41 protein-coding genes and 1 tRNA gene (1 of these 42 cut by a window edge) are annotated in these 41191 nt (G+C 67.4%); 23 read left to right on the forward strand and 19 right to left on the reverse strand.

Annotated features, from left to right (window positions below):
- Together BW971_RS22170 and BW971_RS16225 are read left to right on the forward strand one after the other, a co-directional pair.
- A protein-coding gene (locus BW971_RS22170) for a mycothiol transferase (RefSeq protein WP_159441876.1) crosses the window boundary here: on the forward strand, positions 1–115 show its final stretch. 758 nt of this gene lie to the left of the window's left edge; 115 of the gene's 873 nt are visible here — the last part of the coding sequence; the start codon falls outside the window, past its left edge; the stop codon is at positions 113–115.
- 8 nt (positions 116–123) lie between these two features.
- Positions 124–714: a molybdenum cofactor biosysynthesis protein gene (locus BW971_RS16225; RefSeq protein WP_076481595.1), complete on the forward strand. Its 591-nt coding sequence runs from the start codon at positions 124–126 to the stop codon at positions 712–714.
- Positions 715–723: 9 nt separating this feature from the next.
- Here the strand turns inward: BW971_RS16225 and purB are convergent, their stop codons facing one another.
- The 4 genes from purB to purD all read right to left on the reverse strand — a co-directional run bounded on the left by purB (position 724) and on the right by purD (position 5321).
- A complete protein-coding gene (purB, locus tag BW971_RS16230) occupies positions 724–2157 on the reverse strand; it encodes an adenylosuccinate lyase (protein WP_076481597.1) in 1434 nt (477 codons plus the stop codon).
- A 62-nt stretch (positions 2158–2219) separates the two neighbouring features.
- Entirely contained in the window at positions 2220–2828 is a 609-nt protein-coding gene (locus BW971_RS16235) for a TetR/AcrR family transcriptional regulator (RefSeq protein ID WP_076481600.1), read from the reverse strand.
- A 59-nt stretch (positions 2829–2887) separates the two neighbouring features.
- Positions 2888–4039, reverse strand: a complete 1152-nt coding sequence (locus BW971_RS16240) for an aminotransferase class I/II-fold pyridoxal phosphate-dependent enzyme (RefSeq protein WP_076481603.1) — start codon at positions 4037–4039, stop codon at positions 2888–2890.
- A 22-nt stretch (positions 4040–4061) separates the two neighbouring features.
- Positions 4062–5321, reverse strand: coding sequence for a phosphoribosylamine--glycine ligase (gene purD / locus BW971_RS16245; RefSeq protein WP_200799456.1), 1260 nt, complete (start codon positions 5319–5321; stop codon positions 4062–4064).
- A gap of 73 nt (positions 5322–5394) precedes the next feature.
- On the opposite strand from purD, the gene BW971_RS16250 reads away from it, so the two are divergent.
- Positions 5395–5760 (forward strand): VOC family protein, encoded by a 366-nt coding sequence (locus BW971_RS16250; RefSeq protein WP_407701229.1) that lies wholly within the window; start codon positions 5395–5397, stop codon positions 5758–5760.
- Positions 5761–5785: 25 nt separating this feature from the next.
- On the opposite strand, the gene BW971_RS16255 is transcribed toward BW971_RS16250, so the two are convergent.
- The 6 genes from BW971_RS16255 to BW971_RS16280 all read right to left on the reverse strand — a co-directional run bounded on the left by BW971_RS16255 (position 5786) and on the right by BW971_RS16280 (position 12546).
- On the reverse strand, positions 5786–7978 hold the full coding sequence (locus BW971_RS16255) for a glycosyltransferase family 39 protein (protein WP_076481608.1): 2193 nt from the start codon (positions 7976–7978) through the stop codon (positions 5786–5788).
- On the reverse strand, positions 7975–9195 hold the full coding sequence (locus tag BW971_RS16260) for a bifunctional glycosyltransferase family 2/GtrA family protein (RefSeq protein ID WP_083710178.1): 1221 nt from the start codon (positions 9193–9195) through the stop codon (positions 7975–7977). The genes BW971_RS16255 and BW971_RS16260 overlap by 4 nt, the downstream gene beginning before the upstream one ends.
- A 158-nt stretch (positions 9196–9353) precedes the next feature.
- The gene (locus BW971_RS16265) at positions 9354–9779 is read right to left on the reverse strand and encodes an HIT family protein (protein ID WP_076481757.1); all 426 of its coding nucleotides are present in this window, start codon (positions 9777–9779) and stop codon (positions 9354–9356) included.
- A 36-nt stretch (positions 9780–9815) separates the two neighbouring features.
- Positions 9816–10421 (reverse strand): hypothetical protein, encoded by a 606-nt coding sequence (locus BW971_RS16270; RefSeq protein ID WP_083710154.1) that lies wholly within the window; start codon positions 10419–10421, stop codon positions 9816–9818.
- Positions 10418–11776, reverse strand: coding sequence for a HAMP domain-containing sensor histidine kinase (locus BW971_RS16275; RefSeq protein WP_076481762.1), 1359 nt, complete (start codon positions 11774–11776; stop codon positions 10418–10420). Before BW971_RS16275 ends, BW971_RS16270 begins: the two co-directional genes overlap by 4 nt.
- Positions 11777–11847: 71 nt before the next feature.
- Entirely contained in the window at positions 11848–12546 is a 699-nt protein-coding gene (locus tag BW971_RS16280; RefSeq protein ID WP_076481611.1) for a response regulator transcription factor, read from the reverse strand.
- Between the two features lie 131 nt (positions 12547–12677).
- Between BW971_RS16280 and BW971_RS16285 the strand changes: the two genes are divergently transcribed.
- Positions 12678–13271: an ArsR/SmtB family transcription factor gene (locus tag BW971_RS16285; protein WP_076481614.1), complete on the forward strand. Its 594-nt coding sequence runs from the start codon at positions 12678–12680 to the stop codon at positions 13269–13271.
- Positions 13272–13276: 5 nt separating this feature from the next.
- Positions 13277–13489: a hypothetical protein gene (locus BW971_RS16290; protein WP_076481617.1), complete on the forward strand. Its 213-nt coding sequence runs from the start codon at positions 13277–13279 to the stop codon at positions 13487–13489.
- Between the two features lie 5 nt (positions 13490–13494).
- On the opposite strand, the gene BW971_RS16295 is transcribed toward BW971_RS16290, so the two are convergent.
- From BW971_RS16295 to BW971_RS16305, 3 genes are read right to left on the reverse strand one after another with little or no spacing between them, the layout of a single operon-like run.
- A complete protein-coding gene (locus tag BW971_RS16295; RefSeq protein WP_076481620.1) occupies positions 13495–14652 on the reverse strand; it encodes a winged helix DNA-binding domain-containing protein in 1158 nt (385 codons plus the stop codon).
- Positions 14653–14659: 7 nt separating this feature from the next.
- Entirely contained in the window at positions 14660–15061 is a 402-nt protein-coding gene (locus tag BW971_RS16300; RefSeq protein ID WP_076481622.1) for a RidA family protein, read from the reverse strand.
- Between the two features lie 9 nt (positions 15062–15070).
- A complete protein-coding gene (locus BW971_RS16305) occupies positions 15071–15538 on the reverse strand; it encodes a MarR family transcriptional regulator (protein WP_076481625.1) in 468 nt (155 codons plus the stop codon).
- Positions 15539–15602: 64 nt separating this feature from the next.
- On the opposite strand from BW971_RS16305, the gene BW971_RS16310 reads away from it, so the two are divergent.
- On the forward strand, positions 15603–16124 hold the full coding sequence (locus BW971_RS16310) for a hypothetical protein (RefSeq protein ID WP_076481627.1): 522 nt from the start codon (positions 15603–15605) through the stop codon (positions 16122–16124).
- A 205-nt stretch (positions 16125–16329) separates the two neighbouring features.
- Here BW971_RS16310 and BW971_RS16315 read toward each other — a convergent pair.
- Positions 16330–16401, reverse strand: a tRNA-Thr gene (locus BW971_RS16315).
- Between the two features lie 5 nt (positions 16402–16406).
- Between BW971_RS16315 and BW971_RS16320 the strand changes: the two genes are divergently transcribed.
- From BW971_RS16320 to BW971_RS16335, 5 genes are all read left to right on the forward strand, one after another.
- Positions 16407–18014: a threonine/serine exporter family protein gene (locus tag BW971_RS16320; protein ID WP_076481630.1), complete on the forward strand. Its 1608-nt coding sequence runs from the start codon at positions 16407–16409 to the stop codon at positions 18012–18014.
- A gap of 39 nt (positions 18015–18053) precedes the next feature.
- The gene (locus BW971_RS21715) at positions 18054–18221 is read left to right on the forward strand and encodes a hypothetical protein (protein WP_200799457.1); all 168 of its coding nucleotides are present in this window, start codon (positions 18054–18056) and stop codon (positions 18219–18221) included.
- Between the two features lie 90 nt (positions 18222–18311).
- Positions 18312–19769 carry an alpha,alpha-trehalose-phosphate synthase (UDP-forming) gene (locus BW971_RS16325; RefSeq protein WP_234974445.1) on the forward strand — a complete coding sequence of 486 codons (1458 nt, stop codon included), beginning with the start codon at positions 18312–18314 and terminating at the stop codon, positions 19767–19769.
- 68 nt (positions 19770–19837) lie between these two features.
- Positions 19838–22411 carry a trehalose-phosphatase gene (gene otsB, locus BW971_RS16330; protein ID WP_076481636.1) on the forward strand — a complete coding sequence of 858 codons (2574 nt, stop codon included), beginning with the start codon at positions 19838–19840 and terminating at the stop codon, positions 22409–22411.
- On the forward strand, positions 22408–22815 hold the full coding sequence (locus tag BW971_RS16335) for a VOC family protein (RefSeq protein WP_234974435.1): 408 nt from the start codon (positions 22408–22410) through the stop codon (positions 22813–22815). The genes otsB and BW971_RS16335 overlap by 4 nt, the downstream gene beginning before the upstream one ends.
- 38 nt (positions 22816–22853) lie before the next feature.
- Here the strand turns inward: BW971_RS16335 and BW971_RS16340 are convergent, their stop codons facing one another.
- Complete coding sequence (locus BW971_RS16340) at positions 22854–23669, reverse strand: transglutaminase-like domain-containing protein (protein WP_076481642.1); 816 nt, start codon at positions 23667–23669, stop codon at positions 22854–22856.
- 173 nt (positions 23670–23842) lie between these two features.
- On the opposite strand from BW971_RS16340, the gene BW971_RS16345 reads away from it, so the two are divergent.
- Positions 23843–24598, forward strand: a complete 756-nt coding sequence (locus tag BW971_RS16345; RefSeq protein ID WP_076481646.1) for an SDR family NAD(P)-dependent oxidoreductase — start codon at positions 23843–23845, stop codon at positions 24596–24598.
- A gap of 14 nt (positions 24599–24612) precedes the next feature.
- Here the strand turns inward: BW971_RS16345 and BW971_RS16350 are convergent, their stop codons facing one another.
- Complete coding sequence (locus BW971_RS16350; RefSeq protein WP_076481652.1) at positions 24613–25815, reverse strand: PucR family transcriptional regulator; 1203 nt, start codon at positions 25813–25815, stop codon at positions 24613–24615.
- A 198-nt stretch (positions 25816–26013) separates the two neighbouring features.
- On the opposite strand from BW971_RS16350, the gene BW971_RS16355 reads away from it, so the two are divergent.
- The 5 genes from BW971_RS16355 (at position 26014) to BW971_RS16375 (ending at position 32947) form a co-directional block, all read left to right on the forward strand.
- Positions 26014–26787 (forward strand): GPR1/FUN34/YaaH family transporter, encoded by a 774-nt coding sequence (locus tag BW971_RS16355; protein ID WP_076481654.1) that lies wholly within the window; start codon positions 26014–26016, stop codon positions 26785–26787.
- 57 nt (positions 26788–26844) lie between these two features.
- Positions 26845–28344 (forward strand): long-chain-fatty-acid--CoA ligase, encoded by a 1500-nt coding sequence (locus tag BW971_RS16360; protein WP_076481657.1) that lies wholly within the window; start codon positions 26845–26847, stop codon positions 28342–28344.
- Positions 28341–30035 carry a PHA/PHB synthase family protein gene (locus BW971_RS16365; RefSeq protein ID WP_076481659.1) on the forward strand — a complete coding sequence of 565 codons (1695 nt, stop codon included), beginning with the start codon at positions 28341–28343 and terminating at the stop codon, positions 30033–30035. Before BW971_RS16360 ends, BW971_RS16365 begins: the two co-directional genes overlap by 4 nt.
- Entirely contained in the window at positions 30032–30874 is an 843-nt protein-coding gene (gene phaZ / locus BW971_RS16370) for a poly(3-hydroxyalkanoate) depolymerase (protein ID WP_076481661.1), read from the forward strand. Before BW971_RS16365 ends, phaZ begins: the two co-directional genes overlap by 4 nt.
- Positions 30875–30970: 96 nt before the next feature.
- Entirely contained in the window at positions 30971–32947 is a 1977-nt protein-coding gene (locus BW971_RS16375) for an acyl CoA:acetate/3-ketoacid CoA transferase (RefSeq protein ID WP_076481664.1), read from the forward strand.
- Positions 32948–32965: 18 nt separating this feature from the next.
- Here the strand turns inward: BW971_RS16375 and BW971_RS16380 are convergent, their stop codons facing one another.
- A complete protein-coding gene (locus BW971_RS16380) occupies positions 32966–34279 on the reverse strand; it encodes a L,D-transpeptidase (RefSeq protein ID WP_234974437.1) in 1314 nt (437 codons plus the stop codon).
- An 11-nt stretch (positions 34280–34290) separates the two neighbouring features.
- The gene (locus BW971_RS16385; RefSeq protein WP_076481667.1) at positions 34291–35400 is read right to left on the reverse strand and encodes a UDP-N-acetylmuramate dehydrogenase; all 1110 of its coding nucleotides are present in this window, start codon (positions 35398–35400) and stop codon (positions 34291–34293) included.
- 24 nt (positions 35401–35424) lie between these two features.
- Here BW971_RS16385 and BW971_RS16390 point away from each other — a divergent pair, with 24 nt between their 5' ends.
- From BW971_RS16390 to BW971_RS16415, 6 genes are all read left to right on the forward strand, one after another.
- The gene (locus BW971_RS16390) at positions 35425–35934 is read left to right on the forward strand and encodes a DUF2505 domain-containing protein (RefSeq protein WP_076481670.1); all 510 of its coding nucleotides are present in this window, start codon (positions 35425–35427) and stop codon (positions 35932–35934) included.
- 61 nt (positions 35935–35995) lie between these two features.
- Positions 35996–36508 carry a DUF2505 domain-containing protein gene (locus BW971_RS16395; protein WP_076481672.1) on the forward strand — a complete coding sequence of 171 codons (513 nt, stop codon included), beginning with the start codon at positions 35996–35998 and terminating at the stop codon, positions 36506–36508.
- A gap of 74 nt (positions 36509–36582) precedes the next feature.
- Entirely contained in the window at positions 36583–37290 is a 708-nt protein-coding gene (locus tag BW971_RS16400; protein ID WP_234974438.1) for a class I SAM-dependent methyltransferase, read from the forward strand.
- Positions 37291–37300: 10 nt separating this feature from the next.
- On the forward strand, positions 37301–38128 hold the full coding sequence (locus BW971_RS16405) for a nitrilase-related carbon-nitrogen hydrolase (protein WP_076481674.1): 828 nt from the start codon (positions 37301–37303) through the stop codon (positions 38126–38128).
- A 55-nt stretch (positions 38129–38183) separates the two neighbouring features.
- Positions 38184–39170 carry an LmeA family phospholipid-binding protein gene (locus tag BW971_RS16410; RefSeq protein ID WP_076481676.1) on the forward strand — a complete coding sequence of 329 codons (987 nt, stop codon included), beginning with the start codon at positions 38184–38186 and terminating at the stop codon, positions 39168–39170.
- Positions 39170–40654: a cryptochrome/photolyase family protein gene (locus BW971_RS16415; protein ID WP_076481769.1), complete on the forward strand. Its 1485-nt coding sequence runs from the start codon at positions 39170–39172 to the stop codon at positions 40652–40654. Before BW971_RS16410 ends, BW971_RS16415 begins: the two co-directional genes overlap by 1 nt.
- A gap of 59 nt (positions 40655–40713) precedes the next feature.
- Here BW971_RS16415 and BW971_RS16420 read toward each other — a convergent pair.
- The coding region (locus BW971_RS16420) for a formyltetrahydrofolate deformylase (RefSeq protein ID WP_143690418.1) at positions 40714–41191 on the reverse strand (478 nt) is incomplete at its 5' end.

A 41191-nucleotide genomic window follows, 5' to 3' on the forward strand; every position in this document is an offset into this window, starting at 1 on the left:
GGATCCGCCGGTGACAGCCGGGGTGCGCTTGGTCAGCGTCATCAACGACGCCGACCAACACCTCGGGCAGGCGGCCTACGTCGCTGGTATGGCCTCGCGCGCGGGCGTGTCCTGACCGACGGCATGCCCACCGACCTGCTGTGCGAGTACCGATTCGAGGTGGTCTCGCTGCTGGTGTCCCCGCGGCACGCGTACTTCGGACGGGCCAAGGACGGGCCGCCCGACGACGCCGAGACCCACGCTCCCGATCGGGTGGAGGTCGTGGCCGACAAAGGTATTCGCGGTGACCGGTTCTTCGGCGTCCGGGCGCACACCGAGGCGGCGGTGACGTTTCTCGCCCTGGAGGCGTGGGAGGCCACCGGGACCCGTGCCGACCCCGTGGTCGCCCGACGCAATGTGATGGTGCGCGGGTTGGAGCTCGACCCGTTGCGCGGTCGCGAGTTCGAGATCGAGACGGCCGTCGACCTCCGGACGGATGGGCCCGATGCGGTGCGGTTCGTGGGCGGGCGGCCGGCCCACCCGTGTTCGTGGATGGACACGACGGCAGGCGACGGCACCCGCAAGGCGCTGATCGGTCGCGGCGGGTTGCGCACCAGACCTCTCACGTCGGGTGTGCTGCACGTGGGCCCGGCGATCATCCGCTGCGACGTCGAGCTCGACGCGACGCGAGCGGCCGATCAGGTACGGCGGGCTCAACCCCTCGCCGATCGCTGAGCCCGCGACTCAGAGAATCGGTGCCGGAACGTACGCGGCGGCGGCGGGGTACCGGTCGACCACCGTCTGCACCGCGGCGATCACCTCGGCCACCTGCTCGCCCGCGGCACCGGTGAACGCGGACGGATCAGCCAGCAAGGCGGCGAGCTGGTCGCGATCCAGGGGCAGCCGCGGGTCGGCCGCCAACCGGTCGAGCAGATCGGGCGCTCTCCCCTGTTCGCGCATGGCCAGCGCCACCGCGACGGCGTTCTCCTTGATGGCCTCGTGGGCGGTCTCCCTGCCGACACCCGCCCGTACCGCTGCGATCAGCACCTTGGTGGTGGCGAGGAACGGCAGGTAGCGGTCCAGCTCGTTGGCGATGACCGCCGGATAGGCACCGAACTCGGCGAGCACGGTCAGGAACGTCTCCATCAGACCATCGATGGCGAAGAAGGCGTCGGGCAGCGCGACACGGCGCACCACCGAACAGAACACGTCACCCTCGTTCCACTGGGCGCCCGCGAGTTCGGCCGCCATCGAGGCGTAGCCGCGCAGCACCACCTGCAGACCGTTCACGCGCTCGCAACTGCGGGTGTTCATCTTGTGCGGCATCGCCGACGAACCGACCTGTCCCGGCGCGAATCCCTCGGTGACCAGCTCGTGACCCGCCATCAGGCGGATGGTGTGGGCCAGTGACGACGGACCGGCACCCACCTGCACCAGCGCCGAGAGCACATCGTGATCCAGCGACCGCGGGTAGACCTGCCCGACCGACGAGAACACGTGGGCGAAGCCGAGGTGTTCGGCGATACGGGTCTCCAACGCGGACAGCTTGTCCGCGTCGCCGTCGAGTAGGTCGAGCATGTCCTGCGCGGTACCCATCGGGCCCTTCACCCCACGTAACGGGTAGCGGTCGATCAGCTCCTGTACCCGATCGAGGGCGACCAGCAGTTCGTTGGCCGCGGATGCGAAGCGCTTGCCCAACGTGGTGGCCTGTGCGGCGACGTTGTGTGACCGGCCCGCCATGGCGACCGCGGAATACTGTGCGGCCCGGTCGGCGAGCCGGGCGAGCATCGCGACACCGTGGCCGTGTACGTGCTGCAGCGAGCGCAGGATCTGCAACTGCTCCACGTTCTCGGTCAGGTCGCGACTGGTCATCCCCTTGTGGATGTGTTCGTGGCCCGCCAGCGCGTTGAACTCCTCGATCCGCGCCTTGACGTCGTGCCGGGTGACCCGTTCGCGTTCGGCGATGGAGGCGAGGTCGATCCGGTCGAGCACGCGCTGGTAGTCGTCGATCACTCCGTCGGGCACGTCCACGCCGAGTTCCCGCTGGGCGGTGAGGACCGCAATCCACAGCTGCCGTTCCAGGACGATCTTGTGCTCGGGCGACCAGAGCCGCACCAATTCCACCGAGGCGTACCGATTCGCGAGGACGTCGCCGATCACCGGCTTGCTGTCAGACACCGCCCCAGTATGGCCGGTGGCCCACCAAGCCCGGTGCGGGGGCGACCATCAGCCGGATGCCGTCATTCGGGTGCGACCGGGGCCAACACATCCACCAGGTCGGTGAGCGCGAGGCGGGTGGCTTCGGCGACGTCGTCGGTTGCGTCGGCCAACGCGCCCGCCACCGCGCCGTCCTCGACCGCCATCAGTTGCGCGATCCGACCGGGATCGGCGACCCGGCCACATTTGTCCAGCACATCCCCGTGCAACCCGGCGAGCATCTTGCGCCGCTCGTCGAGCAACGGTTCGAGGCGTGCGCACCGTGTGGACAACACCACCGTCTCGATCCGGTTGGTCAGCGCCCGGCGGGTGGTGTCGGGACCGACGAAGACCTCGGCCAGGGCCTCAGCCGTGGCCTCGGCACCACGACGCCGCTTGTTCAACGCCTCGGCGCGGGCGCGAATGCACTCCTCGTCGTCGCGACAGGTATGGGTGGCGGCTTCGACGAGAAGGTCCTCCAACGACTCGAAGTAATAGGTCGTGGAGGCCAGTGGAAGATCCGCCCGCTCGGCGACGGCCCGGTGCCGAACGGCGTCGTAGCCACCTTCGATCAGCAGCTCGCCCGCAGCCGCGATGAGCCGGGCGCGGCGACGGAGACCCTTGGGGGTGGCAGCTGAGGTCACCCCGATCATGCTGCCAAAACAGTCTTTTGCCCGGTGCTGTATTCGTCAAATCACCGCGGGGACCGGGATCAGCGGACGACGGCGGCGAGTTGCTCCAACGCGGCGCCGATGGTGTCGGACCCACCGGCGAACGACATCCTAACGGTGTGTCTGCCTGCGTCGGTGTCGAAGTCGACGCCGGGAGCCATCGCGACACCGGTCGACGCGAGCACCTCGGCACACCAGCCGATCGAATCGTCGGTGAGGTGCTCGACGTTCGCGTACACGTAGAAGGCACCGTCCGGCGGCGCGATATCGGTGATCCCGAGCTCGGCGAGACCGTCGAGGAGCAGCCTCCGGTTGAGCGCGTATCGGGCGACGTGGCCGTCGAGTTCGGTGATGGCGTCGGCGGAGAAGGCGGCGACCGCCCCGTACTGCGACAGTGTCGGCGGACAGATGGTCATGTTGGCGGTCAGCCGTTCCACCGGACGCCGCAGCTCGGGCGGGACCAACATCCAACCCAGTCGCCAACCCGTCATCGAGAAATACTTGGAGGTCGAGTTCACCACCACCGATCGGTCACCGAACCGTCGGGCGCTCACGGTGGGTCGGCCGTAACTGATGCCGTGATAGATCTCGTCGCTGATCAACAGCGTGCCGTGCGCATCGCACCAGCCCGACAGGGCAGCGAGATCGCCGGCATCGAGGACGGTGCCGGTGGGGTTCGCCGGGCTGGCGACGATCAACGCCGCGGGCGGTTCGTCCAGCTCGTCGAGCATCTCGACCGTCGGGACGAATCGGGTGGCCGGGCCGCAGTCGAGCTCGACCACCCGCGCGCCGAGGGCGGCCAGGGTGTTGCGGTAGGCCGGATAGCCCGGGCGGGCGACGGCCACCGTCGCGCCGACGTCGAACGCGGCCAAGAAGATGAGGGTGAACGCCCCGGAGGACCCGGTTGTCACCACCACCTCGTCCGCGGTGACCGGGACGCCGTCTCGTTCGCGGTGGTGGGCGGCGATGGCCTCGCGCAGCGGCATGATGCCCAGCGATTCGGTGTAGCCCAGGATCTCGGAGCCGAGCACGTCGGCAACGGCCGCACGCACAGCCGCGGGGGCCGGAGTGGACGGTTGACCGGCGGCGAGTGAGTACACCGGCAGCCCCGCCGACCGTCGGGCCGCCGATTCGGCCAGCACGTCCATGACGTGGAACATGGCAATCCGTGACCGGTCCGACTCGCTACGCATCACACCACCGTATCGACCCGCTCTACTCAGGGATGCTGATCCGGCCCTCCTGGGCGCTGCGTCCGATGTCGCTACGATGATGTGCGCCAGGCAGATTGATCTTGTCCACCCGTTCGTAGGCCTGGGAACGCGCGGCGGCGAGGTCGGCGCCAACCCCTACCACGCTGAGCACCCGACCACCGGCGGACACCACGGCACCGTCGTCGCCGACGGCCGTGCCCGCGTGCAGCACACCGTCGCCGTCGGCACCGGTGATGGTGTCGCCGATCCGTGGTTTGCCCGGATAGTTCTCGGCGGCGACCACCACGGTCACCGCGGCCCCGTCCCGCCATCGCAGCGCGGGCAGTTCCGCCAGTCGACCGGTGGCCACCGCGTCGAGCACCTCACCGAGCGGTGACTCCAGCAGGGCGAGCACCGCCTGGGTCTCGGGATCGCCGAAGCGACAGTTGAACTCGACCACCGCGGGACCGTCGGCACCGATGGCCAGACCGGCGTACAGCAGGCCGGAGAACGGGTCGCCGCGCCGGTCGAGTTCGGCAGCGACCGGCGCCACCACCTCGTCGACGATGCGATCGACCATCCCGTCGGGCAACCATGGCAACGGGGTGTAGGCCCCCATCCCGCCGGTGTTGGGTCCACGGTCGTCGTCACCGACCCGCTTGTGGTCCTGAGCGGGAAGCAACGGCACCACCGTGGAACCGTCCACCAGGCAGAACAAGGACACCTCGGGGCCGTCGAGGAAACTCTCCAGCAGCACCGGGTGACCGGATTCCAACAGGTCGCGGGCATGGGCGCGGGCGGCGTTCCGGTCGGGTGTCACCACCACTCCCTTACCCGCGGCCAGACCGTCGTCCTTGACCACCCAGGTCGGCCCGAAGCGATCCAGGGCGGAGTCGAGATCGGCTGGGTTGTCGACGATCTCACTGGTCGCGGTGCGTACGTCGGCGGCGGCCATCACCTCCTTGGCGAACGCCTTGGAACCCTCGATCTGTGCGGCCGCCCGGTTCGGACCGAACGTCGCGAACCCGGCCGCGCGGAGGGCGTCGCCGACGCCCAGGACCAACGGGACCTCGGGACCGATGACCACCAGGTCGGCACCGATCTCCCCCGCCAGTCCGACCACCGCGTCGGCGTCGATGATGTCGACCCGGTGCGGCGTGGCCAGCCCGCCGGTGCCCGCGTTGCCGGGGGCGACGTGCAGGTCGGTGACCGCAGGATCCTGGGACAGTCCGAGGAGCAGCGCGTGTTCACGGCCGCCCGATCCGATGACGAGTACTCGCACGCGTCGGACTCTACCGGGGACGGTAGGCGAAAATGACGCGCCGTCAACCATGGGTCGGCGTTAGCGTCGACCCATGGACGCGGACAAGGGCTCGGTGACACTGCGGTGGGAACAGGTGGTCGTCGACGCCCTGGACCCGGTCGCCCTCGGCACCTGGTGGGCCGAGGTGCTGGGGTGGACCATCGTCAACGACAGTCCCGGAGAATTCGAGATCCAATCCGAACCCGGGGTGCTGCCCGGCATCATCTTCGAACCGGTGACGGCACCGAAGACCGAGAAGAACCGCGTTCACCTCGACTTCCGGCCGACCGACCAGACCGCGGCCGCGGACCTTCTGGAGGCCCACGGCGCGCGGCGGGTCGACATCGGACAGGGCGACCAGCAGTGGATCGTCTACGCCGACCCGGAAGGCAACGAGTTCTGCCTGTTGCACCACTGAGCCGGCAGACCCATCACCCTGCCCGTCACCTGGGTGCGGTCAGGTCGTAGAGCGTCACGCCGTCCACTGTCGTGGATGTGTAGTGCTGCTCCACCCACGTGGAGATCGACGACCCGGTGCCCTGGGCTCCCATCCCGAATCCCATCCCACCCGCGATGAAGTAGTGGATCTTGCCTGCGGCGACGTACTGCTGGAACTGTGCCAACGTCGGCGAGGGGTCGCTGCCGTTGAATCCACCGATCGGCATGACCGGCTTCTGGGTGGCCAGTTGATAGCCGGACGCGGAGTTGGATCCGATCGCCGCGGCGACCCAGGTGTACCGATCCGCATCGGTCTCCAGCAGCGTGGTCATCTCCTTCGACGGCGTGGAGCCCTCGAGAAGCCCACCACCGGGACCACCCATGCCGCCGAAGCGGCCGCGCGCGGACCGCTCGGCCGTATTCGCGCCCTGACCGGCAGCGGCGTTCGGAACCGTGCCCTGTCCGGGGGCAGTTCCCTGGCCTGTACCGGTCGGTCCACCGAACTGACCGCCCTGCATCGGGCCGCCCTGACCACCGGGTGCGAAGCCACCCATGCCACCGGGCATTCCGAAGCCACCGCGGTTGCGGCCACCCCGACCGCCACCGCCCATGCCACCCGGTCCGAAACCACCCTGACCGGCGGGTCCCGCCGTGATGATCGACCCCGTCTTGGCGGTGCTCACCGTGTCGGCGGTATACGCCAACGGCCCGGCGAGCCCGAGTACCACCGCCACCAGCGCGGCCGCCATCGCGGCCGTCCGCACCCGCGGGATCAACAGGACCACCGCGGCGAGCAACGATCCCACCAGGACCACGATGCGGAGCCACGGCACGAAATCGGGGGTGCGGTTGAGCAGCACGAATGCCATTACCCCGGTGACCAGCGCCGACACCGCCAGCACACAACGCACCCAGAACCGCGCACGCTGTTCCCAGCACGTCCAGGCACCGCCGGCGAGCAGCGCCGCGATCGGCGCCGACAGGGCGATCGTGTAATAGCTGTGGAAGATGCCGGACATGTAGCTGAACACCGCCATGGTGACCAGCAACCACAGTCCGGTGACGACGAGGAAGGCACGCCGCGGGTCGTGGCGATCGACTCTGCCGCGCAGCACGATGGCCGCGATCCCGAGGATCAGCGCGGTCGGGATGAGCCAGGCGATCTGTCCGCCCTGGCCTGACTCGAACATCCGGAAGAACCCGGTCTCGCCCCACATTCCGCCGCCGGGACCACCGCGCCCGCCACCGGGCATTCCCCCGCCGCCGCCGAAACCGCCGAAACCGCCTGTGCCGGTCCCACCGAACGCCTCGGCGGCCGCACCCCCGCGGGCGCCTCCGCCCCCAGGGGTGACGCTTCCGGTCTCGTCACCGGTCAACCGTCCGAAGCCGTTGTATCCGAATGTCAGTTCCAGGATCGAGTTGTGCTGCGACCCACCGATCCACGGCCGGGAACTGGCCGGCCACAGCTCCACGGCGAGAACCCACCAACCGGCACCGACCACGAGTGCGGCCAACGACGCGAACAGGTGACCGAGTCGCTTCGGCCACGTCCTCTGACCGAAGGCCAGATAGGCCACGGCCAACGGCGGAATGATCAGGAAGGCCTGCAACTGCTTGGTGAGGAAGGCGAACCCGACCAGCAGACCGGTCAGCACCATCCAGCGAACACGACCGTCCTCGATACCCTTGAGCGTGGCCCAGACCGCGGCGATCAGCAGCAACAGCAGCAGCGCATCGGGGTTGTTGAATCGGAACATCAGCGCCGCCACCGGGGTCAACGCCAACGCGGCGCCGGCCAGCAGACCGGCGATCGGCCCGAAGTACCTGCGGACGATGACATAGAGCAGACCCACCGAGGCCACACCCATCAACGCCTGCGGCACCAGAATCGACCACGAGTTCAGGCCGAAGATCCGGACCGCGATCCCCGGGAGCCACAGCGACATCGGCGGTTTGTCGACGGTGATGGAGTTGGCCGCATCCGACGAACCGAAGAACCACGCCTTCCACGACACCGACCCGGCCTGGATGGCCGCGGAGTAGAAGGAGTTGGCGTATCCGTTGGCCGACAGGTTCCACAGGTACGCAACGGCGGTGCCGACCAACAGGGTCGCAACGCCGAACAGCTCCCACCGCCGACGGGCGGTGGGAGCGTACGGACGATCTTCTGTCACCGGCGCACTGGCGACCACGGTCATGCGGACACCTCGGCCTCATGCGCGCGGAACACCCAGCGCAGCGCGACGAAACGGGTCAACGTGGCGATCAGGTTGGCGATGATCAACACGGCGAGCTCGACGTGCTTGCTGGCCCCCGGTGCCGACATGTGGAGCACCAACAGGGACCCGGCGGTCAGTGCCCAGCCGAACAGGAACACCGCGAACCCCTGCACATGGTGCCGCATCGCTCCTTCCCGCCCCCGGATCCGGAACGTAAAGCTGCGGTTCGCGGCGGTGTTGAGCACCGCGGTGATGGCCAGGGCCAGGAAGTTGGCGACCTGTGATCCGGTCAGCGGGTGGAGCAGCAGGTACAAGACCGCGTAGGCGATGGTCGAGGCGACCCCGATGACGCAGAAGCGGGCCAGCTGTCCCACCATGCCCCGCGGCACCCCCGTCACGTGCGGATCGGTCAGTTCGGGCCTGCCGATCGTCTGTTTGAGGTCCGCGACCGGAAGACTCCCGTCAGCCAGCGCGCGACCGACGCGCCAGCACCCCTTGAGGTCCTCGACGGCGGTGCTGACGATGTCGACCTTGCTGTCGGGATCGTCGATCCAGTCGACGGGTACCTCGGCGATGCGCAGTCCCACCCGCTCGGCGATGACCAGCATCTCGGTGTCGAAGAACCAGCCGGTGTCCCGCACGAAAGGCAGGATCGCCCGGCCGACATCGGTCCGGATGGCCTTGAACCCGCACTGGGCGTCGGAGAACCGTGCCCCCATCGCGGTGCGCAGGATGAGGTTGTAGCTACGCGAGATGAACTCACGCTTGGGGCCGCGGACGACCCGCGAGGAACGTGCCAACCGCGAGCCGATGGCCACGTCGGAGTGCCCGGACAGCAGAGGGGCGACCAGCGGCATCAGCGCATTGAGATCGGTGGACAGATCCACGTCGACGTAGGCGACGACCTCGGCGTCACTGGTCCGCCAGGTCGCGTTCAGCGCACGACCACGCCCCTTCGCGTCGAGGTGCGCAACCCGCACCATGTCCAGATTCTCCGCGAGATCGACGGCCTCGGCGAGTGTGCGGTCGGTGCTGGCGTTGTCGGCGATGGTGATGCGCGCCGGGTACGGCAACTGGGTGCGCAGGTGCTCGCGCAGTCGTAGCACGCAGGTGCGCAGATCCTTCTCCTCGTTGTATACGGGGACGACCACGTCGAGCCGCGGGTGGGCCGCGGTGTGATCGACGACCATGGTCATCTGCGACACCGGATCGGGCTCGGGCTCGGGCCGGTAGCCCGTGTGGTCAACGATTTCTGCTGTCATGACGACCACTGTCGGGCCGTGAGCTGGATCGGTTCTGCGCTGCGCCTGTCAGCTTCCTGTGAGCCGATCGGCGAGGGGTTGCGCGGGGCGGATCAACTGGGCACTTTGTCGCTGTGACCTGCGGCGACGAGGGCGTCAGCGATCTTCGTGCGGGCCTCGTCGAGTCTCGCCGGGTCCGGGTCCGACTGCGCGACGCTGAGGTCGAACTCGTCCATCGAGTGCGCCGGGAAGACGTGCAGGTGCACATGGGGGACCTCGAACCCGGCGATGAGCAGACCCATCCGGGCCGCATCGAAGGCGGTCGCGGTGGCGGCGCCGACGGTCTGCGCCACCTCCGTGAGGTGCGCCCAGAGCGCGGGATCAATCGACTGCCACTGGTCGACCTCGGCGATGGGGACCACGAGAACGTGACCGTCGGTCACCGGATTGATGGTCAGGAAGGCGACCACGGAGTCGTCGCGCCAGACGAAGCGTCCCGGCAGTTCGCCGCTGATGATCTTGCTGAAGACCGTTGTCATGGCCAGCACCCTACCCGCGTCCGACCGTGACCGGACTCAGTGCGTGAGAAGGATTTTGACCGCGGTGATGACAGTCGCGACCACGGCCACGGTGATTCCCGCGAGCAGGGTGCGCCAACTGAGCGCCCCCGACGAGACCCGTTCGACGAGCACTCCGAGCCCCGCTATGCGTGCCACGATCCACCCGGCCGCGATCCACTGCGCCCACTGCGGATCGAGCGCACCACTCGCGGCGATACCCAGGATCACCGTCGGCGGCAGGCCCGAGGTGACGATGGGCACCGAGTCGCGTAGCTCCTGCATCAGCTGACCGCGGGCAACTCGCGGATCGGCGGCCCGACCGTCCGCGGCGGTATGCACTCCGTGCGCCATCCACTCGGCGAACACGTGCGCGAACCAGGTGGACACGGTGGTGCCCAGCACCAGCGCGACGGCGGTGCCGTCCTCGACGTACCGCGGCGTCACCGTGACCACCACCGCGAGCACCAGGATGTTGCCGTAGACGAAGGCCGACACCCGGGCGGCGGCCCGCTCGACGGGCAGGCGATGTGCGTCGTCCCTGGCCACCCGCCTGCGCAGCCATCCCGGCAGCGGCTGCCGGGATGGGGTGTGCGCGGGTCGCGTGAGGCCGGGGTCGGTCATTCCACCCGCGGCAGTCTGACCCAGAAGGTGGCACCCTTACCCGGTTCGCTGTCCACCCCGACCTGACCGTCGTGCGCGGCGACGAGGGCCGACACGATGGACAGCCCCAGGCCACTGCCCCCGTTGGTGCTGGATCGGTGTCGCGACGAATCCGCCCGGTAGAACCGCTCGAATACGCGGTCGCGGTCTTCCGGCGACAGTCCCGGACCGGTGTCGGCGACCGCCAACAGGGCCCAGTCGCCGATCGTCCCTACCCGTACGGTGATCTCGGCGGCGTCCGGCGTGTGGCGTAGGGCGTTGGTGATGAGGTTGCCGATGACCTGCGACAACCGCGCCGCATCGCCGATGACCGTCGGCACCCCTGGACCATCCACCACCTCGAGGTCGACGACTCGCTGCGGGGCCGTGGCCTTGGCGGCATGCACGGCGTCGGCGGCCAGCGACAACAGATCGACGTGGGCGCGTTCCAGTGGACGCTGCGCGTCGAGACGCGCCAGCATCAGCAGATCCTCCACCAGCAGACCCATCCGGTTGGCTTCGGTCTGGATCCGCGCCATCGCCTGGTGACCGTCGGGGATGGCGCCCTGCTGGTACAGCTCGGAGAACCCCTTGATGGAGGTGAGCGGGGTGCGGAGCTCGTGGCTGGCGTCGGCGACGAACCGTCGCATACGGTCCTCGGAGCGCCGCGCCTCCTCCTCGGAGGCCGCGGTGGCCGCGAACGCGTTCTGGATCTGGTGCAGCATGACGTTCAGCGACGCGGCGAGTCTGCCGACCTCCGTGTTCGGCGGCCCCTCGGGAACGCGTCGCGTGAGGTCCCCGCCGGCGATGGCGTGCGCCGTGCTCTCCACCCGCGTCAATCCGCGCAGGCTGGTGCGAACCAGCAGGTAACCGAGGACGCCGATGACGACGAGCACTCCGAGTCCGACTCCCAACAACAGCCACGTCAACCGTTCCACCGTGTCACGTACATCGTTGAGCTTCACGGCGACGATCGACGTCCCGGAACTCGACCCCACCTTGACCACCCGCCACTGGGTGTCGGAGCCGTCGGCCGATCCCACGGTGGTCGGACGAGATCCGAGTGAGTCCACGTCGACCTTGGGTCTACCGCCCGGGTCGTTGATCTCGAACGACGAGCCGTCCGAGCGGATCAGCATGACGTAGTAGGGCGACGGCGGGCGACGTGGTCCGGCCTCGTCGAAATTCGTCGGTGGCGGTGTGTCCCGGGGTCGGGCCCAGCCGTCGGCGGCCTGACGCAACCCGTTGTCGGTGCGTTCGACCAGCTGGTTCTGCATCGCAGTGGTCACCGAGACCCCCGAGACGGTCAGCCCCAGCGCCACCAGGATGAGGGTCATCGCGACCAGCGAGATGCGCAGCGGGACACCCCGGCGCAGCCGGCGGTTCCGTCGTACCTCGGTGCTGGTGGTCACCGGGGTTCGCGCATCACATATCCCACACCGCGCAGGGTGTGGATCAGGCGCTTCTCGCCGGTGTCGACCTTGCGACGCAGATAGGAGACATACGACTCGACGACGTTGACCTCGCCGCCGAAGTCGTAATTCCACACGTGATCGAGGATCTTCGGCTTGGACAGCACGGTGCCCGCGTTGATCATGAAGTAGCGCAGCAGGGTGAATTCGGTGGGCGACAGCGAGACCAGCTCACCGTCTTTCCACACCTCGTGGGTGTCGTCGTCGAGTTCGATGTCGGCGAACGAGATGCGCGACGACTGCTTCTCGCCCTCGGAGTACCCGTTACGGCGCAGGATCACCCGCAGACGCGCGACGACCTCTTCCAGACTGAACGGCTTGGTCACGTAGTCGTCGCCACCGATGGTCAGACCGTTGACCTTGTCCTCTACCGAATCGCGGGCGGTGAGGAAGAGCGCGGGGGCGTCCACGCCGTCCGCCCGCAGTCGACGCAACAGACCGAAGCCGTCCATCCCGGGCATCATCACGTCGAGAACCAGTGCATCGGGGTGGAACGTACGCGCCTTGTCCAGCGCGGCGGGTCCGCTGTCGGCGGTCTGCACCTCGAAGTGCTGGAACTTCAGCGACACCGACAGCAGTTCCAGGATGTTGGGCTCGTCGTCGACGACGAGCACACGGGGTCCGGTATCAGTCATGACACCCAGATTGTGTCAGCTTCCTTCTGTACCGCTGTTCGATGGCTGGGAGATTCCTGTGAATGACCGCCCGCCACGTCAGTTTCGAAAAAATAATTGCGAAACTATTCTTTCGTAATTATCGTCGGGGCATGGAACCACCCGAGGACGCACGCCGGCGACGAAGGCAGCTGTCGACTCTTGCCGAGTTGAAGGCGGTGTCACATCCGACTCGACTCCGGCTGTTCTATGCACTCAAGGCGTCCGGGGAACCGATGACCGCGACTCAGCTGGGAGAGATCGTGGACGAATCACCCGCCTCGGTCAGCTACCACCTCCGAAACCTGGCAGCCAATGGCTTCATCGAGGAGACGTCGATCGACGACGGGGACAGACGGCAACGGTGGTGGCAACCGAGTCCGGTCAGTTTCTCGTGGTCGCAGACGGATTTCGGCAATTCACCGGGTGCCACTGCCGTCACGGTCGCCGCCAAATCCGCCATGCGCGGCCATCACTGGTCGCGGCTGAGCGAGTACGACCAGACCGCGAGCTCCTGGGGTGACGAGTGGGTCCGCGCCGCCTTCAGCACAGACACGATGATGCGACTCACACCCGATCAGACCGCGGCTCTGCACGCCGACCTGCAGCTCGTCATCGACCGGTACAGAACCGGCGGGCCATCGGCAGAATCCGATGACGTTGCCACGGTGATGGTCCTGATGCACGGCTTCCCGACCCAGATCTGACCACCATGTCGATCATCGATCCGACCGATCACCTTCGTCTCCAGGCGCAGGACCGCGACCATCACCTGCTGCATCGACAGCGTGAACGGGTCGCCGACGCCCAGTCCGAATTGCGTCACCGCGAGCGCCGCCTGGACCAGGCGTGGCGACAACTGACCGACGCGCTCAGCGGTGTCGTGGATGCGCGTCGCGCGTTGACGGCGGATGACCCGACCTGAACCGATCAACCGAGGTCGGCCATGAACGGCGCGGGGAAGCTGGGACGTGGCCGCACCTCGCCCAACCAGGTGGCGAGGTCGTCGGCGCGTACGGCCAGTGCTCGCTGCGCGTTCCGGGGCAGCGACTCCAGCAGGTGGAGTCCCACCGAACCGTCGTCACGGCGGAACCAGCCGCCGACCACCCGACCGTCCCACCATGCCGTCTGCCCACCGTTGCCGTTGCGGTCGAACAACGCCGGCGCGTGCGGGCCCAGGTAGAAGTCCCGCTGCTTCCACCCCATGGTCGTGGGGTCGAGTTCGGGGAGCAGGAGCGCCCCGGGCGGCACCGGGTCCACCGGGGCCAGATCATCGGCGAGCAGATAGCCGGTCTGACCGTCGTCGAGTCCCACCTCGGCCACGTCCAGCGCCGCCAGCGCGGCACGCACCGCAGCCTTGGTGCTGCCCAGCCACCAGACGATATCGGTCTCGGTGCCCGGCCCGAAGGTCGCCAGCCACCGCCGCACCATCGCTCGCAGAGCCGTCGCCGCATCCGGGATCGCCGGTTCGGACCCCAGCCAGGCCGCCATCGACGACCATCGCGGGCGCGATCGATGCCAGGGGGCGTCGTTGGGACCGCGCACCACCTGTCCGGCCGCGGACAGCATGTTCAGCACCCGTGACGTCATCTGATGCATCGCAGGCAGTTGTAGTTGCGGGGTCGCCAGCCGCAGTTCGGCGGCACTGCGGGCCACGCCATCGGCAAGGGTGCCGACGACTACCCGCGCGGCGGCATCGATCAACTCGTCGGGATCGGTGACGCCGGGGGTGCGCCGCAGATCGCGCACCATCGCCGTCCGCTGTGTACCGGCCACCCTGGCCCCCACCGCACCGATCGTGTCGGGCAGCACCTCGCGGCTGACCACGAACAGCGTCCGCCGCATGGCGAGCTGCTTCACCAGCTCCCGACGCTCATGGAGCAGATCACCCACCTGCTGCGGATCCGGACCCGGCCCGCGGGTCCGCGCCCACGCCGACAGATGCACCGTCGACGGGGTGGTGGCGTGCAGTCCGATCATCGCGTCGCACACGCCGACGAGATCATCGGGGCGGCGTGGCTCGGCGAACCCGTGTCGACGCAGCAGCCTCGCGCGCCGCTGTGCATCGTCGACCCGCGGTGTGGACACCGGTCCCTCAGGAGGCGGGCACAGCGGCGACGGCCTCGATCTCCACGACCTGGTCGTCGTGGCGAAGCACCGCAACACCGAGGAGGCTGCCGGGCGGAGGATTGCCGTCGAAGGCACCGTCGACCGCGTCCCAGGCGACCGTGAGGTCGACCTGGAGCTTCTCGGCCACGTAGACGGTCAGCTTCACCACGTCGGCCAAGGTCGCACCGGCCTCCTCCAGCACGACACCCAGGTTCTGCAGGCACCGGATGGTCTGCCCCTGCACGTCACCGGGCGCGACGGTGGTCCCGTCGGCGTCGACCGGCGCCACGCCCGCCGTGAAGATCAGCGACCCCGGCGCGACCGTTGTGCTGTAAGTGAATCCGGCATCGAACAGGGAATCGGGGCTGTTTCGCTGGATGTGCGCCATGGTGGCATCCTAAGGCCGCCCGTCGGCGGGCACCCCGGAGACAGGGGTGGCGTCGCCGGTCCCCTGCCTCAGCAGCATCGAGGCAGCGCGGAGATGACGAATCAACGCCACGCGATCCTTGTGGCTCAACATCGGCGTGTGCGTCGCGATGGCATCTCCGACATCGTTGTCGGCTCGCTGCAGGATCGACCGACGGGTCGCCGGCGCCAGTTCGATTCGTAGTTTGCGGCGATCGGCCTGACGGACGACCGTGAGCGCCCCCGCATCCGCCGCCGCGTGAACAATTCTCGACACGAGGCTCTGGGCGAGCCCTGTCCGCGACACGATGTCCGCCACCGTCGACCCGGGATGCCGTGCCACATCCTCGAGTACTGCGAGTTCACCCGCGTTCACCCGGTCGGAACCGGTATTTCCCGTGGCTTCCAACGCGATCTGTCGAAGTAGACGGGCCAGGCGGTGCAATTCAGCGGCGCGCATCCACCTAGTAGATCACAAGTGATACTTTTACTACATCACTTGTGATGAGTCTGGGGAGGCGCCGATGTACTGGATGACCGTCGATCACGTGGTGGACGACGTCGCCATCGCGACAGGCGTCGCGTTTCTGATCATCCGACAGTTCGCGTGGCGGACGGCCGACCCGGGACGGATGGCGCGCCTGCCCGCGGTCATCTTGGCGATCGGGGTCGGCTATTCGACGGTTGACTTCATGACCGGCTACCGGTGGCACGCTGCGGACTGGGTCATGGCCGCCGAGCTGGTCATGGTCACGGTCACCGGTCTCGCGATGGGTCACGTCACCCGATTTCGTTCCGTGGATGGGAGAGTTCAGTACAAGCTCACCGGCAACGGTGTGTGGCTGTGGGGGTTGTTCGTCGTGATACGCATCGGTTCGATGGTGGCGGCGGTCGAGCTGGGGGCGGGCCTCGCAACCGCGACCGGGCCGCTGCTGGTGTCCTTCGCGGTGAATCGAATCGCGGCGATCGTCGTCGTGCGACGACGGACACGTCGCATTCCCGACACCGACGCAGTCATCACCGGTCCAGCACCGAATCGACCATAAGACGTTGAGCCCCATACGATCCGCGAAGCCGACTCGTACGACGACCGTCCCCCGTGCACCGATCGCGGCACGCGCCGACCGGCCGGTGATCCGCCGCGCATCTCTCACAGCCGGCTGACGCCCATCTCACAGTCTCGGCGTCGAGAACGGTGAGTAATATCGCTGACGATCACGTGTCCGAAACCGGGCACGGACAGAGCACTTGAGCCCCCTGTCGGGATTGAACCGACGACCTTTCGCTTACAAGGCGAGTGCTCTACCACTGAGCTAAGGAGGCGACGCGTGGGCGAGTATAACGGCAACCTGACTCAACGCCTGCGCGCGTCGACGACCGGACTCTCCGACAAATTGCTCGGTACCCGGCGTGCCACGATGGACACGATCGACCCGAATGCCTCGGCGGTATCGCCGCGGCAACCGATCGATCTGCGTGACGACGGCGCGGTCACCGAGGTCTTGGACCTGGCCAGCAAGGTCGGTTCGGTCCTGCTCGACGCGGGCACCGGTGCGGTGGACACCGCGCAGCAGGTGCAGTTCGTGGCAAGCGTCTTCGGCGTGGACGACGTGGACGTCGATGTCACCTACAGCACCATCTGGGCCAGTGCACACCGCGGATCCTCGCTACCCCCGGTGAACGCCATGCGCACCGTGCGCTATCGCTCTCTGGACTTCACCCGCCTCGCCCAGGTGGACCGGCTGGTGCGCCGAATCCGCAACCACGCCATCGAACCCGACGAGGCTCATGCGGTCATCGACCTCATCACGGCCGCCCCGCACCCCTACCGCCGGTGGATCGCCACCCTGGCCTGGGCGACCATGGCCGCGGCGATCTCCATGCTGCTGGGTGGTGGCGTGCTCATGGCCGCGGTGGCATTCGTCACCACCGCGGTGATCGACCGCGTGAACCGTCTGCTCAACCGTGTCGGAACCCCCATCTTCTTCCAGCAACTCGCCGGCGGCTTCATCGCGGTCATCCCGGCGGCGGTGGTCTACCGAATAGCCGAGTCGATGGGCCACTACGTGTCGCCGTCGCAGGTCATCGCGGCCGGTATCACGGTGCTGCTGTCCGGGTTGTCTCTGGTCGGCTCGGTGCAGGACGCGATCACCGGCGCCCCCATCACCGGCGTGGCACGATTCTTCGAGCTGATCATCATGACCGGCGGAATCATCGCCGGAGTGGCCATCGCCCTGCGGGTGATCGCCGCATCGGGCATCACCCTGCCCACCATCTCCACCTCTACCTCGGCGGAGTTCTCCGACACCACGGTCAAGGTGATCGCCGGTGGTGTGGCCGCCGCGGCGTTCGCACTGGCCAGTTACGCCGAGGGGCGCGCCCTGGCGATCTCGTTCGTGGGCGCGGCGTTCGGTGTGCTGGTGGTGGTCAGCATCGAGTCGGCCAGCGGTGGACCGGTGGTCGCAGCCGGCGTCGGCGCGGCAGTGATCGGCCTCGGCGGCGGCCTGTTGGCCCGACGCGCGCTGACACCGCCACAGGTGGTCGCGGTGGCGGCCATCACCCCGTTGCTCCCTGGTTTCGCCATCTACCGCGGCCTCTACGGCTTCCTCAACGACCAGACCGTCGACGGTATCTCGGGTCTCGTCGCCGCCACCGCCACCGCCTGCGCGCTGGCCGCGGGCGTCACGCTCGGTGAGTTCCTCGCCCGCACCCTGCGCCGTCCGCGAATCCCGGCACGCCCGGCCCAGGTGGTGCGACTGTCTGCCAAATCACTGATGCCCAAACGGGCACCGGTGCAGATCTACAGCCACTACACCACCGTCGACCCCTCGGCACCGACCATGCCGATGAAGATGCGGTCGCCGAATCGCGGCCCCCGGTCGTCGTCACATGGGCCCACAGCCGGTCAGAAGTCGTCGGCCGAGCGGATAGAGTAAGTGATGGACCAGCCCCACGGATTGTGATGACGAGGAACCATGCCAGCGAAGACGAGTGACAAGACCGAGATCGGCGAAGAGGAACTGCCTCCCGTCGCCGACGAGACCGCGAGCTCTGCGCGCCGCGTGGTCGCCGCCTACGCGACGGATGCGGACGAGTGCCGGATGCTGCTGGCGATGCTGGGGATCGCCCCGGGCGAAGCCTGATCCGTGTCGGCCACGAGGTCACACACGTCCCGCACCCCGCAGCAGAACGATCCCGCCACTGCCGTCAGCGACCGGCAACGTGCCGATTTCGTGGTCGTCGCCAACCGACTTCCCGTAGACAAGGAGACGCTGCCCGACGGCACCATCCGTTGGAAGCGCAGCCCCGGCGGTCTGGTGACCGCGTTGGAACCGATCCTGCGGTCGCACACCGGAGCCTGGGTGGGGTGGTCGGGGGTTCCCGACTCCGCCGAGGATCCGGAGATCGACGGCTTGCAGATCCACGCGGTACCGCTGTCGACGTCGGAGATCGCTGAGTACTACGAGGGATTCTCCAATGCGACGCTCTGGCCGTTGTATCACGACGTGCTGGTCAAGCCGGAGTACCACCGCGAGTGGTGGGACACCTACGTCGAGGTGAACCGGCGGTTCGCCGAGGCGGCGTCCGAGGCCGCCGCGGAGAACGCGGTGGTGTGGGTACAGGACTATCAGCTGCAGCTGGTTCCCAAGATGCTCCGCATGCTGCGGCCCGATCTGCGCATCGGATTCTTCCTGCACATCCCGTTCCCACCGGTCGAGTTGTTCATGCAACTGCCCTGGCGCACGGAGATCGTCGAGGGCCTGCTCGGTGCCGACCTCATCGGTTTCCACCTACCCGGCGGTGCGCAGAACTTCCTGTACCTGGCCCGACGGCTGGCCGGTCAGGCCACCTCCAAGGGGTCCGTCGGGGTGCGAGCCAAATTCGGTGTGGTGCAGGTGGGATTCCGCACCGTCCGGGTGGGCGCCTTCCCCATCTCGATCGACTCCGGCGACATGGATGGCAAGTCCAAGAGCCGCACCGTCCGAGGTCGCGCCGAGGAACTCCGCGCCGAACTCGGCAACCCGAGGAAGATCCTGTTGGGCGTGGATCGCCTCGACTACACCAAGGGCATCGACGTCCGCTTGCGAGCCCTCAGCGAACTGCTCGCCGAGAACCGGGTCGACCCCGACGAGGTGGCGATGATCCAGTTGGCCACCCCGAGCCGCGAACGGGTCGACAGCTATGTGCAGATGCGTGCCGACATCGAGCAGTTGGTCGGCAACATCAACGGCCGTTACGGTTCGGTGAGTCGACCGATCGTGCAGTACATCCATCGTCCGGTGCCTCGGGATGAGCTGATCTCGTTCTACGTCGCCGCCGACGTGATGCTGGTGACACCTTTGCGGGATGGGATGAACCTGGTGGCCAAGGAGTACGTCGCCTGCCGCAGCGACCTCGGCGGCGCCCTGGTTCTCAGCGAATTCACCGGCGCGGCAGCCGAACTGCGTTCCGCCTACATCGCCAACCCGTACGACCTGGAGGGCGTCAAAGACGCGATCCTCAGCGCCGTGGAACAGGACCCCGACGAGGGTCGGCGCCGGATGCGGTCGCTGCGCAGGCAGGTGCTGGCCCACGACGTGAGCCGCTGGGCCAAGAGCTTCCTGGGCGCCCTGGGCGCCGACACCGAGGTCAGTTACGGCCCGAACCGCGGACTCGATCTGGTCCCCGACAGCGAGGACCCCCAGGACTGACCGATCGCCGTCGACGGGTACGTCACTCCGGTGCACCCGCGACCGGTCGGCGGTTTTAGACTCGACCGGTGAGTGCCCTCGACCTACCGTCCGATCTGCGCCGCGCCCTGACCGGCATCGCCCGTACGCCCCGTCTGTTGGTGGCGTCGGACTACGACGGCTGCATGGCCCCTATCGTCTCCCGCCCGTCCGACGCCCGGCCCAACCCGGACTCGGTGCGGGCGATGCGCGCGTTGGCCGATCTCGATTCGACCACGGCCGCAGTGATTTCCGGACGCGCGCTGCGCGATCTGGCCACGTTGTCGCGCCTGCCCGCCGAGGTGCATCTCGTGGGCAGCCACGGCAGTGAGTTCGACGTGGGCTTCGTCCACGAGATCGGTGAGAAGGCGACCGAACTCCTCGACACCGTGGTCGGCGAACTGAAAGCCGTCGCCGCCGATTACGACGGTGTGACCGTGGAAACCAAACCGGCCAGCACCGCGCTGCACGTGCGCAACGCCGCGGCCACCGACAGCGAAGCCGCGCTGCACCGGGTCCGCACCGGCCCCGCCACCTGGGACGGGGTGCAGGTCACCGAGGGCAAGTCGGTGATCGAGCTCGCGGTGATCAGCACCGACAAGGGGCAGGCACTGGACATCCTGCGGCATCAGGCCGGCGCACAGGCGGCCATCTTCTTCGGCGACGACGTGACCGACGAGAAGGCGTTCCGGCGATTGCACGGCCCGGATTTCGGGGTGAAGGTCGGCGACGGCGACACCCTCGCCGCCTACCGGGTGAGCAGTCCCGAAGACGTGGCCACCGCACTGGCATTTCTGTACGAGGAACGTCTCACCTGGTTGCGGGGTGCGGCCGCACCTCCCATCGAGCGATTGACCATGCTCGCGTCGCCGCGATCGGTGGGGCTGATAACCCCCGACGCCGTGATCTGCTGGCTGTGTCATCCCGAGCCGGACTCCGCTGCCATCTTCGCCAGCCTGTTGGGCAGCCAGGACGGCGGTGAGTTCGCGGTCCGACCGTACGTGGAGGGCGGGGGCCGGCCGCCGCTGCCGCAGAGCCAGCGGTATGTGGACGGCACCATGACCGTGCGCACCCGATGGGCCAGTCTCGAGGTCACCGACTACCTACCGCACGACACCCCGCCGGGCCGCACCGACGTGATCCGCGTGATCACCGGTGACTCCCCCGCGTTGGTCCAGTTCTCGCCCCGCCCCGAGTTCGGTCAGGTGAGCGTGCAGCTCGAGGCCGACGTCGACGGGTTGCGCATCCATGGCTCCAACGAGCCCATCGTGCTGCGTGCGCCCGGGGTCACCTGGCACATCGACACCGACCGCTTCTACCAGCGCGCCTGGGCGAAGGTCGACCCCTCGCACGGCCCGGTGGTCCTGGAACTGCGTTGCGGTTCCGACTACCTCGGCGAGGAGGAGCGCAGCGAGGTGCAGCGCCGCGCGGTGTCGGAGGACTACTGGAGCAGTTGGGCCGCCGAGCTGACCCTGCCGCGGATCAAGCCGGACCTGATGAAGCGATCGGCGCTGACGCTGCGTGGACTGGTACACGCCGACACCGGGTCGATCCTCGCCGCGGCGACCACTTCGCTGCCGGAGGAGATCGGCGGGGTGCGGAACTGGGACTACCGCTACTGCTGGTTGCGCGACGCGGCCCTCACCGCCTCCGCCCTCGTGGCAGTGGGGTCGCATCACGAGGCCGAGGGTTACCTCGGCTGGCTGCACCGGGTGCTGGGGTCGGTCACCGGGCCGGAATGGCTGCACCCGCTGTACTCGCTGGCCGGGAGTGGACTACCCCCGGAGGCCGTCATCGACAGCCTGCCCGGTTACGCGGGATCGCGGCCGGTGCGCGTGGGCAACGCCGCCAACCAACAGGTGCAGCTCGACGTGTTCGGTCCGATCGTCGACCTGATCGCGCAGTTGGCGTTGGCTCGCGAGGCCGCGGGCCACGAGCACCCCCTGTCGGACGCCGACTGGGATCTGGTGATCAACATGGTCTACGCCGTGGAACGGCGCTGGTCCGAACCCGACCACGGGATCTGGGAGATCCGTGGTAATCCCCGCCACCACGTGTACTCGAAGGTGATGTGCTGGTTGACCGTCGACCGCGCATTGCGCCTCGCCGAGCACTTCGGCCGCGAGGTGGAGCCCGGTTGGTCGGTGGTTCGTGACGTCATCGCCGCGCAGGTGCTGGACAAGGGATGGAACTCCCAGGCGCGCTCGTTCACCGCCGCCTACGACGGCACCGACCTCGACGCGGCCACCCTGCACATCGGGTTGTCGGGACTCATCGACCCCACCGACGACCGGTTCGCGGCGACCGTGCGCGCCACCGAAGCCGAACTCCGCAGCGGCGCGACCGTGTACCGCTACCACCACGACGACGGGCTGCCCGGTGGTGAGGGCGGCTTCCATCTGTGCGCCGCGTGGCTGGTGGAAGCCTACCTGCTCATCGGCCGCCGCAGCGACGCCGAGGCACTGTTCGACCAGTTGGTCAAGGCGGCCGGACCGACCGGTCTGCTGTCGGAGGAATACGATCCCGTCGCCGAGAGGTCGCTGGGCAACCATCCGCAGGCCTACAGTCACATCGGTTTGCTGCGATGCGCCCACCTGCTGGACGCCGAGAGGGCACAAGCGTGAGCCGGATCGTGCCCTTCCTGACCTTCCAACCCGGCCGGGGCCAGAGCGCGGCCGCCGCGATGGACTTCTACGTCACCCTGTTCGCCGACGGATCGATCGTGTCCGACGTCCGCCACGGTCCGGACGGACCCGGACCGGAGGGTTCGGTACAGGTGGCCGAGTTCAGTGTGGCGGGGCAGGTGATCCGCTGCAGCGACAGCTTCATCACCCACGACTGGAACTTCTCTCCTGCCGTCTCCCTGTGGGTCGACTTCGCCGACACCGACGAGCAACGCAGGGTCTTCGACGGTCTCGCCGCGGACGGGACACCGTTCATGCCCCTCGACGACTACGGATTCGGGACGTTCGGTTGGGTCGAGGACCGATTCGGGGTGTCCTGGCAGCTCGCACTGTCCACCTCGTAGCAACGCCGCGGGCGATCCGACACCCGCGGAACCCCGGATCAGGCTATCGAGACCCGTTGGGTCCCGTCGTCCTGGGGAAGCGGCCCCTGGGTGATCGCGGTGACCGAGTAGGAGTTCATCGTGATGTTCCCACCGTGGTTGTCCAGGAACGCGGTGTCGGCGGCATCGCGACCAGTGGCGATACGCACCAACGACGACCGCGGGGCGAGCCCGGTGGCGTCGACGACCACCCACTCGTCGTCGATGACCGCCTCGGCGACGGCGTGGAAGTCCATCGGGTGACAACCCGGCGCGTATACCGCCACCAGGCGCGCGGGAATGTTCAGTGCTCGCAGCAATGCGACCACCAGATGCGCGAAGTCGCGGCAGACGCCCGCATTGGCGAGCAGCGTGTCGGTGGCCCCATCGATGGGGTCGCTGGCCCCGGGCAGGTAATTCAACCGCGACCGCACGAAATCGGTGACCCGGTTCAGCAGCACCCCGGGTTCCTCGGACAGGTCGAACTGACCGGCGACGAACCCGAAGAACTTGTCCGCCTCGGCATATCGGCTGGGGCGTAGGTAGATGGACCGGTCCAGGGATGTCACCGCCAATGGTTCACCCGGTGCGTGTACCACCGCGTGGTAGTCCACCAGCACTCGGTGATCGTCCTCGACCTGCAGCCGATGGATCCGGTTGCCCGACTCGGTCACCACCTCCTCCGGCTCCACCGGCGATCCGTCGATCGTCACGGTCAACTCCTCGTCGACACCGATGCCGGGCACCGCGGCGACGGTGATCTGGAATTCCAGGTCGGTCTTCTTGGCGACGGTGACGTCGAGACGGGAGGAGACTTCGCGCGGTGGGGTGTCCATCGGTGTCGACCTTTCTGAGGTGCCGCTGTCCACAGGTGACCCAGCGGGTCACCACGCAGCAGTTCCGGTGAGGAGATGAGTCCGGATAGAGCCTAGGCCGTGGTGGTCGGTCATACCGGACCCGCACCGGCCGTTCGGACGCTCACCACGGTCTCCACCTAGGATCGAGACCCATGACCACTGTTCCGATCCCCCCCGACACCAAGGTCGCCGTCATCACCGGGGCCAGTTCCGGCATCGGCGCGGCAACCGCCAGAACCCTTGCCCGACAAGGTTTCCACGTCGTCGTCGGTGCCCGGCGAGTTGATCGACTCGCCGACGTAGCGGCCGAGATCGCCGGTACAGCACTGCCGTTGGACGTCACCGACGACGCGTCGGTCGAGGCGTTCTGCGCTCGACTCCCCCGGGTCGACGTGCTGGTGAACAACGCAGGCGGCGCCAAGGGGCTGGCTCCGGTCGCCGAGGCCGACCTCGACGACTGGCGCTGGATGTGGGAGACCAACGTGCTCGGCACGCTGCGCGTCACCCGTGCACTGGCGCCGAAGCTCGTCGACTCCGGGGACGGGTTGATCGTCACCGTCACGTCGATAGCCGCCCTGGAAACCTATGACAACGGCGGGGGCTACACCTCGGCCAAGCACGCCGAGGGGGTGCTGCACCGCACCATGCGCAAGGAACTGCTGGGCACGCCCGTGCGGTTCACCGAGATCGCGCCGGGCATGGTCGAGACCGAGTTCTCCCTGGTGCGATTCGACGGTGACACCGCACGCGCGGACGCCGTCTACGACGGGCTGACCCCGCTCACCGCCGACGACGTCGCCGAGGTGATCGGATTCGTCGCATCCCGTCCCCCGCATGTCGACCTCGACCTCGTCGTGCTCAAACCGCGCGACCAGCTCGACGGTCGCCGCAACATCCGGACCGGCTGACCTGGGTGCCGCGCTCAGTCGACTCGACCGCGCGGATGCAACTGGGTCCATGCCCGGCAGGCGGCGACCACCTCGACGACGTCACCCGGGCGCCTGAGGTCACGCCCTGTCGCGTCCTCGACTCTCCGTAGACGTTTGCGGATCGTGTTGGGGTGGCAGTACAGGGCCGCAGCGGTCGCGTCGGCCGAGCCGCCCGCTGTCACCCAGGCGTTCACCGTTGTCACCAACAGGTCGCGCTGGTCGTCGCCGAGATCGAGGATCGGACCGAGCACGGTATGTGCGGTCTCGAGCGACACCTGCGGTGCGGCGGCGAGCAGGATGTTGAGCGGGTTGTCGTCGAACTGCTGCACCGCCGTCTCACCACGGATCTGTCGCAAGGCCAGGAGGGCGAGCTCGAGGGCCCATGGCGCCCGGGACAGGTGCCCGAAGACGGGACTGACTCCCACCGACGCCGTCGCATGACGCGCGAGCACGTCGAACACGGCCGCGTCGTGTGATCGTTCGGGTAGGGACAACACACCCACGCTGGTCTCGCGCCGCAGCCGCCACACCGACCGGACGTCCACCGCCGCCAGAGCCGAGGCGATCCGCGGCATGGGGTCGCGGCCCAATTCGCTGTCCCCGGTCACCACCACGAATCTCCCCTCCATCGGGAGTCGGAGTGAACGTGCGACGTGCAGCAGCGTCCCGGTGCCGACATCCTGGGTGACGAGGACGTCGACGAGCGCCGCACGTTCGCGTTCGCGAGTCAGCAGTATCTGGTGGGTCTCGTCGCGGAACGCGTTCATCAGCGCGTCCGATTCGGCATTGTGCAACCAGAAGATGGCCGACGACAGGTCCACCAGAGCGGCGGCGGGTACCGCCGGTGGTAGGTGCGATGCCCGCACGAGTTCGTCCCACAGTTCGGTGAACGCGAGTCGGTACGCACCGAGCACGTCGGCGAGCGCTGCCTCCTGTTGTGCGCGCTCCCGCCCCGTCTCGGCGGCCGGGCCCGGGTCGTGAGACCTGCTGTCGAGCGACTGGACGGCTGACGAGAGGTTGGCCGCCAGCCGTCCACGCACCGCCGCCCTGTCGCCCGCGGCACCGGATCCGTACAGCGGAATGTCGGTGAGCATCCTGTCGAGAACCCGATCGGTGAGCGCGGGAAGGACTTCGGCGACCCGACGCACCACCTCGCGCGTCATCGCGGTGAGCACCGGAGGTGTCGGCTCGGGCATGCGTTGTCCTTATGCCATGGCGCGGCCGGAATGCAAGTCCGGCCGTCGCGTGACGACGGTCGCCGGACCGGGTGTCCGCGCCGACACCCGACAGACGGAGATGGTGTTCACGCCACCGCTGACTGGTCCGTCACAGCTTGCGATGCTATGTGACACAGGACACCCGATGTTCGATATGGACCGTCAAAGGAGACCGCCATGTCAGCCACGAGCGAGGTACCGGTCACGACGAGTGACACACGAGGGGTCGCCGTGACCACACCTCGCGGCGTGGCGGAGACGATGGCCGATCCGTTGCCCATCGCATTCGGGATATTCGGTTTTTCTTTTCTCGTCTTCGCCGTGCGGTTCGTGGGTGTGGAGGCCGACACCCTGACCGGGCCCACCAGCGAAGCGCTGGCCTACGCCTTGCTCATCGGCGGTATCGCCGAGCTGCTCGGCGGCGTGCTCGCCCTCCTCAAGGGCATCGCTCACTCCGGGTGGACGATGTCGGTGTTCGGGATCTGGCTCATCGGGTTCTTCCTGGTCATCCAGCACACCGACCCTGCCGCGGAGACGGATTCGCGGATCCTGCAGACCGGGTCCGACGGTCAGCCGCTGCCGGCGGAGTCACTCGCCAAGCTGCGCGAGGCCAACGTCACCGGGTGGCACACCGCGTCGCTGTCCTGGTTCGTACTCATGCTCGCCGTTCCGGTGATCATCCTGGCGATCCGGCCGATCCTGGACCGCAACATCACCCTGATCATCGTCTTCGCCTCGGTGATCGTGGTGATCTTCCTGTTCGGTTCGGCCTTCCACAGCGTCTCCTCCACCCTCCTCGACGTGTCCCAGGGCAAGCAGGCCACACCCGACCTGGGTCTCGCGGTCACGCTGCTGCGTACCGCCGGATACTTCGCGATCGTCGCGGCGGCCGGGCTGTTCTGGCTGTTCGGCAAGGAAGTGACCGCCGCCGAACCCACGCCGGGGGAATGACCGCACCGACGTCGGATGGACCCCGCACCGGCACCACTTCACATCAGGAGAACGACAATGAACATCGCTGAGACCCTGGCCGATTCCGCCGCGCGCGAGTCCGAGGGGACCGCACTCATCCTGGACGACGTCTCGGTCAGCTACGCGGAGCTCGACACCGCAGGCAAACGGATCGCGGGTCTGTTGGCGGAACGGGGCATCGGGCCCGGAGACCGGGTCGGTGTCATGCTGCCGAACGTCGTCGAGTTCGCCCCCGTGTATTTCGGTGTCCTGCGCGCCGGCGCAGTCGTGGTCCCGATGAATCCGTTGTTGAAGGCCCGGGAGGTGGAGTACTACCTGAGTGATTCCGGTGCTCGATTGCTCTTCTCCTGGCACACCACGACGGACGAGGTGGAGAAGGGCATCGCCGGCTCGGGTGGTGAGGCCGTCAACGAGACGGTCGCACCCGGACAGCTGCCGCAGGGACCGGTGTCCGAGGGTGTGGCCGACCGCGCCGCAGACGACACCGCGGTGATCCTGTACACCTCCGGGACCACCGGCCGGCCGAAAGGTGCCGAACTCACCCACAGCAATCTGCTCCGCAACGTCGAGGTCACCCAATCGGATCTGTTGGACATCAGCACCGACGACGTGGTCTTCGGCGGGCTGCCGCTCTTCCATGCATTCGGTCAGACGGTCACCCTCAACACGACGGTGGCGGTGGGAGCGACATTGGTGCTGCTGTCGCGCTTCGACCCCGTGGCCGCACTGAATCTGATGGCGCAGCACGGCGTGACCGTGTTCGCCGGGGTGCCCACGATGTACAGCGCGTTCCTCGCCGTGGCCGACCCTCCTTCTCTCCCCGCACTCCGTGTGTGCGTGTCGGGCGGCGCCGCACTTCCGGTGGAGGTGCTGCGTCGGTTCGAGACCGTCTTCGGTTGTGAGGTCCTCGAGGGCTACGGGCTCTCCGAGACCTCTCCGGTGGCGTCTTTCAACCGCCCCGGCACCGCACGCAAACCCGGATCGATCGGCACGCCGGTCACCGGCGTGGAGATGCGGGTGGTCGATGCCGACGGGGCACCCGTTCCGGATGGCGAGGTCGGTGAGATCGCGATCCGCGGACACAACGTGATGAAGGGTTACTGGCGTAAGCCGGACGAGACCAAGGCCGCCAAGTCCGAGGACGGATGGTTCGCCACCGGCGACATGGGCAAGGTCGACGAGGAAGGCTTCTTCTACATCGTCGACCGGAAGAAGGAGTTGGTGATCCGCGGCGGCTTCAACGTCTACCCGCGGGAGATCGAGGAGGTGCTCTACGAGCATCCCGCCGTCTCCGAGGCGGCGGTGATCGGTATCCCCCACGCCGAGTTGGGTGAGGAGATCGGCGCCGCGGTCGTCTTGCGGCCCGGAACGAGTGCCACCACCGGGGAGATCCGCGCCTACGTCAAGGAGCGGGTCGCACCGTACAAATACCCGCGCGTGGTGTGGATCCTCGACGAGATGCCCAAGGGCCCGACCGGCAAGATCCAGAAGCGTGATCTGGTGGTTCCGAACGCAGCCGAGCAGGTGCGGGGATGACCGAGGTCGGGGCCGACACGAGCCTGGCCGATACGGCCGCTCCGCTCGACGTCCTGCTGATCGAAGCGGCCTTGGGTCCCCTTCGCCGTTTCGTCCCCGACGTCTCGACGGCGAAGTGGGTGCTCTCGCTGGCCCGCCGGCCCCGGACGACAGCGCGTCATCTCGGGGGTCTGGTCGCGGAGACGGCACGGATCACGGTGGGAACGTCGACGGTCGGTCCGCATCGACGGGACCGCCGATTCGCGGACACGGGTTGGACGGAGAACCCCCTTCTGCGTCGGCTGGTCCAGGTGTATCTCGCCGGCGGACGGACCGTCGATCAGTTGGTGGAGGACGCCGACCTCGATCCCCGGGACCGCAAGCGGGTGACCTTCCTGGTCGAGAACCTCGTCGAGGCCGCCTCGCCCAGCAACGTACCGCTGCTCAATCCGGCCTCGGCGAAGGCGGTGATCGACACGGCGGGTCTGAGCCTCGTCCGGGGCGGTGGTCGTCTGGTGAAGGATCTGGCGTCCTCGCCGCGAGTACCCGAGATGGTCGACACCTCGGGATTCACCATCGGTGGAAACATCGCCGCGACCCCGGGCGCGGTGGTGTTCCGCAACGAGGTCCTCGAGCTCGTCCAGTTCGCGCCACAGTGCGACGAGGTCTATGAGACCCCCGTGTTGATCGTCCCACCGACGATCAACAAGTACTACGCCATCGACCTGGCTCCCGGTCGCAGCCTGGTGGAGTTCAGTGTCACGCACAGCAGGCAGATGTTCGTCATCTCCTGGCGCAATCCCGACGCGCGACACCGCGATTGGGGCTTCGACAGCTACGTCACCGCCATCCTCGAGGCATTGGACGTGGTGCAGGAGATCACCGAGAACGACCAGGTCGTGTTGGCCGGGATATGTTCCGGAGGAATTTTGGCCGGCATCACCGCGGCCCACCTTGCGGCCACCGGAACCCAGGATCGGTTGGCCGGCCTCGTCTTCGCGGTGACCGTCATCGACAACGCCGGTGCCGGATCGATCAGCGCGCTGAGCGACCCGCGACTGGCGCGGCTGGCCAAGGCGAAGTCCGCGCGGGCCGGGTATCTCGACGGCAGGGCCCTGGCCGAGGTGTTCGCGTGGCTCCGGCCGGGAGACCTGATCTGGAACTACTGGGTCAACAACTATCTGCTGGGAAAGAGGCCCCCTGCGTTCGACATCCTCTTCTGGAATGCCGACACCACCCGGATGACGGCCCAATTACATGCCGACTTCGTCGATGTCGCGATGCAGAACTCACTGACCACACCGAATCGGTTGACGGTGCTGGGACAGCCGATCGATCTGGGGAAGGTGACCGTGGACAGCTACATCGTGGCCGGGATCGCCGACCACATCACGCCGTGGGAGAACTGTTATCGGACGACCCGGTTGCTCGGTGGCTCGAGCCGATTCGTCCTGTCCACCAGCGGCCACATCGCCGCGTTGGTGAACCCGCCGGACAACCCGAAGGCGTCCTACCGCACCAACGACGACCACGGTGTGGATGCGACGGTCTGGCTGGAGGGTGCCACCACCCACCAGGGCAGTTGGTGGACCGACGTCGCGGAGTGGCTCGATCAACGCTGCGGTGAGCTGAAACCCGCGCCCGAGGAGCTGGGGTCCGTCCACCACGAGCCCATCGTCGACGCCCCCGGCACCTACGTGTTCGACAGATGAGTCCTGCCGTGCAGTCACAGTTTCGACGGATCACCGTCCTCGGCCACGACGTCCGGGTGGCCGTCCGTCCGGGAACCGACGCCGGACCACCACTGTTGCTGTGCAACGGGATCGGGGCCAGTCTGGACCTCCTCGACCCGTTCGTGGAGTCGGTCGACGAGCGAATAGAGATCATCCGCTTCGACGTCCCCGGTGTCGGGGCGTCACCCGACCCGAGGTTTCCCTACAGCTTCGGCATGCTCGCGGCGTTCACCGCCCGCCTGATGACGACCCTGGGATACGGCCGTTTCGACGTTCTCGGCATCTCGTGGGGTGGCGCCCTCGCTCAACAGATCGCCTTCCAGCACCCTCGCCGGTGTCGTCGGCTGGTCCTCGCGAGCACCGCGACCGGATCGGTGATGGTGCCCGCACGGCCACAGGTGCTGCGGAAGATGATCACACCCCAGCGGTACCGTGATCCCGAATACGCGGTGAACGTTGCCGGTGAACTCTACGGTGGCCGGTTGCGCGACGACCCTCACCAGATCAAAACCCTCTTACACGATCACTCCCGGGTGGGGTCCAAGCGAGGATACGTACTCCAACTGCTCGCCGGGGTGGGCTGGAGCAGTCTTCCTGCGCTGCCGTTGATCCGCCAACCCACACTGATCCTCGCGGGTGACGACGACCCCATCATTCCGCTCGTCAATGCGCGCATAATGCATCGCCTGTTGCCCGACGCGGAATTGCACGTGTACTCCGACGGTCACCTCGGCCTGATCACGCTGGCCGGAGAACTGGGTCCGCGGGTCGGCGCCTTTCTCCGTGATACGCCGCCGACAGGCGACCACACCACGTGACGCGGCCACCTCGATCATCCGACAACACCATGCCGACCGGGGTGCGACGCCGAGTGGTCGAGCGCATCCACCCACCACAGACTTCAGGGAGACGTCATGCAGTCCTTCAGTGACACCCAGCTACCGACCTCGGCGCGGGACAAAGTGGTCACCGCGGCCGAGGCTGTGCGGCTCATCCGCGACGGCGACACCCTCGCCATCGAGGGATTCGGCGGTACCGGGTTCCCCGAAGAACTCACCATCGCACTGGAAGAGCGCTTCCTGTCGACCCAGTCACCGCGGGACCTCGGACTGGTCTTCACCACCGCACAGGGCGACCGTCGCGGACGTGGGCTCGACCGTATCTGCCACGACGGCATGCTCGCACACGCGGTCGGCGGTCACTTCGGGATGTCGCCGGCGATCCAGAAGCTGGCCATCGAGAACGCGATCGAGGCGCACAATCTGCCGCAAGGTGTTCTCGCACAGCTGTACCGCGACTCCGCAGCCGGTAAACCCGGCCTGCTCACCCACGTCGGACTCGGTACATTCGTCGACCCGCGTCACGGGGGCGGCAAGGTGAACGAGCGGACCAGCCGCGACCTCGTGGAGCTGATGACCATCGACGGTCGTGAGTACCTCTTCTACAAGGCACTCGAGGTGGACGTCGCGCTGCTGCGGGGCACCACCGCCGACCCCGACGGCAACGTATCGATGGAACGCGAAGCCCTCACCCTCGAGACACTGTCCATCGCCACCGCGGTGCACAACCGAGGCGGTCTCGTCATCGTGCAGGTGGAGCGGCTCGCCGCGACCGGACAGCTCAACCCGAGGGAGGTGAAGATCCCCGGGGTGCTCGTCGACTGCGTGGTGGTCGGCAGGCCCGAACACCACTGGCAGACGTTCGCGACTCCGTATGCTCCCGGATTCAGTGGTGAGATGCGCAGGGTGCCATTGCGTTCCGTGGCACCACTCCCCCTCAGCGAACGCAAGGTCATCGCCCGTCGCGCGGCACTGGAGTTGCGTCCCAACAGTGTCGTCAATCTGGGGATCGGGATGCCCGAGGGCATCGCGGCGGTGGCGAAGGAAGAGCACATCTTCGATTTCCTCACGCTGACCGCCGAACCAGGTGTCATCGGCGGATTACCCGCGGGCGGCTTGGATTTCGGTGCGGCAGTCAACGCCCACGCGATCATCGACCAGCCGTATCAGTTCGACTTCTACGACGGCGGCGGGCTCGACGCCGCGTTCCTCGGGATGGCGGAGGTCGATCGTGAGGGCAACGTCAACGTCAGTCGCTTCGGCCCGAAGCTGGCCGGCGCAGGCGGATTCATCAACATCAGCCAGAATTCCAAACAGCTGTTCTTCCTCGGCACCTTCCTCGCCCCATCGCGGACAACGGTCCAGAACGGCCGACTCGTCGCATCCGACGAACCGGGGCACACGAAGTTCGTGGAGCAGGTCGAACAGCGGACCTTCAGCGGCGTGCGGGCGTCCGAGCTCGGACGATCGGTCCTCTACATCACCGATCGTTGCGTGTTCCTGCTGACCGAGGACGGGCTGGAGTTGACCGAGGTCGCGCCCGGCCTCGACCTGGACACCGACATCCTGGCCCACATGCAGTTCACGCCCATCGTCCGTGGCACGCCGAAGCTGATGGATGCCAGGCTGTTCGCGGCGGCGACGATGGGGCTCAAGGACGATCTGACAACCGTCCCGCTCGACGCCCGCTTCGTCTACGACGAGGGCCGGAACATCTTCTTCCTCAACATGGAAGGGATGACGTTGAGCACGGCCGACGAGGTCGGGCACGTCCGGGACGAGTTGGAGAGTCGGCTGGAGGCCATCGGGAACAAGGTGCATCTCGTGGCGAACTACGACAACTTCCGACTACCCGACGATCTCTACGACCTGTACGTCGCCTCGGCCGACGACTTCACGAACCGCTTCTACCTGTCCGCGTCGCGGTACACGACGAGTTCCTTCATGAGACTGAAGCTGCACGACCATCTCGCCAGCCGCGGGGTCGCTCCTCATCTGTTCGAGAACCGTTCGGACGCAACCGCGCACGTGGCCGCTGTCGGCCGACGGTAGATCGGACGGGCGTCCTCGTCAGCCCACGGGTGCCGCGGACGGCGTCGGCGACGGTGACGAGGACGTGCCAGAGAGTTGCGGAGCGTCCGACGGCGTCGCCGGGGCGCTGGAGGTGTCGGGTTCGCCGGCCAGCGCGGACATACCGGTCCAGGTGTCCCAGTCGTAGATCCAGTCATAGATGTCACCGTCGGCCTCGGAGAGGTCGATCCGGGTGCCGGTGACCTCCACCGGGTCGCCGTAGACGGCAGTCGCGAAATACTGCTGGGCGCTGTCGAGTGAGAGGTTGATGCAGCCGTTGGTCACATTCGACGAGCCCTGGACGCCGACGGTCTCCGGATTGGCGTGGATGAACTCACCGTTGTTGGAGATCCGCACCGCGAACCGTTCATGCACGTTGAAATACCCGGCGGCCGGGTTGCTCATGTAGAAGTCCTCGTGCTTCTCGCTGACCACGTGGATGCCGCTGCGGGTCACGTTGCGGTCGAGGTCACCCTCGCCGTAGCTGCACGGCAGCGTCATCAGGGTCGCTCCGTCGCGGACCACCACGATCTGGTGTGAGGACGCCTCCGCCTTGACCACCTGGTTACGGCCGACGGTGAAATCGACGGTGACATCGGCGGCGCCGTACGCGCCGTCACCATGGTCGAGCCCGTAGAGCTTGCCCGCCATCGACACCTTGGTGCCCGGTGCGAAGTACTCCTTGGTGCGCCAGTGCGCGCGCGACCCGTTGTCCTCGCCGAGCCAGGCCCAACTGCCCTCGGTCTTCGGCTCGGTGGTCACCGTCAACGCGCGCTCCACCGCCTTCTTGTCGTTGACGGTGGAGTCGAACTTCAGGATCAGCGGCGCGGCGACACCGACCTCCTGGCCGTCACCGATGTTGAGCACCACGTTGACCTGACTCGACGGGTTCAGCGTGGTGAACTTCGCATCGATCGGGACCGTCTGTCGATCCTCACCCATCGCCGACCCGGCCCAGGTGTACTCCACGTCGTAGCCGAGCGCTTCGGAGATGGTGAAGGTCTTCTGGTCCTCCGACAGCTCCCCCTTGACCGCGGTGCCGCGTGAGTTCAGCAGCTTGACGTCGGGATTCAGCACACCCTTGTCAACGGTGACCGCGAACTTCGTCGTCGGATTGGGGGCCGACTCCTTCTTCGGATCGGGGGTGTAGCTGATCGAGGCCACCGGGTCGGGCTTCTTCGCGCTGGTCCCCGCCGTGGTGGTCTTCGTGCCGTCCTTGCTGCACGCCGCGGCCACGGCCCCGAGCGCCCCCACGGCCACCGCGGACAGAACGCCCCGTCGGGACATACGGAAGTGGCGGGCTTCATCGGTCATGATGCACGACTTTACCCAATCCCCGACGGTGCCCTGACCACGTCGTATCCGCCTGCATCGGACAGCCCGCAGTTCACCAACACCGGCTCGGGCGTGAGAGTCACCCCGAACACACCACGCACCCCGTCCCGAACCTCGGCAGCCAGGGCCAACAGGTCGGCCGTGGTGGCCCGCCCCCGGTTGGTCAGTGCCAAGGTGTGTTTGGTGGACAGCCGGGTGGGTGCGTCCGGACCGGGATGGCCGCGGTGGAAACCCGCCCGTTCGATCAGCCAGCCCGCGGACAGCTTGACGCTGCCGTCGGGGCCGGGGAATCGTGGAATCAGGACGTCAGCACCCACCGCGTGCTGAATGCGAGCCACCGCCGCGTCGGCGGCAGCCGCGTCGAGGATCGGGTTGGTGAAGAAGGAACCCACGCTCCAGGTGTCGTGGTCGTCGGCATCCAGGACCATCCCCTTGCCGCGACGCAACGCCAGCACCGTCTCACGGACCAGCGCCGCCGGAGCGTGTGCGCCGGCCTCGACGCCGAGCCGCTCGGCCAGCTCGCGGTATCGGACCGGTGCGCTGCGGCCGTCGTCGCGCAGCCAGAACGACACCGCCAGCACCACCTTCTCGTGCCGATTCTTCAGGGCACTGGTGCGATAGGCCAGGTGCAGGTCGTCGGGAGTCACCCACGCGACACTGCCGTCACGCCGGTCCACGAGCTGCACGCCGCGCAACACGTCGGCGACCTCCACTCCGTAGGCGCCGACGTTCTGCACCGGAGTCGCCCCCGTGCAGCCGGGGATACCCGACAATGCCTCGAGTCCCCCGAATCCACGATCGACGGTCTCGGCGACCAGATCGTCCCAGTTCACGCCGGCACCGGCGGTGACGTACGCCGTGCCGCCCTCCTCGTCGAATGCCACACCGGTGTTGCGGACCAACACCACCGTGCCGTCGAATCCGTCGTCGCCGACGACGATGTTGGACCCACCCCCGACCACCAGTATCGGTTCGGCCGCGGCGTCCAACCGGGTGATCGCCTCGACCAACTCGTCGACGGATTCACCACGCACCACGTCGCGGACCGGTCCGCCCAGTCGCAGCGTGGTGAGGGATTCCAATCGCCGGACGTCGCTCATCCGGATGAGGGTAACGTCCCACCCATGTCCAGCAAGCTGCAGCGTTCCGTGACGTACCCGTTTTCGGTCGATCGCTTCTGGACGGTGATCGGTTCCAAGGACTACTGGCTGGATCTGACCGCGGCGGGCGGGGAACTGACCACCACCATCGACAACGTCGAGGTACTCGACGACTCCGTCACCGTGGCGCTCCTCCACACCATCCCCGCCGACAAGCTGCCGAGTGCGGTCACCCGGATCCGGTCGGGTGATCTGCCCATCGCGCGGACCGTCAAGTGGACCCGCGGTCCGAAGGACTCCGGTGCCGGAACCTTCGCCGCCGACGTCCACGGCACGCCGGCGACCGCCGAGGGCACGGTCACCCTGGGGCCCCGAGACGACAACAAGAAGTGCGTGGTGACCTACGACGGCACCGTCACGGTGAAGATCCCCCTGGTCGGCGGTCGCATCGAGGGGATGATCGTGTCCAGCCTCATCCAGCTCCTGGACAACGAGGCGCGGTTCACCGCCGACTGGTCGACCCAGCACCCCTGATCCGTGGTCTGCGCGACCTTGTAGCGCACGCGCCGGTATGGCACTTGTAGTGTCAACACCCATGGCACGACGTCTGAGCTATTCCGCGCGCTACACGCTTCCCACCGAGAAGGTCTACCAGGCGCTCACCTCGCGCGAGATGTGGGATCAGCGGATGGACGAGTTCCGCAAGCTGACCCCGAAGTCGGACATCGAGGAGTTCTCCTTCGACGAGGAGAACGGTCTGTCGGTCACGTTGACGCAGGTCCTGCCGCGCAGCGAGCTTCCGCCGATCGCCCAGACGGTGATGAAGAAGGACATGATCATCACCCGCCACGAGAAGCTGGCGCCCTACGACGCGGAGAAGACGGAGGGCACCTACGACGCCTCGATCCCCGCCGGTCCGGGCAGTCTGACCGGATGGCAGGAGCTGTTCGACACCGACACCGGCTCCACCAACCGGCGCACCACCGAGGTCAAGGTGTTCCTCCCCTTCATCAACGGCAAACTCGAACAACTGATCCTGGTCAACCTGGTGGACCTGTTCCGCGAGGAGGCCACCTTCACCACCGACTGGATCGCGAAGAACCTCTGACCCAACCGCCCCCGGAGGGCCGGATCACCCGCGGCACCACCAACATCAACCGGCTGCGTCGGGTGGACCGCTGGATGGTCACCGACCGGCGGGTGCTGGGGGCGCTCACCTCGTCGGCGACACCGCTCGCGGTGGACCTCGGGTACGGCGGCCGCCCCGACACCACCGTCGAGATGGCGCACCGTCTACGCCGCCGCATTCCCCACCTGGCGACGGTGGGCCTGGAGATCGACCCGGATCGAGTGGTCGACGACCGCGACGGCGTGCGATTCCGACGCGGCGGCTTCGAACTGGCCGGTCTGCGTCCGCACCTGGTGCGGGCATTCAACGTGCTGCGGCAATACGACGAGCACGAGGTGCGCGACGCCTGGGCTCGTATGCAGCGACAACTGCACCCCGACGGCGTCGTTGTCGAGGGCACCTGCGACGAGATCGGGCGGCGGTGCACCTGGGTGCTCCTCGACGCGCGACGCCCGGTCTCGCTGACGCTGGCGTGGGACCCCGCACACACCGATCAGCCCTCCGAACTGGCCGAACGGCTGCCCAAGGCACTCATCCACCGCAATGTGGCCGGCGAACCCGTCCACGACCTGCTCGAGGCCGCGGACCGATGCTGGGCCGTCGCAGCCGGTTACGCTCCCTACGGCCCGCGGGTGCGCTGGCACCAGACCTTGGAGCTGCTGCGCGAGCGTGGCGTGCCCTGCGAGATCCCGCGCCGACGCGGGGTGGACAACCTGCTGACCGTCCCCTGGTCGGTCGTGGCCCCGACAGACGTTTCGTAAGGTGGCAGTCATGCGCGTCGCGATGGCCCAGGTCTCCAGCACCGCCGACCCGTCGGCGAATCTCGACGCGGTCCGAGCTGGGATCGCCGACGCCGCAGCACACGGCGCCGACCTCGTGGTGTTCCCGGAGGCGTCGATGTGCCGATTCGGGGTGCGCCTGGACACCGTCGCCGAACCGCTCGACGGGCAATGGGCGACCGCGGTGCGCGCCGCAGCCGTAGAACAGGGCATCGCCGTGGTGGTCGGGATGTTCACCCCCGGCGACATCCGCGGCGACCGTCGACGCATCCGCAACACACTGCTCATCGTCGGTGCCGACGGAAACGTCGAGCATTACGACAAGATCCACCTGTACGACGCCTTCGGTTTCGCCGAATCCGACACCGTGCAGCCGGGGTCGGAACCGGTCACCGTCACCGTCACGGGAGAAACAGTCGGGGTCGCGACCTGCTACGACGTCCGGTTCCCGGAGTTGTTCGCTCGACTCGCCGACCGCGAGGCCCGACTGATCGTGCTCCCCGCGTCCTGGGGCGCGGGTGCAGGCAAACTCGAACAATGGCGGCTGTTGACCACGGCCCGTGCGCTCGACGTGCAGGCGTGGGTGGTCGCGGTCGATCAGGCGCTGCCCGACGATCCCGATGCGAGCGCGTCGTCGGCACCGACCGGGATCGGTCACAGCGTGCTGTCATCGCCCCATGGGGTGCCTATCGCCGAGTTCGGTGACGGCCCGGAACTGCGGGTGTTCGACATAGACCTCGAGGAAGCGTCGGCGGCTCGGGAGGCGATGGCGGTCGCGGCCAACCGTCGACTCCAGCCGACCGGACCGGTGCAGGCGTGACTCTCTCAGAGAAGTCTCACGCCCGGTTCACACTCGCCGGGCAGAATCGATCGTGATGAATGAGCCACATGACCCCCAGAATCCTGGTGCGTCCCGCCGGACCGATCCATCGCGTCCCGTCGACGACACCCGTGAGTTCGCGCCGGTGCCGCCGGACTTCCATCCCGGACCCGGCGCACCCCAGCACGGTTCCGCGCCGTACGCGGCACCCGGCCAACAACCGCCGCCGCAGCCACCGAGGAAGAAGCGCCGCGTGGGCCTGATCGTGTCGTTGACCGCGGCCGCTCTGGTGCTGATCGTGGTGATCGCCGGGGTGGGAAGTGAGCTGTACCTGCGCAACAACGTCAAGAACTGCCTGCAGCAGTCCTTCGGCTCGATCACGGGCACCTCCACCTCGGTGTCGCTGTCCAAGACACCGATGCTGTGGCAGTGGGCCACCGGAACGGTGCCGTCGGTGCAGGTGGACACCAACGACTCGAGCGGTGACACCAGCGCGATGAAGCTTCACGTCAAGGCCGAGGACCTGAAGAACAACGACCAGGGTTCCACGGCGAAGTCGATACAGGGCAACGGTTATCTGCCGTTCTCCCGGATCACCGACATGAGCGCGACCCAGAACTCGAGCGGGTCTGGAACCAGCACGTCGGGTACGTCGCAGTCCGGTGCGACCATCACCAGCCTCACCGGCAACGCCGCCGCGGGCACGGTGACCGTGAAGGCCAACGCCTCGGTGCTGATCCTCGACGTCCCGGTCACCGCCGAACTCAAACCACAGCTCCAGAACGGGAAGATCACCTTCCAGGCGGTGAAACTGAGCGCTTTCGGGATCGGCGTGCCGTCGAATATCGCACAGGTGATCATCGACGGACTCCGCAGCCAGCTCTTCCCGCCGTTGTTCGACGCGCTGAACTTCCAGTCGCTGAAGGTCACCGACTCCGGCGTCGAGTTCGTGGTCGACGGCACGGATGTGCCGCTGAACTCACAGACCACCGGGTCGTCGAACACGCAGAGCAATTCCTCGTCGGGGGCGTGTGCGGCCTGATGTCCACCCCCGCGCCCCTGTGGTTGTTCGCCGATCAACTCGGCCCGCACATCCATGGCGCGGACCACAACGTCGATCGCGAGGTGGTGCTCGTCGAGTCACGATCGGCGCTGCGGCGTCGGGCGGGTCACCGACAGAAGGCCCATCTTCTGCTGTCGGGGATGCGCCACCTCGACGACGAGCTCGGTGACCGCTCCGCGTATCTGCGTGCCGACGGGTACCGGGAAGCGTTGCGGGAGTTGGGCCGGCCGGTCGTGGTGCACGAACCGTCATCGCGGTCGGCGCACGACTTCGTCCACCGCCTGGTCGACGAGGGTCTGGTCGCCGAGGTACTGCCCAACCCGACATTCGCCCTGTCACGAGCGGATTTCGAGGAATGGGCGGGTACCAACCGCCGCTTCGTGATGGAGAATTTCTACCGGTCCCAGCGGCGACGGTTCAGCGTGCTGATGGACGGTGACCAACCGGTCGGTGGTTCGTGGAACCTCGACGCCGACAACCGTGAGCCACCACCCAAGCGTCGGCGTGAACTCGGTGTGCCGCAGCCGTGGTGGCCCACCGAGGACGAGATCGATGACCGGGTCCGGGCCGATCTGGACGATCTCGATGTCGACTGGTCGGGGCAGGACGGGCCCCGACTGTTCGCCGTGACCGCCGATGAGGCCGACCGCGCGCTACGCACGTTCGTCGACCAGCGGCTCGACACCTTCGGCCCCTACGAGGACGCGGTGATGGCTGCGGACTGGCCGATGTCACATTCGCTGCTGTCAGTACCGTTGAACCTCTCGCTACTCGATCCGCTGGTCGTGGTGCACGCCGCCGAGCAGGCCTACCGCGACGGTGCCTCGACACTGGCCAGCACCGAGGGTTTCATCCGACAGATCCTCGGGTGGCGAGAATACGTCTGGCATCTGTACTGGCACTTCGACACCGACTACGTCGACCGCAACGAACTCGATGCGCACACCCCGTTGCCCGACTGGTTCACCCAACTCGACGCCGATGCCGTCACCGCGCGCTGTCTGTCCGACGCGTTGCGCGGTGTCCGCGAACGTGGTTGGGTGCACCACATCCCACGGCTGATGATCCTGGGCAGCCATGCGCTGCAACGCGGATACGATCCTGCCGAGCTGACCCGCTGGTTCACCGCGAACTTCGTCGACGGTTACGAGTGGGTGATGCCGGTGAACGTGGTCGGGATGAGCCAGCACGCCGACGGAGGTTTGATGGCGACCAAGCCCTACACCTCGGGCGGCGCATATCTGAATCGGATGACCGATCATTGTCGCGACTGCGATTTCGATCCCAAGGTGCGGGTCGGTGACGATGCCTGTCCGTTCACGGCGGGCTACTGGGCATTCACCCACCGGCACCGTGACCGGTTGGCCGCCAACCAGCGCACCCGCCGGGCGGTCTCATCGATGGACCGATTGGCGGACCTGGAACCACTCCTCGAACAGGAAGCGCATCGCGAGACGTTCTGATTATCATGCGCGGTCGTGACCGACCCCGATGCTCGTCGCGTCCGCCGGCCGCGCCGACGTCAGGTGAAGACCACCGTCTTTCCGTCATGGACCAAGACCCTGTCCTCGAGGTGCCAGCGCAACCCGCGGGACAGCACCAACTTCTCGATGTCACGACCCTGCCGGACCATGTCGGCGATGGAGTCCGAGTGATCGATCCGGATGACGTCCTGCTCGATGATCGGGCCGGCGTCGAGCTCCGAGGTGACGTAATGACAGGTGGCACCGATCAGTTTCACTCCCCGGTCGTACGCCTGGTGATACGGCCGTGCACCGACGAAGGACGGCAGGAAGCTGTGGTGGATGTTGATGGCCCGGCCCGACCAGTCCCGGCACAACTGCTCGGGGAGGATCTGCATGAACCTCGCCAGCACCACCGCGTCCGGGTCGAATCCGTCGACCAACGCGCGCATGTCGTCGAACGCCGTGACTCTGTCGTCGGCGAAGTCGATGTGATGGAACGGCGCTCCGAGACGGGTGCTGAAGTCCTCGAGGTCG

It is taken from the genome of Williamsia sterculiae (assembly GCF_900156495.1).
GTDB lineage: Bacteria > Actinomycetota > Actinomycetes > Mycobacteriales > Mycobacteriaceae > Williamsia_B > Williamsia_B sterculiae.

Excerpts from the sequence above, each read along its gene's own strand:
- BW971_RS16350 (WP_076481652.1), bottom strand. The coding sequence starts at position 25,815 with ATGCCCGAGCCGACACCTCCGGTGCTCACCGCGATGACGCGCGAGGTG.
- BW971_RS16385 (WP_076481667.1), bottom strand. The coding sequence starts at position 35,400 with ATGAGCGACGTCCGGCGATTGGAATCCCTCACCACGCTGCGACTGGGC.
- BW971_RS16355 (WP_076481654.1), top strand. The coding sequence starts at position 26,014 with ATGTCAGCCACGAGCGAGGTACCGGTCACGACGAGTGACACACGAGGG.
- BW971_RS16345 (WP_076481646.1), top strand. The coding sequence starts at position 23,843 with ATGACCACTGTTCCGATCCCCCCCGACACCAAGGTCGCCGTCATCACC.
- BW971_RS16235 (WP_076481600.1), bottom strand. The coding sequence starts at position 2,828 with ATGATCGGGGTGACCTCAGCTGCCACCCCCAAGGGTCTCCGTCGCCGC.
- BW971_RS16380 (WP_234974437.1), bottom strand. The coding sequence starts at position 34,279 with ATGACCGATGAAGCCCGCCACTTCCGTATGTCCCGACGGGGCGTTCTG.
- BW971_RS16305 (WP_076481625.1), bottom strand. The coding sequence starts at position 15,538 with ATGCGCGCCGCTGAATTGCACCGCCTGGCCCGTCTACTTCGACAGATC.
- BW971_RS16225 (WP_076481595.1), top strand. The coding sequence starts at position 124 with ATGCCCACCGACCTGCTGTGCGAGTACCGATTCGAGGTGGTCTCGCTG.
- BW971_RS16265 (WP_076481757.1), bottom strand. The coding sequence starts at position 9,779 with ATGACAACGGTCTTCAGCAAGATCATCAGCGGCGAACTGCCGGGACGC.
- BW971_RS16250 (WP_407701229.1), top strand. The coding sequence starts at position 5,395 with ATGGACGCGGACAAGGGCTCGGTGACACTGCGGTGGGAACAGGTGGTC.
- BW971_RS16260 (WP_083710178.1), bottom strand. The coding sequence starts at position 9,195 with ATGACCATGGTCGTCGATCACACCGCGGCCCACCCGCGGCTCGACGTG.
- BW971_RS16375 (WP_076481664.1), top strand. The coding sequence starts at position 30,971 with ATGCAGTCCTTCAGTGACACCCAGCTACCGACCTCGGCGCGGGACAAA.
- BW971_RS16275 (WP_076481762.1), bottom strand. The coding sequence starts at position 11,776 with ATGACCCTCATCCTGGTGGCGCTGGGGCTGACCGTCTCGGGGGTCTCG.
- BW971_RS16310 (WP_076481627.1), top strand. The coding sequence starts at position 15,603 with ATGTACTGGATGACCGTCGATCACGTGGTGGACGACGTCGCCATCGCG.
- BW971_RS16270 (WP_083710154.1), bottom strand. The coding sequence starts at position 10,421 with ATGACCGACCCCGGCCTCACGCGACCCGCGCACACCCCATCCCGGCAG.
- BW971_RS16340 (WP_076481642.1), bottom strand. The coding sequence starts at position 23,669 with ATGGACACCCCACCGCGCGAAGTCTCCTCCCGTCTCGACGTCACCGTC.
- BW971_RS16405 (WP_076481674.1), top strand. The coding sequence starts at position 37,301 with ATGCGCGTCGCGATGGCCCAGGTCTCCAGCACCGCCGACCCGTCGGCG.
- BW971_RS16365 (WP_076481659.1), top strand. The coding sequence starts at position 28,341 with ATGACCGAGGTCGGGGCCGACACGAGCCTGGCCGATACGGCCGCTCCG.
- BW971_RS16395 (WP_076481672.1), top strand. The coding sequence starts at position 35,996 with ATGGCACGACGTCTGAGCTATTCCGCGCGCTACACGCTTCCCACCGAG.
- BW971_RS16255 (WP_076481608.1), bottom strand. The coding sequence starts at position 7,978 with ATGACCGTGGTCGCCAGTGCGCCGGTGACAGAAGATCGTCCGTACGCT.
- BW971_RS16240 (WP_076481603.1), bottom strand. The coding sequence starts at position 4,039 with ATGCGTAGCGAGTCGGACCGGTCACGGATTGCCATGTTCCACGTCATG.
- BW971_RS16400 (WP_234974438.1), top strand. The coding sequence starts at position 36,583 with ATGGTCACCGACCGGCGGGTGCTGGGGGCGCTCACCTCGTCGGCGACA.
- BW971_RS16285 (WP_076481614.1), top strand. The coding sequence starts at position 12,678 with ATGGAACCACCCGAGGACGCACGCCGGCGACGAAGGCAGCTGTCGACT.
- BW971_RS16290 (WP_076481617.1), top strand. The coding sequence starts at position 13,277 with ATGTCGATCATCGATCCGACCGATCACCTTCGTCTCCAGGCGCAGGAC.
- BW971_RS21715 (WP_200799457.1), top strand. The coding sequence starts at position 18,054 with ATGCCAGCGAAGACGAGTGACAAGACCGAGATCGGCGAAGAGGAACTG.
- BW971_RS16300 (WP_076481622.1), bottom strand. The coding sequence starts at position 15,061 with ATGGCGCACATCCAGCGAAACAGCCCCGATTCCCTGTTCGATGCCGGA.
- BW971_RS16410 (WP_076481676.1), top strand. The coding sequence starts at position 38,184 with ATGAATGAGCCACATGACCCCCAGAATCCTGGTGCGTCCCGCCGGACC.
- BW971_RS16360 (WP_076481657.1), top strand. The coding sequence starts at position 26,845 with ATGAACATCGCTGAGACCCTGGCCGATTCCGCCGCGCGCGAGTCCGAG.
- BW971_RS16390 (WP_076481670.1), top strand. The coding sequence starts at position 35,425 with ATGTCCAGCAAGCTGCAGCGTTCCGTGACGTACCCGTTTTCGGTCGAT.
- BW971_RS16280 (WP_076481611.1), bottom strand. The coding sequence starts at position 12,546 with ATGACTGATACCGGACCCCGTGTGCTCGTCGTCGACGACGAGCCCAAC.
- phaZ (WP_076481661.1), top strand. The coding sequence starts at position 30,032 with ATGAGTCCTGCCGTGCAGTCACAGTTTCGACGGATCACCGTCCTCGGC.
- BW971_RS16415 (WP_076481769.1), top strand. The coding sequence starts at position 39,170 with ATGTCCACCCCCGCGCCCCTGTGGTTGTTCGCCGATCAACTCGGCCCG.